Source organism: Pseudomonas sp. (assembly GCF_035497915.1).
GTDB lineage: Bacteria > Pseudomonadota > Gammaproteobacteria > Pseudomonadales > Pseudomonadaceae > Serpens.
The window spans coordinates 1-57,671 of sequence record NZ_DATJCS010000010.1 but is presented as its reverse complement, the minus strand read 5'-3'; the positions used below and the strand labels follow the sequence as shown (position 1 = coordinate 57,671).

Genomic DNA, 57,671 nt, shown 5'->3' with positions numbered 1-57,671 from the left:
AGGGCTCCGCGTCGCAGGGTGACCGGCTGAGGTTTGAACATCTGCACTCTCCGTTGTGTGGCCATGACGATAGCCAAGCGGCTCATCGGTCATGCCCGGCGCGGGGCTGAAGCACAAGAAACGCAACGATTATGCAAAGCCCGTCACATTTCTGTCCGTGCCGTCTGTCGCCTGCGACCTTGGTCGCAGCGATCGGTGTCCTACGCGCACTTTCTGCGAGAATCCCCCCCGTATCCCTTCTTGTTTCATTCCCGGCTGGCTTACCAGATGGTGTCACCCGACGGCGACACCCCCCGGCAGCACAATCACTGTCCGCCGCTGGTCGATGAATCAAGCCCCCCTGTTTTTCGGAGTTCGCATGTCGCTGTCCCCCGGGCTGATCGCCTCCATCGCCTTCGCCTACCTGGCGCTGCTGTTCGCCATTGCCTTCTATGGCGATCGCCGCAAGACGCCGCTATCGCCGCGCATGCGCGCCTGGGTGTACAGCCTGTCTTTGGCGGTCTACTGCACCAGCTGGACATTCTTCGGCGCGGTGGGCCAGTCCACCGAGCAGCTGTGGGCCTTCCTGCCCATCTACCTGGGACCGATCCTGCTGCTGATGTTCGCGCCCTGGGTGGTGCAGAAGATGGTGATGATTTCCAAGCAGGAGAACATCACCTCGATCGCCGACTTCATTGCGGCCCGCTACGGCAAGTCGCAGACGCTGGCCATCGCCATTGCGCTGATCTGTCTGGTGGGCGTGCTGCCCTACCTGGCCCTGCAGCTCAAGGCCATCGTGCTGGGCTTCGACCTGCTGATCGGCGCCAACCCCACCGAGTATGACCTGCGCACCCAGGACACCGCGCTGCTGGTGTCGCTGGTGCTGGCGCTGTTCGCCATCCTGTTTGGCACCCGCAGCCTGGATGTGACCGAACACCATCGCGGCATGATGCTGGCCATCGCCTTCGAGTCGCTGGTCAAGCTGCTGGCCTTCCTGGCCGTGGGCGTGTTCGTCACCTTCGGGCTGTTCGACGGCTTCACCGATCTGCTCGACCAGGCGCAGGCGTCACCAGAGCTCGAAGCCTTCTGGAAGGAGGAGGTGAACTGGCCGGCGATGCTGATACAGACCTACCTGGCCATGGTGGCGGTGGTCTGCCTGCCTCGGCAGTTCCATGTCACCGTGGTGGAGAACAATGCGCCCCAGGACCTGATCCTGGCCCGCCGGGTGTTTCCGCTCTATCTCATCCTCGCGGCGCTGTTCGTGCTGCCCATCGGCCTGGCCGGACAACTGCTGCTGCCCGCCGGTGTGCTGCCGGACTCCTTCGTGATCAGCCTGCCGCTGGCGCAGAACAACCCGACCCTGGCGGTGCTGGCCTTCATCGGCGGCGCCTCGGCCGCCACCGGCATGGTGATCGTGGCCAGCGTGGCGCTGTCGACGATGATCTCCAACGACATGCTGCTGCCCTGGCTGCTGCGCCGCAAGGAAGAGGCGCGCCCGTTCGAGGCGTTCCGCAGTTGGATGCTCACCGCCCGCCGGGTCAGCATCGTGGTCATCCTGTTGCTGGCCTATGTCAGCTATCGCCTGCTGGGCGCCAACGCCAGCCTGGCCACCATCGGCATGGTGTCCTTCGCCGCCATCGGCCAGCTGGCGCCGGCCATGCTCGGCGCCCTGCTGTGGAAGCAGGCGAACCGCCGCGGCGTGTTCGCCGGGCTGATCGCCGGCTCGCTGATCTGGTTCTACACCTTGGTGCTGCCGCTGGTGACCGGCGGTCTCGGCTGGTCGCTGGAGCTGTTCCCGGGTCTGCAGACCCTGCTGCACTTCCCGCTGTGGATCACGGTGGACCCGCTGACCCGTGGCCTGGTGCTCTCGCTGGCCGGCAACTTCCTGCTGTTCGCCCTGGTGTCGCTGTTTTCCCGCACTCGCGTGCTGGAGTACTGGCAGGCCAGCCGCTTCATCGGCCAGGAGCTGCACCGGCCGAGCAGCCGCGCCCTGCTGGCGGTGCAGGTCAGCGACCTGCTGGCCCTCGCCGCGCGCTTCGTCGGCGTGGAGCGCGCCGAGCAGAGCTTCATGCGCTTCGCCATGCGCCAGGGCAAGGCCTTCAACCCGTCCGACGCCGCCGACGAGGCCTGGACGGCGCACACCGAACGCCTGCTGGCCGGCGTGCTGGGCGCCTCTTCGACCCGCGCGGTGGTCAAGGCGGCCATCGAAGGGCGCGACATGCAGGTCGAGGATGTGGTGCGCATCGTCGACGAAGCCTCGGAGGTGCTGCAGTTCAACCGCGCCCTGCTGCAGGGCGCCATCGAGAACATCACCCAGGGCATCAGCGTGGTCGACCAGTCGCTGCGCCTGGTGGCCTGGAACCGCCGCTACATCGAGCTGTTCGGTTATCCCGAGCACCTGATCCATGTCGGCCGGCCGATCGCCGATGTGATCCGCTACAACGCCGAGCGCGGCCTGTGCGGCCTGGGCGATCCGGAAACCCACGTGATCAAGCGCCTGTACTGGATGCGCCAGGGCACCCCGCACACCTCCGAGCGGCTGTTCCCCAACGGCCGGGTGATCGAGCTGATCGGCAACCCGATGCCCGGCGGCGGCTTCGTCATGAGCTTCACCGACATCACCGAGTTCCGGAAGGCCGAAGCGGCACTCAAGGAAGCCAACGAGGGCCTGGAACAGCGCGTGGCCGAGCGGACCCGCGAGCTGTCCGAGCTGAACGAGGCTCTGATCGCCGCCAAGCGCAACGCGGAAACCGCCAACCAGTCCAAATCGCGCTTCCTCGCCGCGGTCAGCCATGACCTGATGCAGCCGCTGAATGCCGCCCGGCTGTTTTCCGCTTCGCTGGCCCACTCCGGCCAGAGCCTGCCGGCCGAAGCCCGCGAACTGGTGCAGCACCTGGACAGCTCGCTGCGCTCGGTGGAAGACCTGATCAGCGACCTGCTGGACATCTCCCGCCTGGAAAGCGGGCGCATCACGCCGGATCGCCAGACCTTCCCGATCAGCAGCCTGTTCGACACGCTGGGCGTCGAGTTCCGCGCCCTGGCACAGGAACAGGGGGTGGACCTGCGCATGCGCGCCAGCAAGCTGCGCATCGACAGCGACCCCAAGCTGCTGCGCCGGATCCTGCAGAACTTCCTCACCAACGCCTTCCGCTACGCCAAGGGGCAGGTGCTGGTGGGTGTGCGCCGCCGGGGCGGTCAGGTGCGCCTGGAGGTGTGGGATCGCGGCCCGGGGATTCCCGAAGACAAGCGTCAGGAGATCTTCGAGGAGTTCAAGCGCCTGGACAGCCACCAGACCCGCGCCGAGAAGGGCCTGGGTCTGGGCCTGGCCATCGCCGACGGGCTGGGCAAGGTGCTCGACCATCGCATCGAGGTGCGCTCGTGGATCGGCAAGGGCAGCGTGTTCAGCGTCACCGTGCCGCTGGCGCGCAAGAGCGAACCCGCACCGCGCACGGGCGCCTTCCAGCCGGACACCGGCAACCTGAGCGGTGCCCAGGTGCTGTGCGTGGACAACGAGGAAAGCATCCTGCTTGGCATGCGCAGCCTGCTGTCGCGCTGGGGCTGTCAGGTATGGACGGCGCGCAACCGCGAGGAATGCGAACAATTGCTCAAGGACGGCAGCAAGCCGTTGCTGGTGCTGGTGGACTACCACCTGGACGGCGGCGTCACCGGCATTCAGCTGATGAGCTGGCTGCGCAGCCGGTTGGGCGAGCCGATTCCCGGCGTGGTGATCAGCGCCGACAGCCGCCCCGAACTGGTGGCCCAGGTGCATGGCTCCGGCCTCGACTACCTGACCAAGCCAGTCAAGCCCGCCGCGCTGCGCGCGCTGATCAGCCGGCACCTGCGCTTGCGTTAAGCCGGCCCCCGCACGCGCGCCGGCATGGCGCGCGTGCGGCGCGTTGGTGGATCGATGAAGCGTGATCCACCCTACGTCTCCACCCAGCCGCTTGGCAGCCGACACCGAGCCGGTCAGAATGCCGCTAAACCCGCATTCCAGAGCGGCTGCCGACGCACCGCTGATCACCGGATACGCTTTCTGTCATGAACATGCCCCCGTTGCTACTGGACCTCGTCACCGCCCTGGCCATCGGTCTGCTGATCGGCATCGAGCGCGGCTGGCGCAGCCGCAGCATGGCCGATGGGCAACTGGCGGCCGGCATTCGCACCTACGGGCTGATCGGCCTGCTGGGCGGCCTGGCGGCGCTGCTCACCCAGCCGTTCGGCGTCGGCGCCTGGATCGCCGTGCTGGTGGTGTTCGGCGCGCTGGTGCTGGTCAGCTATTTCGGCGACCTGCGCAGGGGCGACCTGGGCATGACCAGCGAGATCGCCCTGCTGCTGACCTTCCTGCTCGGCAGCCTGGCACTCAGCGACCAGCGCATGCTGGCCGCCGGCTGCGCGGTGATCGTCACGCTGCTGCTGAGCCTCAAGGACCAGTTGCACGCCGCCTTGCAGAAGCTCTCCGCCCTGGAACTGAGCGGCGCGCTGAAGCTGCTGTTCATTTCCCTGGTGTTGCTGCCGACCCTGCCCAATCAGGGCTACGGCCCCTGGGAGGTGTTCAACCCCTACAGCATCTGGTGGATGGTGGTGCTGATCGCCGGCATCGGCTTCGCCGCCTATGTGGCGGTACGCCTGGTCGGCACGCGCCATGGTCTGCTGATTACCGCGCTGCTCGGCAGCCTGGTGTCTTCCACGGCGATGACCATCAGCCTGTCACGCCTGAAAGACAAGGCCAGCCTGCACAACCTGCTGGCCACCGGCCTGCTGGCCACGTCGGCGCTGATGTTTCCCCGCGTGCTGCTGGAAGTGGGGGTGATCAACCGCAGCCTGCTGCCGACACTCGTGGCCCCGCTGATGGTGACCTGCGCCTTCTATCTGCTGGGCGCGCTCTGGTGGTTCTTCCGTCCATACGAAGCGGCCGCCGCGGAAAGCGACGCCCCGCTGAGCAACCCCTTCGAATTGGCCCCGGCGCTGCGCTTCGCCCTGCTGCTGGCGCTGATCCTGTTCCTGGTGGAAGCCGGGCGCCGCCTGATGGGCGACGTGGGGGTCTACCTGGTGGCGCTGGTGTCCGGCCTGGCCGATGTGGACGCCATCACCCTGTCGCTGGCCCGCAACGCCCAGGGCGACCTGAACAACGAGATTGCCGTGCACGGCATCTTCCTCGCCGCGCTGAGCAACAGCCTGGTGAAGGCCGGGCTGATCGTGGGCATCGGCGGCAAGGCGCTGGCCGTGCGCACCCTGCCCTTCATCTTGGCCGGCCTGCTGGCGGGCGCCGTGGTGCTGCTGCTGGCCTAGCCACCGCTCCCACCCCTGCCCGCGCCCCGTCCTCCGATAGGTGGGCGCGCGACGCTCCGACGCCGACACTGTGCAAACAGCGGCAGGAGATCAGCATGGCAGACAGCAACGATATTCCTGGCGGCGCGGCGCGCCAGCCAGTCCAGTGTCTCGCGGTGGCGGGAGATGGTGTACGTCTGGCGGCTTTCCGCTGGGGACACGCCGACGCACCCGTCCTGCTGCTGGTGCACGGTTATCCGGACAACCACACCATCTGGCTGCCGCTGATCGACGCGTTGGCCGACGAGTTCCAGATCATCGCCTACGACGTGCGCGGCTTCGGCGCCTCGCAGACGCCGCGGCGGCTGCGGGATTACCGCCTGGAGAGGCTGGCGAATGACCTGGAAGCGGTGATCCGCGCCACCTGCCCGGGGCGCCCGGTGCATCTGCTGGGCCACGACTGGGGTTCGATCCAGTGCTGGGAAGCGGTCACCGAACCGCGTCTCCAGCCGTTGCTGGCGTCCTATACCAGTATCTCCGGCCCCTGCCTTGATCATGTCGGGCAGTGGATGCGCGAACGTCTGGGGCAGAAACGCGCCAGTGCCTGGCGTCAGTTGGGCGGGCAATTGCTCAGCTCCTGGTACATCGTCTTCTTCCACCTGCCGCTACTGCCGGAGCTGTGCTGGCGGCTGGGCCTGGATCGGGCCTGGCCCTGGCTGCTGTACCGCGTCGAGGGGCTGCGGAACATGCCGCGCAACGCCAGCCAGCGCGCCGATGGCATCCACGGCGTGGCGCTGTACCGGGCCAATTTCATCCGCCGCCTGTTCAGACCGTGCGTGCGCCACACCGGGCTGCCCGTGCAACTGATCGTGCCACTACGCGACCGCTTCGTCCGCCCGCAGCTGTTCGACGACTTGTTCCGCTGGGCGCCCAACCTTACCCGGCACGAAAGCGCGGCCGGTCACTGGCAATTGCTGGCCCGGCCTCGGGAGCTGGCCGAGCGGATGCGCCGCTTTATCGCCCAGCAGGAAGAGGCCAAACCGCTGGCGGCGCCTACCGACCACGCCCCTCAGTCGTCCTGATCCTCCAGCGCCGGCAGCCCGGCGGCGCGTTCCAGCAGCTCACTGGGCAGGCTCTTGCTGGCCCGGGCGCCGAGCAGCTTGAGGTTCTCCACTCGGCCAATCAGGTTGCCGCGGCCGTCCACCAGCTTGTTGCGCGCGCTGGCATAGGCCTTGTCGAGCTGCTGCAGGCGCGCGCCGATTTCGTCCAGGTCCTGCACGAAGGCTACGAACTTGTCGTACAGCGCACCGGCGCGCTCGGCGATCTCGCGGGCGTTCTGACTTTGGCGCTCCTGGCGCCACAGGCTGTCGATCACCCGCAGGGTGGCCAGCAGCGTCGTCGGGCTGACGATCACGATGTTCTGCTCGAAGGCCTCCTGGAACAGCCCCGGATCGGCCTGCAGCGCGACGGCGAACGCCGCCTCGATGGGCACGAACAGCAGCACGAAATCCAGGCTGTGCAGGCCCTCCAGACGCTGGTAATCCTTCAGCGACAGGCCCTTGAGATGTCCGCGCAACGACTGCACATGGCGCTTGAGGGCCAGCTCGCGCACGTTGTCGTTCTCGGCGGCGAGCATCGCCTGGTAGGCGGTCAGGCTGACCTTGGCATCCACCACCACCTGCTTGTCGCCCGGCAGCTGGATCAGCACGTCGGGCTGGAAGCGCTGGCCATCCGGGCTCTGCAGGCTGACCTGGGTGTGGTATTCGCGGCCCTTGGCCAGGCCGGCGTGTTCCAGCACGCGCTCCAGCACCAGCTCGCCCCAGCTGCCCTGGTTCTTCTGGCCCTGCAGGGCGCGGGTCAGGTTGTTGGCTTCCTCGCCCAGACGCTGGTTGAGCTGCTGCAGGCGCTGCAGCTCCTTGGCCAGCGAGAAGCGCTCGCGGGCTTCCTGCTGATAGCTGTCCTCAACGCGCTTCTCGAACGCCTGGATGCGCTCCTTGAGCGGTTCGAGCAACTGACCGAGACGCTGCTGACTGTTTTCCGCGAAGCGCTGCTCGCGCTCGGCGAAAATGCTGCCAGCCAGTTCGGCGAACTGTGCCTTGAGGGTGTCGCGGGCGGCCTGCAGATCGACCAGACGCTGCTGGTGGGCCTGCTGCTGCTCGCGCAGCTCGGCCTCCAGGGCGGCACGTTCGCCGACCAACTGACGCAGCGTGGTCTCCTGGCGCTCGCGCTCCCCTTTCCAGGCGTGCTGCTCCTGTACCAGCAGCTCACGTTCGCGGCGCTGGGCGGCCAGTTCGGCCTGTTGCGCGGCGTTGTGCTGCTGCAGTTCGCCGAGTTCCTCGCGGCACTCGCGCAGCTGGCCGTTGAGCAGATCCTGGGCGAGCAGCGCGGTGTTGGCGCGCTCCTCCAGCAGCAGCGCCTGGCCGCGCACCTCGGCCAGCCGGCGCTGCAGCTGCCAGGCCAGGCCGAGCAGCGGCACGCCGACGACCAGCAGGCCGACCAGCAGGGACAGGGGATGCAAGGGCATGGGAACTCCCGGAATGAGCAACGAGGCGGCCAGTATATCGGCCATCCGGGGTGGTCCGGGGATCAGGACAGGGACGCGGCCTGTTCGCCGGTCAGCGCCTGCTGGGCGCGCGGGTCGCCGGCGCGGGCGGCCTGGCGGAGGAATTCCTGGCCAATGCGCCGGTCGCGGTGGCTGCCGCAATGCCGGCAGAGCAGCAGACCGAGACGGCTCTGCGCTTCCACCACGCCACGCCGGGCCGGTTGTTTGAGCAGTTGGCCAGCCAGGCGCTGCGCCAGCGCGGCCTGCCCCAGGCGCGGATTATCCAGCAGCCAGCCGGCCAGACGCAGGGACAAGAGCGTGTGCGGCGCGGACGGATGAACGGTCAGAAACTTCATGGAGTCGTTTGGGGAGCTTGGGAGGCGCGCACTGTACTCCTTTTTCCCGGCGGGTAAAGACTTGCCAGATCGCACCGGCCTCGTTCCAGGCAGCCGTGGGCGAGCCATCCACAGTTTCTGTGGATAACATTGTGGGAAAGCTTGCAAAAAATACCCGCAAACGGCCATGTCTCGCGGGCCGAAGACGAATTGACTATTTTTTAGTCAAAAAAATAGCCTTTATTTTTCAATGAGTTACGAGTCGTTCCTGGTCAACCCCAGACATCCCCAGGGGCGTGACCGGGTTCCGCCGCCGATTCGATACAGGCCCGCGAGCAATGTGAACAAGTTCTCGCTCGCCACGCAGGAGACGGGCCAGCACAGCCGCGTTTCGTCGGCGACCCGCATTCAGGAAACCACTCTCAGCCGCGGCGGACAGCGGCGCACCGGCCGGCCCATACCCAGCCCCAGTTCCTCCACATGCTCGCGCGGCAGCAGACGGGCACCGGATAGCACGATCCGCACGGCGGCCTCATCGAGCTCGGCCTCTGCCAGGGCCAACTCCATGCCGCCGGCGACCCGACGCCTGGCCTTCAGCCAATCGAGCAGGGCGTTGATGGCCTGCCGCTCCGCTTCTTCGGGTAAACACCGCATAGCTCCCTCCTTGGTTTGCTCGGTTGTCGTGACGTGCGGCAAGGGTAGACAGCCGCTGCGACAGTGCGTCGCACGCGTGCGAGGGAAGCGAGATGAATCACAAAAGCGGCGAATCCGCGGATATGTGCCCGACGGAAGGTGGGATGGCGCATGGCCAGAATCTGTTTGACGGCATAAAGAAAGCCCCCGGCGCCTGGGGCGACGGGGGCTTTCGGACACGCGGGGAATCAGGCCTTGACGCGGGACTTGTATTCGCCGGTGCGGGTGTCGATTTCGATGGAGTCGCCGATTTCGCAGAAGGCGGAAACCTGCAGCTCGGCACCGTTGTTCAGGCGAGCGGTCTTCATCACCTTGCCGGAGGTGTCGCCACGTACGGCCGGTTCGGTGTAGGCGATCTGGCGGACGATGGTGGTCGGCAGTTCGACGGAGATGACCTTGTCGCCGTAGAACACGGCTTCGCAGACGTCGGTCATGCCGTCTTCGATGAAGGCCATGACGCCTTCCAGGTCATCCTTTTCGATCTCGTACTGGTTGAACTCACCGTCCATGAACACGTACAGCGGGTCGGCGAAGTAGGAGTAGGTCACTTCCTTGCGCTCAAGGATGATCGGCTCCAGTTTGTCGTCGGCCTTGAACACGGTTTCGGTGCCGGCACCGGTCAGCAGGTTCTTCAGCTTCATCTTGACGACCGCAGAGTTACGGCCGGACTTGTTGAACTCGGCCTTCTGGATGACCCAGGGCTGGCCGTTGATGTTGGCTACCTGACCGGCGCGGAATTCTTGTGCGGTTTTCATACGGATATCCGTTGGGATGAGTGACAAAAAAGAGGCCGCGTATGATAGCCAATTTCCCGCCCGCGAGTAACCTGCCGCCGCACGCTTTGCGAAACCGGCGTCAGCCGCGACGGGCGGCGAAGGCCATCAGCTGACTGGCCAGATCCGCCTGCTCCGCCAGCCCGGCGCACCAGCGCTCGGCGTGAGCCCGCAGCGCCGGCAGCTGCGCCAGCAGGGCCGGCCAGGCCGCCCCGGGAGCCTCGGCACGGTTCCAGGCCAGCCAGACACGGCGCAGGTCGTCGGCCAGTTCGCGCTCCAGGCCGGCTTCATAGCGGTCCAGGAAGGCCTCCAGCTTGTGCAGGTGCGCTTCGTCGTCCTGCGGATAGATGTGCCAGAGCAGTGGCCGCGCGGCCCACTGTGCACGCACGAAGGAGTCCTCGCCGCGCACCGCGTTGAGGTCGCAGCACCAGAGCAGGCGGTCAAACGCCTGCTGGGACACGAACGGCAGGATCTGCACCGCCAGGCGTCCCCGTGAGTGCGTCTCGCCGGGCCGCAGCGCCGCGACACCCAGCCAGGCGCGCAGATCTTCCAGTACGCGCCCTTCCGGCACCAGCAGACGACTGGGCTCGACCGCCTCAGCCAGCGCTTGCAGCCAATCGCCCAGGGCCGGCAGCTCGTAGGCGAACAGCGAGATCAGGCGCTCATGGGCACGCGGCGCAACGCCCAGTCCGTGCAGGAAGGTCTGGCGCGCCGACGGATCAGCCTGGAAGGCGGCCCGCTGTGCCAGCAGCTCGCGCTCGCGCAGCAACCCGCCGGTGTCCGCCGCGAAGCCCGGGAAGAAGAAGTACTTGGTCAGACCGCTGGCCTGCAGGGACGGCAGCCCGTGGCAGCCGGCCACCCAGTCCTCCGCGCTCAGGTATTCCAGGTTCAGCCACAGCGGTGGCGGCACGCGCCGCGCCATGGCCGCCTCGAACGGCGCCGGCAGCCGGCAACCGAAGGCTTCGATGACCACCTCGGCGGGCTCGACGGGCGACCCGTCCGCATCCCAGCGGCAGATTTCCACGCCCGCCTGGAACTGCCGCGCGGCCCGCGGGTCGGCCTCCGGGCACAGGCGTGCGAAGGCCGCCAGGTCATCGACCCACAGGCGCACCCGCTGGTCATGCTCGCCCGCCAGCTGCCGCGCCAGGCGCCAGGTCACGCCGATGTCGCCGAAGTTGTCGACCACCGCACAAAAAATGTCCCAGCCTCGTGTCATGCGTCTCCCGCCCGTGCCACGCCGGACCACGCCGGCATTACCATCAGGCGCGCAGGATAACGCAGCCAGACCGTCTCCCGCCCACGCGAACAAAGCGAACCGGTCCGAGTCGAACAGGTCGCATCCTTGTCGACCCGAGCTTGCGTATACTGGCCACCCTTCTCACTGGAGTCCCCCCATGAACAAAGCCGAACTGATCGAGGCCATCGCGGCCTCCGCCGACCTGCCGAAATCCACCGCCGCCCGCGCCCTGGATGCCCTCACCGAGACCATCACCACCGCGCTGCGCGACGGTGACAGCGTTTCGCTGGTCGGCTTCGGCACCTTCGCCGTGAAGGAACGCGCCGCCCGCGAAGGTCGCAACCCGCAAACCGGCGCCACCCTGCAGATCGCCGCCGCGCGCCTGCCGGGCTTCAAGCCGGGCAAAGGCCTGCGCGACGCCGTGAACTGATCCATGCGCCGCCCCGGGAACCCGGGGCGGCGACCCGCTGTTTCCCACGTTTTCGCGCCGGGTCGACCCAGGCCCACCGCCCTCTTCCATGCCAATGCTCGATCTTCGCCGTCTGATTCTGCTCCTGAGCATCTGCGCAACCCTGCTGGTGCAAGCCTTTCTCCTGTATTCCGGTTACCAGCTGCAACGTCATCTGCTGATCGAGCGGACCCTGGAAACCAATCGCATCTATGCCGTGAAACTGGCTGAGCTGACCGAGGACTTTCTGTACGCCTCGCAGCGGCGCCTGGCCTTCAGCGCCAACCTGCTGCGCACCCGCCTGGACGATCCGGCCTTCGTCGCTGCCGAACTGGAGCGCCTGCGCCTGCAGCTCGACACCTTCAACTCCGTCTACCTGGTGAGTGCTGAAGGTACCCTGCGGGCCTTTTCCCCCCATGATCCGCAGCGGGCCGCCGAGCGCATCAGCGCCGGCTCGGAAGAGATCCTGCGGCGTCGCGAGCCGCTGGTCTCGCCCCCCTTCACCACCCGAGGAGGACGCCTGGTGGTGGCGCTCGCCCACCCGCTGTTCGACGACCAGGGGCAGTTCCGCGGCTACCTGGGCGGTTCCATGTACCTGCGCGAACCCAGCGTGCTGAACCGCATGCTGGGCAAGCATTACCACCGCGACGGCTCCTACCTCTACGCCTTCGCCCCTGACCGGCAAGTGCTCTATCACGATGATCCGCAATGGATCGGCCAGCGGATCGAGGCCAGCGAGATCACCCAGGCGGTGCTCGCCGGCCGCAGCGGCAGCCTGCAGCTGATCAGCGAAAAGGGCGAAGAGGTGCTGGCTGGCTACGCCACCGTGCGGGGCGCCGAATGGGGCGTGGTGACCCAGCGTCCGCTGGAAACGAGCCTGGCGGAACTGCGCCTGCTGGCCTGGGAGGTGGCGAGCTTCGTGCTGCCGTTCCTGCTGCTGGTGATGCTGGTGATCGGCTGGCTGTCGCTGATCATCGCCCAGCCCCTGCGCCAGCTGGCGAAGGGGGTGCAGCAGCCGGACGGCCTGCTGGCGGCCCAGGAGGTGCGCAAGGTCCGGTCCTGGTACTACGAGGCGACGCAGCTAAAGCGCTCGATTCTCAGCGGCCTGGAACTGCTCAACCGCAAGATCGGCAAGCTGAACCTGGAGTCCATCACCGATCCACTGACCGGACTGGTCAACCGGCGCGGCGCCCAGCTGGCCCTCGACGAATGGGAAGGCGATGCGCGCCCCTTCGCCGTGGTGCTGATGGATATCGACCACTTCAAGCAGGTCAACGACCAGCACGGCCACGACGTCGGCGACCGCACGCTGCAGTTCCTGGCCAGCCAGATCCGCAAGGTGGCGCGCGCCAGCGACGTGCTGTGCCGCAGCGGCGGCGAGGAATTCATGATGCTGCTGCCGGATACCGACCTGGACGATGCCGCCCAGGTCGCCGAGCGCCTGCGCCGGCTGATGGAGGAAACGGCCTCGCCCACCGGGCGCCCGGTGACGCTGTCTTTCGGCGTGGCGCACTATCCGCAGACCAGCCCTCTGCCGGAAAAGGTGCTCAAGGGTGCCGACGAGGCGATGTACCGGGCCAAGGAAGAGGGCCGTAACCGCGTGGTGCGCGCCCCCGGCTAGCGGCGCAGCAGGCGATCCGCCATGGCAATCACTTCACGGATCTGCTCTTCGGTGCGCGCATGCATCACCGCGCGGATGTGCTCATCCAGCAGGCCTTCGAGGATATGGCTGTTGTAGACGCGCAACGCGAACAGCGCGCTGGCCCGCAGGGTGGGCTCGGCCTTGTGGGATCGGGACGGGCGCTTCGGCGCCGTGGTTTCGTGCGACTGCGTTTCTGCACTGCTCATTTTTCAACTGCTCTTTGTGCTGCCACGGCCCTCAGGCCCTGGCTTTCGACGAAATAGACGTGCCTGGAACAGCAAAGCCCCGCCCAGTCGGCGTGCCGGGCACTCTTCCGTCTGTCGCAGAACTCCGTGAACCGGATCACAGGCGGCGAGTCTACCGTTCGTCCTGAACAGTCACAATGAATACATGGTCTTTCGCCCTGCCAGGTCTTTTTCCCGGCCAAAAAGAAACCCCGCCAGGGCGGGGTTTCGGGTGACGCGACCGAGGATCAATCCTCGCGATAGCGACGCAGCTTGAGGGCCTTGCCGGCAACGCGGGTGTCCTTGAGCTTGCCGAGCAGGCGGTCGAGGCCTTCTTCCGGCAGCTCGATCAGGCTGAAGGTTTCGCGGATCTGGATGCGACCGATGGCATCGCGGGCCAGACCACCCTCGTTGAGGATGGCACCGAGCAGGTTCTTCGCGGCGATGCCGTCACGGGTACCCAGGGCGGCGCGGCAACGCGCGCGACCTTCGGCAATCGGTGCCGGGGGACGACGCTCGGCACGCTCGCGGAATTCGCTACGCGCACTGCTGTCACGCTCGCGACGCTCGCGGGTCGGACCCGGAACCAGCGGTTGCTCGCGTTCCAGATCGGCCAGGCTCAGCGACTGACCATTGGTGGCCTTGCGCAGCAGCGCGGCGGCCAGGGCGTGCGGGGTGCAGTCCAGATCGCCGATCAGGCGGTCGAACAGCGCGCCATGGGTACCTTCGGCTTCGGCCAGCAGCGGACGCAGGGTTTCGGTGAGCTTGCGGATGCGGGCATCCAGCACCTGTTGCGGGCCGGGCAGCTGCGCTTCGGCAACCTTCTGACCGGTCACACGCTCGATCACCTGCAGCATGCGACGCTCGCGCGGGGTGACCAGCAGCAGCGCACGGCCTTCGCGACCGGCGCGGCCGGTACGACCGATGCGGTGCACGTAGGATTCCGGATCGTAGGGCATGTCCACGTTGAGCACGTGGGTGATGCGCGGCACGTCGATACCGCGAGCGGCCACGTCGGTGGCGATCACGATGTCCAGGACGCCGTTCTTCAGCGACTCGATGACTTTTTCACGCTGCGCCTGGGCGATGTCGCCGTTCAGGGCGGCGGCCTTGTAGCCCTTGGCTTCCAGCGCGGCGGCCAGATCCAGGGTGGCCTGCTTGGTGCGCACGAAGCCGATCAGCGCGTCGAAGTCTTCCACTTCCAGCAGACGGCAAACAGCGGCGACCTTCTGGTCGGCATGCACCATCACGTGGGCCTGCTCGATGCGGGCGACGGTCTGGGTCTTGGCGGCAATCTTGACGTGCTGCGGTTCGCGCAGGTGCTTCTCGGCGATGGCGCGGATCGAGTGCGGCAGGGTCGCGGAGAACAGCACGGTCTGGCGGCTGGCCGGCATGGCCTGGAAGATCACTTCCAGGTCGTCCATGAAGCCGAGCTTGAGCATTTCGTCGGCTTCGTCCAGCACCAGGAAGCCGATGGTCGACAGCAGCTGGTCGTTGCGGCTCAGGTGGTCGACGAGACGGCCCGGAGTGGCGACGATGATCTGCGCGCCCTGGCGCAGGGCCTTGAGCTGCGGGCCCATGGGCGCGCCGCCGTATACGGCGACCACGCTCACGCCAGGCAACTGGCTGGAGTAGGTTTCGCAGGCGGTGGCCACCTGCAGGGCCAGCTCGCGGGTCGGCGCCAGGATCAGCGCCTGGGGCTCGCGGCGGGCCGGGTCGATCCGGGACAGCATCGGCAGGCAGAACGCGGCGGTCTTGCCGGTACCGGTCTGTGCCTGGCCGATCATGTCATGGCCATTGAGAATGACCGGGATGGCCTGGGCCTGAATGGGGGACGGTTCTTCGTAGCCGGCTGCGACGATGGCGGACAGAACGGCGGGATGAATACCGAGCGCGGCGAAGCCGCCGGTTTCCTGAGTCATGGGGTTGCCTCTTTGCATTCGCAAACACCCATGAGCAAGACTGCGCATGCCGTGATCGACCTTGTGGGTCACCCTGGCAGCCTGGCGGCGAGGATTTGCGATGTGAATGAATGAAACGACGAAGGTAGGCCGCGGAGCGGACCTGTAGCGAAGCGATGCTTCGTGGAACCTGATCGGAGCCGCAATTGCGACCGGCGCGCACTATACCGGAAACGTGGCGCCTCTGCGCGCTTTTTTTGACGGACGTGCCGCCCTTTGGCGAGCATCCCGCGGAACACTCGCGGGTCACGGCCGGCACCCTCTACCCGGCGGTGCCGGCAGCCCAAACCCTGTGGGGCCGGCTTTACGCCGGCCGACGGAGTGTCGCCCGCGCCCCGGTGTCGGATTCAGCCCCGTCCAGCCGGGATCAACCCGGCCCTACAAGGTCAGCCCGCGCACGGCCGGCAGCCGCTGCCTAGGCGCCGCGCTGGCTGACCCGGAACTGGCCGACCAGTCGTTGCAGACGATTGGCGGTATGCCGCACCCGCTCGGCGCTGCCGGCCAGCCCGTCCAGGGTATGGCCCATGTCGCCGGCGGCCTGTTCCACGCCGCGGATGGTCTGCCCGTAATGCAGGCTGCGCTGGTTGAGCTGCTGGATGATCTCGAACATGCGCTGCACCCGCTCGTGCAACTGGCCGTTCTCCGCGCCTTCCGTCTCGCTGTGCTGCAGGCGCGCATCGACGTCCTTGACCCCGGCTTCCATGCTTTGCACTTCGCGCCGGGTTTCGGCCTGCAGGCTTTCCACCAGGGTGCCGATGTTCTCGGCGGCCTGGGCGGTGCGCTGCGCCAGGGTGCGCACCTCGCCGGCGACCACGGCGAAACCGCGCCCGTGATCGCCGGCGCGCGCCGCCTCGATGGCCGCGTTGAGCGCCAGCAGGTTGGTCTGTGCGGTGATGTCGGCGATCAGCCCGACGATGCCGTCGATCTCCGCCATGCGGCTGTCCAGGCGCTGCACGCCGAGGGCGGAACGCTCCATCACGTCGCGGATTGAGCGGGTGCCGCTGCGCACCTGCTCGAAGCGTTCGCGGGCGCCGGCCACCACTGCGTCCATGGCGCTCTTCATCTCGCCGGCCGTGCTGGCCGCCTGCTGGATCTCGCCCAGTTGCTCCTCGACCAGCAGCAGCAGCCGGTGGATCTCCTCGTTGACGCCGCGACTGGTGCCAGCCGCCTCGCCGCTGCGCTCCAGCATCCGCGCGTTGGTGTCGCGCACCTGGGCGGAAACCTGGATGACCTCGCCCACCAGGTTGTCCAGGCTGTCGATCAGGCTGTTGATCCAGCGGCCCATGTCGCCGCTCTCGTCGTTGCCCAGCGGCGCCCGGTCCAGACGCTGACTGAGGTTGCCGCCGCCCTCGGCGATGGTGCGCACCACGCCGGTCATGCGCCGCAGGCGCGCGGCCAGGCGGTTCGGCCCGAATGCGGCGAAGGCCCCGGCACCGAGCAGCAGCAGGCCGAAATCCATGGCGTCCAGCGCCCAGCCGGAGAGCCCGCCGAGGTGCTGCAGGCCGACGCGCAGGCCGAACAGCGTCAGCACGGTGGCCAGGTAGGTCTTCATCAAGCCGTAAGCCAGTGAGCGGCGCCGGTAGACCTCTTCCAGATCGGCCTCGCACATCATGCCCCAGCGATCCGGCGAGCCAGGCAACTGGAAGGTGACGCCCTTGCCGATCACCGGGATGTGCCGGTAGTCCGAGTAGCCCGGATAGCTGACGAACAGATTCTGGCCGCGCGCGATGGTTTCGCGCACGCCGGGGTGCAGCTCACCGGTGGCCGGATCGGTGAAGCGCAGCTCCAGCTCGGTATGGCGCTGCACGCGCACCGTGCCCCAGGCGGTATGCACGCCGCCCTTGAGGTTCTCGCCGAGGCTGAAGGTGTCGTCCTCGAAGCGCGAGCGCGACAGTGCGGTGCCGACCGCGATCGCCGGGTCAAAGCGCGACTCGACCATGAACAGGTAGTTGTCGCCGGAGTCCGGATAGACATGCCCGGCTTCGCGCTGGATCAGATCACCCAGCACATCGTTGGGCACCCGCGCGCACAGGCAACCCTGGCTCCGACCGTCGACCAGGATCGGCTGGAAGAACATCAGCGTGACTGCATCATGGAAACGCGAGCTGCTGGCGCCCAGGCGTTCGGTCCAGGGGTCGCGATACGGGCCGTGCAGGAAGGGCTTGCGCAGACCCTCCGCGAGTGCGCGCGGCGCGGTATCGGTCTGGCCTATGCGCGCTTCGCTGCTGGAGGCCAGCACCCGGCCGGCCGCGTCCACCACGAACAGCTCCGAGCAGTCCGCCAGTTGCCGCTGCTCGTCGCGCAGGCGCAGCGGGTCGGGGGTCGGCCAGTCCGCGCCCATTCCCTGCGCCAGCTCGCCCAGACGCGTCCAGTGCGCCTCGCTCCACTGCTGGAGCCTTTTCATGCGCGTCTGGGCGATGCCCTCGAACGTCTGTTCCAGCTCCGCCGCCAGCCCGCGGTTCAGCCAGCAGGCCCAGCCCATGGCCAGGCGGCCGGTCTTGCCGAACCAGGGCAACCAGCCGCGCTCGGCGGCCGACAGATTCATGTATGCACTCGAATGGGACATCGGGGAATTCCTTGCGACCGACAGCGGTAACCTTCGGTGCAGAGCAATTCCCGGACCAGCTTCCCGGGCCCGAAACCGCCCCGAACCGGTGCGTTTCGCACCAGTTCAGGGCCAAGTGCCACTATCGTCGCACCATCAGGGTGCGTCAGCTGGCGGGCCGGATCGCCTCGATCAAAGACGCCAGGCTATAGCCCAGGCGCGGCTGCAGGGCCTGGGCGCGCTCACGCAATGCCGCGAAGTCCAGGGTCTGCTCCAGCTCGGCGGGCACCAGCAGGGCGACGTTGCCCTCCTTCACCGGACATTCCCAGTAATGGTGATGGAACAGCCCGCGCAGCAGCGCGGCACCCAGCGGCTTGCCATCGTCGGTGGCCCACTGGTTGATGATCAGCCAGCCGCCCGGGTTGAGCTTAGCCTGGCAGGCTTCCAGGAATTTCCAGGCCAGGTGCCCGGGGCCGGGGCCGAGGTCGGTGTACAGGTCGACGAACAGCAGGTCGGGCCGCTCGGCGCTGTCCAGCAGCTCCAGGGCGTCGCCGATGCGGATGGTCAGGCGCGGATCGTCGTCCAGCCCGAGGTATTCCATGGCCAGGCGCGGCACGTCCGGGCGCAGCTCGATGACTTCCACATCGTCCAGCGCCAGGAACTTCAGGCACGCCTGAGTCAGGTTGCCGGCACCCAGGCCGAGAAACAGCGCCGATTCCGGCGCCGGGTGGGCCAGCGCACCGAGCAGCATGGCGCGGGTGTAGTCGTACTCCAGCCAGGCCGGGTCGGCGGTGAACACGCAGCTCTGCTCCACCTGATCGCCGAACTCCAGGAAGCGGTAGTCGCCCATTTCCACCACACGGATCAGGCCATAGGCGTCACGCACCTCGGCCAGCAGCCGTTCTTCCTGCACATCCGGCACGCCCGGCGGCGTCTGTTCACTACTCATCGCGTCATACAACCTGCTTGCAACCGGCCAGGGCGGCCGAAGGGGGTGCCTATGCTTGCCAAAGCGCGCGGGAAACACAATCGCAACCCCTTCATCGGAGCGCAATCGGCATGGAGTAGCATAGGCGGCGTCATTTCCAAGCCGCCGAAGAGAGCATGATGTCGCAACCCTGGACCCCCGACAGCTGGAGAAGCCGATCCATCCAGCAGCAACCCGACTACCCCGACGCCGCCCATCTCGCCCGCGTGGAAAACACCCTGGCCGGCTACCCGCCGCTGGTGTTCGCCGGCGAGGCCCGCGAGCTGCGCCGCCAGTTCGCCGAGGTCACCCAGGGCCGCGCCTTCCTGCTGCAGGGCGGCGACTGCGCGGAAAGCTTTGCGGAATTCTCCGCCGCCAAGATCCGCGACACCTTCAAGGTGCTGCTGCAGATGGCCATCGTCATGACCTTCGCCGCCGGCTGCCCGGTGGTGAAGATCGGCCGCATGGCCGGCCAGTTCGCCAAGCCGCGCTCGTCCGGCGAGGAAACCCAGGGCGGCGTCACCCTGCCCGCCTACCGGGGGGACATCGTCAATGGCATCGAGTTCGACACCCGCAGCCGCGTGCCGGATCCGGAGCGCCTGATCCAGGCCTACAACCAGTCCACCGCCACCCTCAACCTGCTGCGCGCCTTCGCCCAGGGCGGTTTCGCCGACGTGCACCAGGTGCACCAGTGGAACCTGGATTTCATCGCCAATTCGGCGCTGGCCGAGAAGTACCAGCAGTTGGCCGGCCGCCTCGACGAGACGCTGGCGTTCATGCGCGCCTGCGGCCTGGACGGCGTGCCGCAGCTGCGCGAGGCGAGCTTCTTCACCGCCCACGAGGCACTGCTGCTCAACTATGAGCAGGCCTTCGTGCGCCGCGACAGCCTGAGCGGCGACTGGTACGACTGTTCCGCGCACATGCTGTGGATCGGCGACCGCACCCGCCAGCCGGACGGCGCGCACGTGGAATTCCTGCGCGGGGTGGGCAACCCGATCGGCGTGAAGATCGGCCCGAGCACCCAGCCGGACGAGCTGCTGCGCCTGATCGACATCCTCAACCCGGAGAACGATCCGGGCCGCCTCAACCTGATCGTGCGCATGGGCGCCGGCAAGGTCGAGCAGCACCTGCCGCGCCTGATCCGCGCCGTCACCGAAGAGGGCCGCCTGGTGCTGTGGAGTTCCGATCCCATGCACGGCAACACCATCAAGGCCGGCGCCTACAAGACCCGCGACTTCGCCAGCGTGCTGCAGGAAGTGCGCGAATTCTTCGCCGTGCACCGCGCCGAGGGCAGCTACCCGGGCGGCATCCACATCGAGATGACCGGCCAGAACGTCACCGAGTGCATCGGCGGCTGCCGGCCAATTACCGAGGCTGGGCTGTCGGATCGCTACCACAGCCACTGCGATCCGCGCCTGAACGCCGACCAGTCGCTGGAGCTAGCGTTCATGATCGCCGAGAGCCTGAAAGGGCTGGGGTAGTAGCGGAGCCTCCGGCCGCCAATGGTGGCCAACGCGTTGCGTTGGCCACCCCTACGGTCGGTGTCGCGATCAACCGATCACCGAAAATTTCGTTAGGCTGCTTCCTTTCTCCGCGCCACCTGCAGCATCATGCGGCAGTTCGTCCCAGCCACAGCGTGCAGCCCCCATGAGCGCAGCCCGGTTGCGCGATCCCGCGCAAGTCCTTGTCCTGATCGTCTTCACCGCCCTGATCTACTTCTGCACCGGCCTGCCGCTGGCGGTGCTGCCCGGCTATGTGCATGACAGCCTCGGTTATGGCTCGGCGCTGGCCGGGCTGGTGATCAGCGCCCAGTACCTCACCACCCTGCTCGCCCGCCCGCTGACCAGCAGCCTGTGCGACCGGCTGGGTCCGCGCCGCGCGGTGACCTATGGCCTGTTGGCCTGCGGGCTGAGCGGCCTGCTGACGCTGCTGGCGATCCGCCTGGACAGCCTGCCGGCCGTCACCCTGGGCGGCCTGCTGCTGGGTCGCGTGCTGCTGGGGGCCGCCCAGGGCCTGATGGGCACCGGCGCGCTGAGCTGGGCCATCGCCCGCGCCGGGGTGGAACACACCGCCCGGGTGATTTCCTGGAACGGCATCGCCGTCTACGGCGCCATCGCCATCGGCGCCCCGCTCGGCATGGCCCTGGCCGATCGCTTCGGCGCCTGGACACTGGGTGCCATCACCCTCGCGCTGGCGCTTGGCGGTCTGCCGCTGATCCGCCGCCAGGCGGCCCTGCCGGTCAGCGTCGAGGCCCGCCTGCCCTTCCGCCGCGTGTTCGGTCGCGTGTTGCCCGGCGGCATGACCCTGGCGCTGGGCACGCTCGGCTACGGCACGCTGTCGACCTTCGTGGCGCTGTATTTCACCAGTCGTGGCTGGGACGGCGCCGGCTACGCGCTGAGCGCCTTCGGCGCCGCCTTCATCGGCGCACGGCTGGTATTTTCCGACAGCATCGGCCGCTGGGGCGGCTACCGGGTGGCGCTGGCCTGTCTGGGTGTGGAGCTGCTCGGGCTGTTGCTGATCTGGCTGGCGCCGGGCCCGGCGCTGGTGTTCGCCGGCGCGGCGCTGACCGGGCTGGGCCTGTCGCTGCTATACCCGGCGCTGGCGGTGGAGGTCATCCAGCAGGTACCGGCCTCGAATCGCAGCTCGGCGCTGGGCGCCTTTGCGCTGTTCTTCGATCTGGCCCTGGGCCTGGCCGGCCCGCTGATGGGACTGCTGGTGCCGCTGAGCGGCCTGGCGGGCCTGTTCGCGATCTCCGCGCTGTTTGCGCTGATCGGTCTGGGGATGGGGGTTCGGCTGCTGCTGGGAGCGCAACGCGGTTAAGGGCGCTGGCGCCATACGGTGCACTTCCGCAGCCCCGCCGGCCGGCGTAAAGCCGGCCCTACAGGAGCAATTCCTCGGCCCGGATTGGTGTCCATCCTTGTAGGGCCGGGTTTATCCCGGCCAAGGGCGGCAGCCGCCCCCGGCGCACAGCCTCGGCTCCGTCGGCCGGCGTAAAGCCGGCCCTACAGGAGCAATTCCTCGGCCCGGATTGGTGCCCATCCCGTGTAGGGCCGGGTTTATCCCGGCCAAGGGCGGCAGCCGCCGCCCCCGGTGCCCAGCCTCAGATCAGCGCCAACCCACGAGCCAGGTCGTTGCGGATGTCATCCACGTCTTCCAGGCCAACGGCGACACGGATCAGGCTGTCGCTGATCCCGGCGGCGGCGCGCGCCTCGGCACTGAGGCGGCCGTGGGAGGTGCTGGCCGGGTGCGCGATGGTGGTCTTGGTGTCGCCCAGGTTGGTGGTGATGGAGATCATGCGGGTCGCATCGATCACCTTCCAGGCGTTCTCCTTGCCGCCCTTCACCTCGAAGCTCACCACGGCACCGAAACCGCTCTGCTGACGCTTGGCCAGCGCGTGCTGCGGATGGCTGGGCAGGCCTGCGTAGTAGACGCGTTCGACCTGCGGCTGCCGCTCCAGCCACTCGGCGATGGCCTGGGCGCTGGCGCAGTGGGCCTGCATGCGCACCCTGAGGGTTTCCAGGCCCTTGATGAACAGCCAGGCGTTGAACGGGCTGAGCGTCGGGCCGGCGGTGCGCAGGAAGCCGACCACCTCCTGCATCAGCTTGGCGGAACCGACCACCACGCCGCCCAGGCAGCGACCCTGGCCGTCGATGTACTTGGTGGCCGAGTGGATGACGATATCGGCGCCCAGCGCCAGCGGCTTCTGCAGCACCGGGGTGCAGAAGCAGTTGTCCACCGCCAGCAGCGCGCCGTGGGCGTGGGCCACTTCGGCCAGTGCGGCGATGTCCACCAGCTCGGCCAGCGGGTTGGACGGCGATTCGACGATGAACAGCCTGGTGTTCGGCTTGCAGGCCGCCGCCCAGGCATCCAGGTCGGCCAGCGGCGGGTAGTCCACCGTGATGCCGAAGCGCTTGAAGTACTTGTCGAACAGGCTGATGGTGGAACCAAACACGCTGCGCGACACCAGCACATGGTCGCCGGCGCTGCACAGGCTCATCACCATGGCGAGGATGGCTGCCATGCCGGAGGCGGTGCCGACCGCCTGCTCGGCCCCTTCCATGGCGGCGATGCGCTCCTCGAAGGTGCGCACCGTGGGATTGGTGTAGCGGGAGTAGACATTGCCGGGCTGTTCGCCGGCGAAGCGCGCGGCGGCATCGGCCGCGCTGCGGAACACGTAGCTGGAGGAGAGGAACAGCGCCTCGCTGTGCTCACCCTCGGGCGTGCGGTGCTGTCCCGCACGCACCGCCAGGGTATCCAGACCCGCGTCGCTCAGATCACTGTCGAGCCGGCCGGCATCCCATTCTTTCGTCATTGCATTACACCTTGGGTGGCGGCGCATTCGGCACGGCGACCGCGCCGCCGCCCGGGTGCGTCGGATCAGTTGTTGTACAGGTCGATGATCGCGTTGACCGCGTTCTGCTTGCTCTTGGTCAGGTCGTTGCGCGCCTGGTCGATGCGCTGCAGATAGGCCTCGTCCACGTCGCCGGTGACGTACTTGCCATCGAACACCGCGCAGTCGAACTCGTCGATCTTCACCTTGCCGCCGCCTACCGCTTCCTTGAGATCGGCCAGATCCTGGTAGACCAGCCAGTCGGCGCCGATCAGCTCGGCCACCTGTTCGGCGGTGCGGTTGTGGGCGATCAGCTCATGGGCGCTGGGCATGTCGATGCCGTACACGTTCGGGTAGCGCACTTCCGGCGCGGCCGAGCAGAAGTAGACCTTCTTGGCGCCGGCGTCGCGGGCCATCTGGATGATCTGCTTGCAGGTGGTGCCGCGCACGATGGAGTCGTCCACCAGCATGACGTTCTTGCCACGGAACTCGAGGTCGATGGCGTTGAGCTTCTGGCGCACCGACTTCTTGCGCGCCGCCTGGCCGGGCATGATGAAGGTGCGGCCGATGTAGCGGTTCTTCACGAAGCCCTCGCGGAACTTCACGCCCAGGTGGTTGGCCAGCTCGAGCGCCGAGGTACGGCTGGTGTCGGGGATCGGGATGATCACATCGATGTCGTGGTCCGGCCGCTCGCGGCGGATCTTCTCGGCCAGCTTCTCGCCCATGCGCAGGCGCGCCTTGTACACCGACACGCCGTCCATGATGGAGTCGGAACGCGCCAGGTAGACGTACTCGAAGATGCACGGGGTCAGATGCGGATTCTGTGCGCACTGGCGGGTGAACAGCTTGCCGTCCTCGGTGATGTACACCGCTTCACCCGGGGCCAGGTCGCGGATCACCGTGAAGCCCAGCACGTCGAGGGCAACGCTTTCCGAGGCGATCATGTACTCGACGCCTTCGTCGGTGTGACGCTGACCGAAGACGATCGGGCGAATGCCGTTCGGGTCGCGGAAGCCCACCAGGCCGTAGCCGGTGACCATGGCCACCACGGCGTAACCGCCACGGCAACGCTCGTGCACCTTGGAAACGGCGGCGAAGATGTCCTCTTCGCTGGGGCGCAGCTTGCCGCGCAGCGCCAGCTCGTGCGCGAACACGTTGAGCAGCACTTCGGAGTCGGAATTGGTGTTCACGTGACGCAGGTCGGCGGCGTAGATCTCCTGCGCCAGCTGTTCGACGTTGGTCAGGTTGCCGTTGTGCGCCAGGGTGATGCCATAGGGCGAGTTCACGTAGAACGGCTGCGCCTCGGCGGAGCTGGAGCTACCGGCGGTCGGGTAGCGCACATGGCCGATGCCGATGGCACCCTCCAGTTCCTGCATGTGGCGCTGACGGAACACGTCACGCACCAGGCCGTTTTCCTTGCGCATGTGCAGGTGACCGTTTTCACAGGTCACGATGCCGGCGGCATCCTGGCCGCGGTGCTGGAGCACGGTAAGCGCGTCATACAGCGCCTGATTGACGTTCGACTTGCCGACGATACCGACGATGCCACACATGTGACGCAACCTCACTCATGAATCATGGAGAGAGCCAGGGCTCTCTGTTAGCGACCAGCCGCGCCGAATTGCTGCGCGGCGGCTGAACCTTCGATCATCCACTGACCAACGTTGTTGAGGATCAGGTTCTTGGACCAGTCCGCCACCATCAGGAAGTGCGGTACCAGGGAAGACTCCCGCCACCAGTTGTCCTGCTGTACCGGCGCCAGACTGAGCAGCCCGACCAGCACCACGACCAGCAGCGCACCACGGGCCACGCCGAAGACCATGCCCAGCAGCCGGTCGGTGCCGGTCAGGCCGGTGGCGCGCACCAGCTCGCCAAACAGGAAGCTGATCAGCGCGCCGACCAGCAGCGTGGCCACGAACAGGATGGCGCAGGCGGCGATGGTGCGCGCGGATGGTGTCTCGATATAGCCACCCAGGTGCTCGGCCAGCGCGCCACCGAACAGCCAGGCAATGGCGCCGGCAACGATCCAGATGACCAGTGACAGGGCTTCCTTGATGAAGCCGCGCCGGAGGCTGATCAACCCGGAAACCAGTATGACGGCGATGATTGCCCAATCGACCCAGGAAAACGACACGGTGATGGAGGCCAGCGAGGAAAAGGGGCCGGCATTTTAACAGAGCCGCTGGCCAGCGGTAAGCAGCGGCCTGCATGCAGCAGGCCCTCGACAGCGTGTTCGTCAGCCGCGCTCGGGCTGGAAGCGCACCACCTTGCCGTCCAGCTTGTGCTGGCGATGCAACTGGTCGCGCAGGCGCTTGGCCTCGGCGCTCTCGATGACCGGTCCGACGAACACCCGGTTCCAGCTCTCGAAGGTACGCACGTAGGCGTTGTAGCCCTGGGCGCGCAGGGTTTTCTGCAGTTTCAGCGCATTGTCGCGATTGCTGAAACTCGCCAGCTGCACGGACCAGGTAACCGGCAGGTTGTTGGCATCCAGTCGCGCTTCGGGCGCCTTGCGCACCGCCGGCGCCGGTTCGGCGGCGGCCTTCGGCGCGGGAGCGGGCGTGACACGCGGCTCGGCGGAACTGACCGGCGGCAGCGGCAGCGCACCGATCGGTGCGGCCGGCTCGGCCGGCACCGGCTCATCCGGCAGGGGCTCGGGAATCGGGACCGGCACCGTGCGGATGTCCGGCAGTGCCGGCATCGGCGGCATGGGCGGCGCCTCGACCCGCACATGCCGCAACTCGTCCTCACGGGTCAGCAGCATGGGCAGGAAGATCACCGCCAGCGCCACCAGCACCAGCGCGCCGACGATTCGTTGCTTGAGTCCCCGGTCCAGCAAAGCCATCTCACACTCCTTGGTTCAGCGCGACGGCGCGATCAGCTGTCTTCGCATCCCGCCTGGTCGAGCCACTCCAGGGCTGCGGCCACGCTGTAGAACGATCCGAACACCAGCACCTCGTCACCCTCACCCGCTTCGGCGCAACAGGCATCCAGCGCCGCGCCGATCGACGGATAGCTGGCGGCCTGCGCACCCCGCGCGCGCAACGCGGCTTCCAGCACCGCGCCACTGCGCGTGCGTGGCGTGGGCAGGTCGGCCACGGCCCAGCGGTCAATCTTGGCCAGCAGCGGGTCGAGCACGCCCTCCAGGTCCTTGTCGGCCAGCAGGCCAAACACCGCCAGGCGGCGTCCCGTGAGCGTTTCCAGCCGCTCGGCGAGGTAGGCGGCGGCGTGGGGATTATGGCCGACATCCAGCAGCAGCGACACGCGTCGCCCGTGATGGCGCAACGTGCGACGATCCAGGCGCCCGGTGACACGCGCCTCGCGCAGCGCCTGCTGCAGGCGCTCCGGCTGCCACGGCTGATCGAGCAATGCGTAGGCCTGCAGCGCCAGGGCGGCATTCTGCATCGGCAGGTTCAACAGGGGCAGATCGCGCAGCGCCAGGGCCGCGCCGTGTGCATCCTGGCCCCGCCAGTGCCAGCGCTCGGCCCCGATGCTCAGGTCGAAATCCCGGCCGCGCTGCCAGAAGGGTGCGCCCAGCGCGGCGGCGCGCTGTTCCAGCACGGCCGGCGGTTGCGGATCGCCGCAGAGTGCCGGCTTGCCGGCGCGGAAGATGCCCGCCTTCTCGACGGCCACCGACTCGCGGCTGTCGCCCAGCCATTCGCTGTGATCCACGGCGATGCTGGTCACCAGTGCCAGATCGGCGTCCACCAGGTTGACGGCGTCCAGCCGCCCACCCAGCCCCACCTCCAGCACGGCGAAGTCCAGCGCGGCGCGCTCGAACAGCCAGAAGGCCGCCAGGGTGCCCATCTCGAAATAGGTCAGGGAAATCTCGCCGCGCGCCTGCTCGACCGCCGCGAAGGCGGCACACAGGTCGGCATCGCTGGCATCCCGATCGTCGATGCGCACCCGCTCGTTGTAGCGCAGCAGGTGCGGCGAACTGTAGGCGCCCACGCGATGCCCCTGCGCGCGCAACAGCGCGGCCAGCAGCGCGCAGGTGGAGCCCTTGCCGTTGGTGCCGGTGACCGTGATCACCGTGGATGCGGGCCGTCCCAGGCCGAGGCGCCGAGCCACCTCACCGGCGCGCTCCAGCCCCATGTCGATGGCGCTGGGGTGCAGCTGTTCGAGGTAGCTCAGCCAGTCGGCGAGGGTCTTCATGCGTAGCGAGGCACTTCCACCGGAGTCGGCAGATTCATGAACTGGGCCAGCAGACGGGCCAGGCGCTCGCGCAGCTCATGGCGCGGGATGATCAGGTCGATGGCGCCATGGGCCAGCAGGAACTCGCCGCGCTGGAAGCCTTCCGGCAGCTTCTCGCGCACGGTCTGCTCGATCACGCGCGGACCGGCGAAGCCGATCAGGGCGCGCGGCTCGCTGACGATGACATCGCCGAGCATGGCCAGACTGGCGGACACGCCGCCGTAGACCGGGTCGGTCAGCACCGAGACGAAGGGGATGCCTTCCTCGCGCAGGCGCGCCAGCGCGGCGGAAGTCTTGGCCATCTGCATCAGGGAGATCAGCGCTTCCTGCATGCGCGCGCCACCCGAGGCGGAGAAGCACACGAAGGGAATGCGCTGCTCCAGGGCCACGTTGGCGGCACGCACGAAGCGCTCACCGACGATCGAGCCCATGGAACCGCCCATGAAGGAGAACTCGAAGGCGGCCGCCACGATCGGCATGCCCTGCAGCTGGCCACGCATGGCCACCAGGGCGTCCTTCTCGCCGGTGTCGCGCTGGGCGGCCACCAGGCGGTCCTTGTATTTCTTGCTGTCGCGGAACTTCAGACGGTCCACCGGTTCCAGGTCCACGCCCAGCTCCTCGCGGCCTTCCGGGTCCAGGAACATGTTCAGGCGGGTGCGCGCATTGATGCGCATGTGGTGGTTGCACTTGGGGCAGACGTCCAGGTTCTTTTCCAGCTCGGGCTTGTACAGCACCGCATCGCAGGACGGGCACTTGTGCCACAGACCTTCCGGAACCGAGCTCTTCGTAACCTCGGAACGCATGATCGAAGGGATCAGCTTGTCTACCAGCCAGTTGCTCATCATTGTTCTCCGCAGCTTCGATACCCGAGACGTTGCACGCCAGGGGTGAATTCTCAGTATTTGCCGACACAAGCCCGGGCCCGCCCGGGGTCTCGGTTCTGCCGACGATTGGAGCTAAAGACGGCCGAGCCATCGCGCTCGTCACATGCCGTTGCCAGCCTCGCGCACGCGCTGGATGAACGCCGCCACCTTTGCGGCGTCCTTGATGCCCCTGGAGGCTTCCACCCCACCACTGACATCCACGCCGTAAGGGCGCACCGAGGAAATGGCCTCGGCCACATTGTCGGGCGTCAGCCCGCCGGCCAGGATCAGCGGCCGGGGCAGGTCGGCGGGAATCAGCTTCCAGTCGAAGCGCTCGCCCGTGCCACCTGGCACGCCGGGCACGTAGGCGTCCAGCAGGATCGCCCGCGCGCCGCTGAACCGGGCGGCCTCGGCGCGCAGGTCGTCACCCGGACGCACGCGCAGCGCCTTGAACCAGGGACGACCGTGCCCTTCGCACTGCTCCGGGGTTTCATCACCGTGGAACTGCAGGAGGTCCAGCGGCACGGCATCCAGCACCTCGCCGATGAAGCAGCGGCTGGCGTTGACGAACAGGCCGACACTGGTCACGAACGGCGGCAGCGCCGCCAGGATGGCGCGCGCCTGGCGCACATCCACGGCGCGCGGGCTCTTGTCGTAGAACACCAGCCCGATGGCGTCGGCACCCGCCTCGGCGGCGAGCAGCGCGTCCTCGATGCGGGTAATGCCACAGATCTTGCTGCGAACGACCACGATAGGCTCCTTTGAAACAGGGCTGGATGGTAGCAGCGCCAGCGACCCGTGTCAGTCCGGCAGGGCGGAGAGGAAATGCGGCCCGAGGTAACGCTGCGGCAGCTCGAACGGCTCAGGGTATTCGACCTGCACCAGGTACAGACCATACGGATGCGCGGTGACGCCGCCGGCACGCCGGTCCCGGGCTGCAAGGATCTCGCTGATCCACTCCACCGGACGCTCACCGGCACCGATAGTCATCAGCACGCCGGCGAAGTTGCGCACCATGTGGTGCAGGAAGGCGTTGGCGCGCACATCGAGGACAATGAAGCGGCCATGCTCGATCACGTTCAGGTGGTGAACCGTCTTGATCGGCGACTTGGCCTGGCACTTCAAGGCACGGAATGAGCTGAAATCATGGGTACCCACCAACAGGCGGGCCGCCTCGCGCATGCGCGCCACATCCAGCGGGCGATGGTTCCAGGTGACCTCCTCGGCCATATGGGCGGGACGCACCGGATCGTTGTAGATCACATAGCGGTAACGGCGCGCACAGGCCTTGAAGCGCGCATGAAAATCAGCCGGCATCACCTTCGCCCAGCAGACACTGATATCGCCGGGCAGATTGGCGTTGGCACCCATTACCCAGGCGATCAGCGGCCGCTCGACACGCGTATCGAAATGCACCACCTGACCACTGGCGTGCACGGAAGCATCGGTGCGCCCGGCGCACTCGAGGGTGATCGGCTCTGCGGCCACCTCACTCAATGCACGCTCCAGCGTCTCCTGGACGGAGGGCACACCCTCACGCTGGCGCTGCCAGCCGCGATAACGCGACCCCTTGTACTCCACGCCCAGGGCGATCCTGTAAACGCCAGCGGCAGCCACTTCGGCTGCCGCTGGTGATACTGCTACTACTGCTTGGGTCATCTATCAGCTCAGGCGGGCCATCAGCTCTCGCGCTTCGTTTTTCTGACTATCGTCACCTTCGCCCAGCACCTCATCGAGGATGTCTCGGGCGCCCTCGCTGTCGCCCATGTCGATGTACGCACGGGCCAGGTCAAGCTTGGTGGCGGTTTCGTTGGTGCCGGAGAGGAAGTCGAAATCTTCATCGTCCTCCAGCGGTCCCAGATCCGTGATGTCGAACGGCGGCGGCTCGACGGCGGGCATTTCCAGTTCGTCGGTGAGGGTGTCCAGCTGGGCGTTCACGCGCTCCAGCTCGGCCTCGAAATCATCCACCGCCGACGGCTCCGGCTCATCACCGGACAGCAGCTGCTCGGCCTCGGCCAGGGAGAGATCGAAATCCTCCGGCAACATCGACAGTTCGGCCTCGCGCCCGGGCGTCTCGATGGCGTTCAGCGTCGGCAACTCGAGCTCGGGCAGGTCGTCCTCGTTCTCGACGCCTTCGTCGTCGAAGGATTCCAGCGACTCGAACGGGTCGTCCAGGGTGAATTCCAGGTCGGACAGTGCTTCGGGCTCGGGCTCGACCGGCTTGTCCGCGGGCACGCTCGCCGGCGCCACCGGTTCGGCAACCGGCAGGTCGCCCAGACTCGGCTCGCTATCCAGCTGCAGATCGAAGTCCAGCGCATCGAAATCCGGCAGAGGCTTGTCGAAATCGTTCGACGCAGTCGGCGCGGCCAGCGGCGCGGACACCTGCAGCTCGTCATCGAAGCTCAGCTCGTCCAGGCTGGGCAGCGGCTCCTCCTGCGTATCCTGCCAGTCAGTCAGGGCGACCGCTCCAGCGGTTGCGCCGACGGCCAACGCCCCGGCCGCGACCGGGGCGGCAACCGGCGCCTGGGCGATGTCCGGATAACGGCTCTTCAACTGGCGGATTTCGCTGTCGGCGCCGCCGACTTCACGCAGTTCGGCTTCCTGCTGCTGGAAGCCGGCGCGGTCGCCCTGTTCGGCGAACACTTCCATCAGCTTCAGGCGCAGGTCCCGACGCTCGGGCTGCTCATCCAGGGTATTGAGCAGCAGCTCGGCGGCCTGGTTGAAACGGCCGTAAGCGATGTAGATGTTGGCCTCGCCCAGCACATCGACCGCTTCATCCGCCTTGGCGCCCGACTTGCCGTTGCGGGAAACCCCGCCGAGATCGTCGAAGCTGCTGCTGGGCAGCGCCAGCTCCTCACTGAATGCCTGATCGTCATCGCTCAGCCCGAGCCCTTCCTGCAGCTCGGCCTCCTTGAGCGCATTGCGGCGGGACAGCGCCATCAGGGCCAGCAGCAGCGCCAGCAGGCTGCCGCCGCCAATGGCGCCCAGCAGGAGCGGATCGGCCAGCAGGCGGTCGACATAGCCCTGCAGGCCGGACTCGTTCGCCGCCGGCTGGGCCGGATCGACGACGGGCACGACGCTCTGAAGCACTTCAGCCGGCGCAGGGGCCGGCTGTTCGATCACACTTTGCAGCGGCGCCGCAGAGGCGCCGGGCGCAGCATCATCGCTGCGCGCCTCCTCCGGCGCCGCCACTGGCTGGTCCGACGCCGCCGGGTTCTGCTGCGGCGCCTCGGATGCGGCAGGCGCCGGTTCAGTGGTGGCCTCAGGAGCCTGTTGGGCTGCCTGCTCCTCCTCCGCCAGGCGGGACTGCAGACGGGCCAGCCGGCTGTCCTTCAGTTCGATCAGGCGCTGCAGCTTGTCCAGCTGGCTCTGCAGATCACCCATGCGGCCTTCGAGTTCCGCACTGGCGCGCCGGGAGGTGTCCAGGTTCTCCTGGGCCACCGCCAGCTTGTCGGCCATTGCGTCGGCGTTGCCGGCATCCTGACCCTCTGCCGAACGACCCTCGCTGCCGGCGACCAGTCGCAGGCTGTCGCCAAGCTCCACCTGCGCGGGCGCCGCGCCGGCGGCGGTCCGCCGGGTGGCGTCCAGCTGGCGTTCGCCGGCAACCTGACTGCGCGCCTGTCGCCAGGCCTGCCAGGCAGCGTTCTGCTCGGCAACCCGGGCGATGGCTTCGCGGCGGGTGCGGGCGGCGATCTGCTGCTCGTCGGGCAGGCGCAGCACCTGGCCGGTCTTGAGCAGGTTGATGTTGTCGTTGATGAAGGCGCTGGGGTTCAGATCCTGGATCGCCAGCATGGTCTGCTGGACCGTGGCGTTACCACGCTGATGACGCGCGGCGATTTCCCACAGCGTGTCATGGGCGACCGTACGGTATTCACTCTGCCGCTCGGGCTGAGGCGCGACGGGCCGCACGGTGGACGGTGCGCTACGCGTCGGCTGCGGCGCGCGGGCCGCGGACTGACTCTGCGGCTGGGCCGTCGGCGCGGCGACAGCCAGCTGCGGTGCAACATCCGCGCTGTTCTGCGGGTTGTAGAGCGGCGGATCGAGCAGCACGGTGTACTCGCGAAGCGCACGACCACTCGGCCAGTGCACTTCGACGAGGAAATTCAGATAGGGCTCGCGCACCGGCTTGCTGGAACTGATGCGGATGATGCTCTTGCCCTGGGCGGTGATGACCGGGGAGAACTGCAGGTCGTTCAGGAAGAAGGGACGGTCGACCCCGGCCCTCTGAAACTCCTCCGCCGAGGCCAGCGATGGCATGACTTCCGTGGAAGTCAGGCTCCGCACATCCAACAGTTCGATTTCAGCAACCAAAGGCTGGTTCAGGGCCGATTGTAGAGAAATTTCCCCCAATCCCAGCGCATGAGCGACCCCGGAGGAAAGCGCCGAAGCAGCCGCAATTGCCAGCACCAGTTTGCGAATCCGAGCCATATTGGTTTCCTTGTACTTTCCCTCTGGCGACAAGGAGGCGGACACGCCTCTATGGCCAGAACGAGGCCGGCTTCCTGTCTCGACCTTAGCGTCAAGTGGGTTAAGCCCTTGAAAATTTCGGTAAGTATCTTTGACGGGTACCGTTTTATCAACAACCGAGCCGCGCACACGTCATTCGTTGCGGAGCCTTTCCGGACGTTATCGGACACAATCCACAAATCAAGTCGCGCCGACCGGCAACCTGCACGAGGCGCCGGGTGACGAAAAGCAGAACGCCACGGACAAACCGTGGCGTTCTGTGCCGATCGCAGGCGATCAACGCTCCAGAAGGATGCGCAGCATGCGACGCAGCGGCTCGGCCGCACCCCACAACAGCTGATCACCAACGGTGAAGGCGCCCAGGTACTGGGAACCCATGTTGAGCTTGCGCAGACGCCCGACCGGAACGTTCAGCGTGCCGGTGACTGCGGTCGGACCCAGTTCGCGCATGGACTGTTCGCGATGGTTAGGCACCAGCCTGACCCAGGGATTGTGCTGGCTGATCAGCCCTTCGATATCCGACAGCGGCACATCCTTGTTGAGCTTGATGGTCAGCGCCTGACTGTGGCAGCGCATGGCGCCAATGCGCACGCACAGGCCATCCACCGGAATCGGGCTCTTGTTGCGACCCAGGATCTTGTTGGTCTCGGCCTGGCCCTTCCACTCTTCGCGACTCTGGCCGTTGGGCAGCTCCTTGTCGATCCAGGGGATCAGGCTGCCAGCCAGCGGCACGCCGAAATGATCCACCGGGAAGGCCTCGCCGCGCATGGCCTCGGCCACCTTGCGGTCGATATCGAGGATGGCACTGGCCGGATTGGCCAGGTCGTCGGCCACCGCACCGTGAATAGTGCCCATCTGCTTGATCAGCTCGCGCATGTTCTGCGCGCCGGCGCCGGAGGCGGCCTGGTAGGTCATGGCGCTCATCCACTCCACCAGCCCGGCTTCGTACAGGCCGCCGAGAGCCATCAGCATAAGGCTGACGGTGCAGTTGCCGCCGATGTAGTTCTTGACGCCAGCATCCAGCTGCTGGTCGATGACCCGGCGGTTGACCGGATCCAGGACGATGACCGCGTCATCGGCCATGCGCAGCGTCGAGGCGGCGTCGATCCAGTAGCCCTGCCAGCCGGCTTCGCGCAGCTTGGGATAGACCTCGCTGGTGTAGTCGCCACCCTGGCAGGTGAGGATCACATCGAGGGACTTGAGTTCATCGAGGCTGTAGGCGTCCTTCAGCGGCGCGATGTCCTTGCCGATCTCGGGGCCCTGGCCGCCGACATTGGAGGTAGTGAAGAACACCGGCTCGATCAGGTCGAAGTCCCGTTCTTCACGCATGCGCTGCATGAGCACGGAACCCACCATGCCACGCCAGCCGATCAGACCTACACGTTTCATCTTTGTAACTACACCCTCGAAAAAGGAAAGTGGGCCTGCCGCCCGCGGGCGGCAGGCCGGTGAGATTACAGGTTCCGCAGCGCCGCGACTACTGCGTCACCCATTTCGCGGGTGCCTACCTTGGTGCAGCCTTCCGACCAGATGTCGCCGGTGCGCAGACCCTGGTCCAGCACCAGGCTGACCGCTTGCTCGATGGCATCGGCGGCAGCCGTCTCGGCGAAGCTGTAGCGCAGCATCATGGACACCGAGAGGATGGTGGCCAGCGGGTTGGCGATGCCCTTGCCGGCGATGTCCGGCGCGGAGCCGTGGCAGGGCTCGTACATGCCCTTGTTGCTGGCATCCAGCGACGCCGACGGCAGCATGCCGATGGAACCGGTGAGCATGGAAGCCTCATCCGACAGGATGTCGCCGAACATGTTGTCGGTGACGATCACGTCGAACTGCTTGGGCGCGCGCACCAGCTGCATGGCGGCGTTGTCGACGTACATGTGCGACAGCTCGACTTCGGGGTAATCCTTGGCGACTTCCACGACCACCGCGCGCCACAGCTGGCTGGAAGCCAGCACGTTGGCCTTGTCCACCGAGCAGAGCTTCTTGTTGCGCACCATGGCCATGTCGAAGCCGACCTTGGCGATGCGACGGATCTCGCTTTCGCTGTACGGCAGGGTGTCGTAGGCCTTGCGCTCGCCGTTGGCCAGGGTTTCGGTGCCGCGCGGAGCGCCGAAATAGATACCACCGGTCAGTTCGCGAACGATGAGGATGTCCAGGCCAGCCACGATCTCGGGCTTGAGGCTCGAGGCAGCGGCCAGCTGCGGATACAGCAGCGCCGGGCGCAGGTTGCCGAACAGGCCCAGTTGCGAACGGATCTTCAGCAGACCGCGCTCGGGACGGATGGCCGGATCGATGGTGTCCCACTTCGGACCGCCCACGGCGCCGAGCAGGATGGCGTCGGCCTGGCGCGCGCGTTCCAGGGTCTCGTCGGCCAGCGGCACGCCGTACTTATCGATGGCCGCGCCACCCAGCTCGTCATAGCTCAGCTCGAACGCCAGGTTGTATTTCTCGTTGGCCAGCTGCAGGACCTTGACGGCCTCGGCCATGATTTCCGGGCCGATACCGTCGCCGGGGAGAACCAGAATCTGCTTGCTCATTGCATTCCTCTATTTTCGTAGGGTGGATGACGCGTTTTCATCCACCGAAAACTCTGCAAGGTGGATGGATGAAGCGTCATCCACCCGACCTCATCGCATTACTTGATCGCGCCGAACAGCCAGGGCTGGGCCTGCCGGTGCTTGCTCTCGAACGCCTTGATGGCATCCGCGTCCTGCAGGGTCAGGCCGATGTCATCCAGCCCGCTGAGCAGGCAGTGCTTGCGGAAGGCATCGATCTCGAAGCGGTACTGCACGCCGTCCGGACGGGTGACCGTCTGCGCGGCCAGATCCACGGTGAGCCGATAGCCCTCGGTGGCCTCGGCCTGCCGGAACAGCGCATCGACTTCTTCTTCCTTCAGCACGATCGGCAGCAGGCCGTTCTTGAAGCTGTTGTTGAAGAAGATGTCGGCGAAGCTCGGCGCGATGATGGTACGGAAACCGTACTCTTCCAGCGCCCACGGTGCGTGTTCACGGGACGAGCCGCAGCCGAAGTTCTCGCGAGCCAGCAGCACGCTGGCGCCCTGGTAGCGCGGGAAATTCAGCACGAAGTCCTGGTTCACCGGGCGCTGCGAGCAGTCCTGGTTCGGCTGGCCGACATCCAGGTAGCGCCACTCGTCGAACAGGTTGGGGCCGAAGCCGGTGCGCTTGATCGACTTGAGGAATTGCTTGGGAATGATCTGGTCGGTGTCGACGTTGGCGCGATCCAGCGGGCAGACCAGGCCGGTGTGTTGGGTAAAGGCTTTCATGTCTCGTGTCCTCAGGCCTGAAGCAGTTCGCGAACGTCGATGAAGTGGCCGGTCACCGCGGCGGCGGCGGCCATCGCCGGGCTCACCAGGTGGGTACGACCGCCGGCGCCCTGGCGCCCTTCGAAGTTGCGGTTGGAGGTGGAGGCGCAATGCTCGCCGCTGCCCAGCTTGTCCGGGTTCATGGCCAGGCACATGGAGCAGCCCGGTTCACGCCATTCGAAGCCGGCCTCGATGAAGATCTTGTCCAGACCTTCGGCTTCGGCCTGCTGCTTGACCAGGCCGGAGCCCGGCACCACCAGCGCCTGCTTGACGTTGGCGGCGACCTTGCGACCCTTGGCCACCTCGGCGGCTGCACGCAGGTCCTCGATGCGCGAGTTGGTGCAGGAACCGATGAATACGCGGTCCAGCTTGATCGCGGTGATCGGCTGGTTGGCGCTCAGGCCCATGTACTTGAGGGCGCGCACGATGGAGTCGCGCTTGACCGGATCGGCTTCGGCTGCCGGGTCCGGCACGCGCTGATCCACAGCCAGCACCATTTCCGGCGAGGTGCCCCAGCTGACCTGCGGCTTGATGTCTTCGGCCTTCAGCTCGACCACGGTGTCGAACGTCGCATCGGCGTCGGACACCAGCCCCTTCCAGAGGGCCACGGCGGCATCCCACTCGGCGCCCTTCGGCGCATAGGGACGACCTTCAACATACGCGATGGTCTTGTCATCCACCGCCACCATGCCGACGCGAGCGCCCGCTTCGATGGCCATGTTGCACAGGGTCATGCGGCCTTCCATGGACAGGTCGCGAATGGCGCTGCCGGCGAATTCCAGGGCGTGGCCGTTGCCGCCGGCGGTGCCGATCTTGCCGATCACGGCCAGCACGATGTCCTTGGCGGTGACGCCGAACGGCAGCTTGCCTTCGACGCGCACCTGCATGTTCTTCATCTTCTTGGCGACCAGGCACTGGGTGGCCAGCACATGCTCGACTTCCGAGGTGCCGATGCCGTGGGCCAGCGCACCGAAGGCGCCGTGGGTCGAGGTATGCGAGTCGCCGCAGACCACGGTCATGCCTGGCAGGGTGGCGCCCTGCTCCGGGCCGATGACGTGGACGATGCCCTGACGGACATCGTTCATCTTGAATTCGAGGATGCCGAAATCGTCGCAGTTCTCGTCGAGGGTCTGCACCTGGATGCGCGATACCTCGTCGGCGATGGCTTCCAGACCGCCCTGGCGCTCGGCCTTGGTGGTCGGCACGTTGTGGTCCGGGGTAGCGATGTTGGCGTCGATGCGCCACGGCTTGCGGCCGGCCAGACGCAGGCCTTCGAAGGCCTGGGGCGAGGTCACTTCATGGAGGATGTGGCGGTCGATGTAGATCAGCGACGAACCATCGTCACGGCGCTTGACCTCATGCATCTCCCAGAGCTTGTCATACAGCGTTTTGCCAGCCATCGGACTCTTCCTCATCGGTTGCGCGTGCGGGTGCAATGCCCCTTGCACTTATGGGGTCGATGCTAGGGGCTTGCCATGAATTACTCAAATTCATATTTTTTATCTAGCGAATTCCTATTAGGAATACCGCCCCCCCTACCCCACGAGACGCCGTCATGGACCTTGCCACCCTCAACGCCTTCATTGCCGTCGCCGAGAACGGCAGCTTCTCGCTCGCGGGCGAGCGCCTCCACCTGACGCAGCCCGCAGTTAGCAAGCGCATCTTTGCACTGGAGCAACAGCTGGAGGTGCGCCTTTTCGACCGCCTCGGACGAGAGGTCGGACTCACCGAAGCCGGGCGCGCGCTGCTGCCGCGCGCCTATCGCATCCTCGGTGAACTGGAGGACACTCGCCGCGCCCTGGCCAATCTCAACGGCGAGGTGAGCGGCCGCCTGACCCTGGCCACCAGTCACCACATCGGCCTGCATCGCCTGCCCCCGGTGCTGCGCGAGTTTACCCGCCGCTATCCGGCAGTCAGCCTGGACATCCGTTTTCTGGATTCCGAAGTGGCCTACGAGGACGTCCTGCAGGGACGCGCCGAGCTGGCGGTGATCACCCTGGCGCCGGAGGCCCGGACGTCGGGAGCCCGTATGCCGGCAGCCCGGACGCCGGATACCCTTGCACCGCTGCGCGCCGTACCGGTCTGGGAGGACCCGCTGGATTTCGTCGCCGCCCCGGAACACCCGCTGGCGCGCAACGGCGCCCTGACCCTGGCCGACGTGGCCGCCCATCCGGCGGTTTTTCCCGGGGCGCACACGTTCACCCACCGAATCGTGCATAGACTGTTCGAAGCGGCCGGCCTGACACCCCAGGTAGCCATGAGCACCAACTATCTGGAGACCATCAAGATGATGGTCTCCATCGGACTGGCCTGGAGCCTGCTGCCGCGCACCATGCTGGACGATCAGGTGGTGCGCCTGACCCTGCCGGGGCCGCAACTGACTCGACGGCTGGGCTACGTGCTGCATACCGAGCGCACTCTGTCGAATGCCGCCCGCGCCTTCATGGCGCTGCTGGATGCCCGGCGGGTGAAAGAGGAACCGGAGTCCGCCTGAACGGCCCTCGCCGGGCAAAAATGCAGAACCGTTCCAGGCAGGGAGGGCGGGAAACGAGGAACATGGGCAGCGTTTTATGTGGCCGACGATGAGTGAGCGGGCGATGCCAACCCAGGATGCCGGAACGGATGCCCAGCTACCCCACGACAATGGCGTGCTGGAGACGGCGCTGGACTGCGCGCGGCTCGGCGTCTGGTTATGGGACCCGACCTCCGGCCAAGTCAGCTGGGCCCATGGCACCCATCATCCCTTTGGCCTGCGCCAGGCGCCGCCGACGTCCGCCCGCCAGTATCTGCGCCTCATCCCGGCCGGCGAACGCATCCGCGTGCTGCGCTATTTCCGACGCATCCTGCGCGGTGAAACCCTGCCGCCCATGACCCAACATATCCACTGGCCAGGCGGCGGCCACCACTGGCTGGAAATCGGCGCCCGGGCGCATGAGCTGCCCGATGGCCGCCGCCAGCTGACCGGCGTGGCCCGCGACATCACGCTGAACACCGAAGACCGGCAGCACGAGGACATCTTCACCAAGGCCTTCCGCGAGTCGCCCGACCCCATCGCCATCAGCGACCTGCAGACCGGGTGCTTCATCGAGATCAACAGGGGCTTCGTCAACACGTTCGGCTGGAGCAAGGAACTGGCCATCGGCCGCACCTCGGAAGAGCTGAACCTGTGGGTCGACGCCCAGGAACGCGAACGAATGCTCGAGCAGCTTGCCCGCCATGGCAGCCTGCGCGACTTCGAAGCGCGCCTGCGTCGGCGCGACGGCCGCATTGGCACCTTCCGTTTCTTTGGCGCCCCCATCGAGCTGCATGGCAGCCCCTGCGTGGTCATCACGGTGCGCGACGTCTCGCAGCTGCGCGCCCAGGAACAGGCCCTGCGCGACAGCCGCGAACGGCTGGCCCTGGCCCTGGAATCGGCCAACCTGGGCACCTGGGAGTGGCACATTCCCAGCGACAGCCTGCAAGGCACGCCGCGCACCTTCGGCATGCACGGCCTGACGCTGCCCGACGCCAGCTGCGATTTCCGCACCTTCTTCCGCACCGTGCACGAGGAGGACCGGGAAAGCCTGCGCAAGGCCTATCGCTCGCTGCTCACCGGCAGCGACAGCGAATGCCGCTTGAGCTACCGCGCACGCATGCCCTGCGGCGAAATCCACTACCTGGAAAGCACCGCGCGGTTGTACCGCGACGCCCAGGGCAACCCCCTGCGCATGACCGGCATCCTCAACGACATGACCGGCAGAGTGCTCTACGAACAGCGTCTGCGCGCCTCGGAAGAGAAGTTCTCGACCCTGTTCCAGGGCAGCCCGGTGCCCATTTCGGTGTCCGAACCGCAGAGCGGTCGCTTCGTCGACATCAACCCCTGCTTCAGCGAGGTCTTCGGCTGGTCGCCCGCCGAACTGATTGGCCGGACCGCCCGGGAAATCGGCTTCTGGGAGGATTACCAGCGGCGTGCCGAAGTGATCGAGGAACTGAATCGCAAGCGGGTGCTGGATGGCGCCCTGGCCCGCTTCCGCGGCAAGGATGGCCGGCACGTCACCTGCCTGATCTCCTGCCGCTATCTGGCGATGCAGGGCGACCGCTACCTCGCCACCTCGTTCCACGACATCACCCGCCTGCAGCAGGCCACCCGCGCGCTGCAGGCCAGCGAGGAAAAGTTTGCCAAGGCCTTCCATTCCAGTCCCGACGCCATCTGCCTGCTGGAACGGGGCGAACGGCGCTTCCTGGAAGTCAACGAAGGCTTTCGCCGTCTCACCGGCTACACCCCGGAAGAAGTCACCGGCCGCCGCCTCGACGAACTGAGCCTGCACATCGATCCCCAGCAGCGCCAGGAGATCGTCGACACCATCACCAGCAACGGCCGCCTGCCGCGCACCGAGGTGCATCTGCTGGATCGCGACGGTCACCCGAAGTTCGCCGAAGTCTCGGTGGAGACGCTGAGCCTGAACGGCGGCGAATGCCTGCTGATCACCGCCCGCGACATCAGTCAGCTCAAGGCCGCCCAGGCGCAGATCCAGCACCTGGCCTACCACGACCCGCTGACCAACCTGCCCAACCGGGCCCTGCTGCTGGATCGCCTGACCCAGCAGATCGCCCTGCTCAACCGCCACCATCTGCGCGGCGCAGTGATGTTCATCGACCTTGACCATTTCAAGCACATCAACGATTCGCTGGGGCACCCGGTGGGCGACGCGGTGCTCAAGATGACGACCGCGCGCCTGGAGGCCAACGTGCGTCAGGAAGACACCGTGGCGCGCCTGGGCGGCGACGAGTTCGTGGTGCTGCTGTCCGGCCTGGAAGGCAAGCGCGCCCAGGTGATCCGCCAGGTGCGCCAGGTGGCTGAACACCTGCGCGCACATCTGGCCGAACCCATGGAAGTGGACGGTCACCAGTTGCAGGTCACCACCAGCATCGGTGTCGCACTGATTCCCGACCACGGCACCAATCCCGACGACTTGCTCAAGCGGGCCGATATCGCCCTGTACCGCGCCAAGGATTCCGGACGCAACCGTCTGCACCTGTTCCGCAGCCGCATGCAGGAACAGGTGAGTGAGCGGCTGCGCATCGAGAATGACCTGCGCCAGGCGCTGCTGCGCGAGCAGTTCGAGGTGCGCTTCCAACCCCAGGTGGACGCCCGCAGCGGGCAGATCGTCGGGGCCGAGGCGCTGTTGCGCTGGAATCATCCGGTCTACGGCCTGCAGTCACCGGAAGCCTTCATGCAGGTGCTGGAGGAAAGCGGCCTGATCCACGACGTGGGGCTATGGGTACTGAACGAGGCCTGCCGCTGCTGTGCAAAGCTGCTGGAGGAAGGCCTGATCCGCCAGGACAGTTTCACCCTGTGCGTCAACATCAGCCCCCGGCAGTTTCGCCACCCAGAATTCTACGACGGCATCGAACGCTGCCTGAACACCAGCCGCCTGCCGCCGCGCATGCTCAAGCTGGAAATCACCGAGAACGTGGCCATCCGCAATATCGAGGACACCGTGAACAAGATGCAGCGCCTCAAGCGCCTGGGCATCGGCTTCGCCATGGACGATTTCGGCACCGGCTATTCATCCCTTACCCAGCTCAAGCGCCTCCCCGTGGATGTGCTAAAGATCGATCAGTCCTTCGTGCGCGACGTCCCGCTCAACGGCAACGACAGTGAAATCATCCGCGCCATCATTGCCATGGCCACCAGCCTGGGCCTGCAGACCATCGCCGAAGGCGTCGAGCGCAGCGAACAGCTGGATTTCCTGCGCGACGAGAACTGTCAGCTGTACCAGGGTTTCCTGTTCAGCCAGCCGGTGCCTCTGGCCGATCTTCATGACCTGCTGCTGTGCAATTCACCCGCCAACTCCGACTAGGCCATTCGGCGAGGTGCGCGGCAGTGCACAAAACACGCACGGCAATCGGCGTTACGAAACCGGTTTGCGGCGGCAATCGCAAGAATGGACCACCGGTGCTGGCAAAAAGCCTTTAGGTGGACCAGAATATTTACGCCTTGCTGTGAATGTGCAGGAAGTCACAACTTCCGTGCGGATATAAATGAAGTTTGTTGATGAACTTTAAAACTCTGCCATGGTCAAACCGTGCGGTTTTAAGTCTTCAACATTCATTCCTAGAACTAGATCGGTGATCCATATGCGTCCCATGAAACAGGCCATCTATTCCAGCCGTACCGCTGACAAGTTCGTCGTGCGTTTGCCCGACGGCATGCGCGATCGCATCGCCGAAGTGGCCCGCAATCATCACCGCAGCATGAACTCCGAGATCATCGCCCGGCTTGAGCAGAGCATGCAGCAGGAAGCCTCGCTGGGCGACGATCTGGCGCTGCGCCTGGACAGTCCCGAGCTGACCCTGAGCGAGCGTGAACTGCTGCAGTGTTTCCGCCAGCTGACCCGTCGCCAGCAGAACGCACTGGTTGCGCTGATTGCCAACGACATGGAAATGGCCGGTTCGCAAACGCATTGAGCGGCAAACTTCCCTCCAATAAAAAACCGGCCCCATGGCCGGTTTTTTATTGCCTGTCCGCTACATGAGGAACAGCGTCGCCAGACCAAGGAAGATGAAGAAACCGCCACTGTCGGTCACCGCGGTAATCATCACGCTGGCCCCCATCGCCGGGTCGCGCCCCATGCGCGCCAGGGTGATCGGGATCAGCACACCCATCAATGCCGCCAGCAGCAGGTTGAGGGTCATCGCCGCCGTCATCACCAGGCCCAGCGACCAGCTGTCGTATAGCCACCAGGCCACCGCGCCGATCACCCCACCCCACAGCAGGCCATTGGCCAGGCCAACGCCCAGCTCCTTGCGCAACAGCCAGGCGGCGTTGCCGGAACCGAGCTGATCGAGGGCCATGGCCCGCACGATCATGGTGATGGTCTGGTTGCCCGAGTTGCCACCGATGCCCGCCACGATGGGCATCAGGGCGGCCAGCGCCACCAACTTCTCGATGGCGCCGTCGAACAGGCCGATGACCCGCGAGGCGATGAAGGCGGTCACCAGGTTCACCGCCAGCCAGGCCCAGCGGTTGCGCACCGATTTCCACACCGAGGCGAAGATGTCCTCCTCCTCGCGCAGACCGGCCATGTTGAGGACTTCGCTTTCGCTCTCCTCACGGATCAGGTCGACCATCTCGTCGATGGTCAGACGGCCGATCAGCTTGCCCGCCTTGTCCACCACCGGGGCGGATACCAGGTCGTAGCGCTCGAACGCCTGGGCGGCATCGTAGGCATCCTCGTCCGGATTAAAGGTTACCGGATCATCGGACATCACCTCGCCCACCTGGCGCTCCGGGTCGCTGACCAGCAGGCGCTTGAGCGGCAATACGCCCGTCAGCACGCCGTCCTGATCGACCACGAACAACTTGTCGGTATGCCCGGGCAGCTCCTTGAGGCGGCGCAGGTAACGCAGCACCACTTCCAGGCTGACGTCCTCGCGGATGGTGACCATCTCGAAGTCCATCAGCGCGCCGACCTGATCCTCCTCGTACGAGAGCACCGAGCGCATGCGCTCGCGCTGCTGCGCGTCGAGGTTTTCCATCAGCTCGTAGACCACGTCGCGCGGCAGTTCCGGCGCCAGGTCGGCCAGCTCGTCGACGTCCATTTCCTTGGCGGCGGCGAGCAGCTCGTGGTCTTCCATGTCGGCGATCAGGGTTTCCCGGACCGCGTCGGACACTTCGAGGAGGATGTCGCCGTCGCGCTCGGCCTTGACCAGTTGCCAGACGGTCAGGCGCTCATCGAGCGGCAGGGCTTCGAGGATGTAGGCGATATCCGCCGGGTGCAGCTCATCGAGTTTGCGCTGCAGCTCCGTCAGGTTCTGACGGCGCACCAGATCGTCGATGACCTCCTGATTGGAGGCTTCCTGACGATGGGCCAGGGTTTCGACCAGGCGATGCCGGTGCAGCAGATCGACTACCTGTGCCAGGCGGTCTTGCAGGCTGTCCTGGGTTTTCTTGACTTCTACTTCGGTCATTGACGCACTCCACCCCCACTGGCGGAGCGCGCCGAAGGGGCCTTAGTCCATACGCGACAGGGCGAACGAGATTACGGATAAGTAACTACTGGGTAAGTCCATGGTGGGCCGATTTCCAGAACCCCTTCGGGGCGGAGCCGGGGATGATAGCACTGCCTCAGGCCGCCGCGCTCGATGGAAGTTCGACGGAGCCAGCAAAAAGTCAGGTCATTCACCGGATGCGTTTTGCGACGCGCCGATTGCGCACCAGGACACATGCCACGCCGCAAGAATCCACCTGCCGACTACACTCGGCTCGCCAAAAACGAAGGAGCAGGAATCATGCAGGGATTGCATGCAGTGATGACGGGAGCGCTACTGTTGATCGGCCTGCCGCTGACCAGCCAGGGCGCGGACTATTACCGCTGCCTTGATGAGCAGGGCCGCGTGAGCTTTTCCGACCAGAGCTGCCTGAACGGCGAAAGGCTGCGCCTGGGGCCGGCAAACGGCCTGCCAGCACCCGCCGCCGCCCGGCAGTCGACAAGCGTGGCGGGCCGGGTGAGCGGCCAGGAGCAGACATCGCCCTGCGGCGACCTGCTGGACCCACGCGAGCGCCGCACCGCGCAGATCCGCCGGGAGATCCGCGCCGGCATGAGCCGCAGCGAGATCGAAAGTGCGCTCGGCAAGCCCGAGAAGATCAGCCGCCACGACGGCCAGACGCGTTATCAGTACCGCGACAAGCAGGGCGGATTGCGCACCGTGCGCTTCGATGAGCACGGCTGCGTGAAGGTGGGGAGCTGAAAAAGCAAAAAGCCCGCATCGCTGCGGGCTTTTCAATGTGGCGGACTCAGGAGGATTCGAACCTCCGACCGCTCGGTTCGTAGCCGAGTACTCTATCCAGCTGAGCTATGAGTCCGTGGGGTGCTTGACGACCAGATCACCGCTGGCTTGACGCACACCTGATCACCGCAAGGGCCATCGGGTGGAAGATGGCGGACTCAGGAGGATTCGAACCTCCGACCGCTCGGTTCGTAGCCGAGTACTCTATCCAGCTGAGCTATGAGTCCGTATCGGTGCTTGATGAACCAGATCACCGCTGGCTTGCCGCATACCTGATCGCCACAGGGGCCATCCGGTTAAAGATGGCGGACTCAGGAGGATTCGAACCTCCGACCGCTCGGTTCGTAGCCGAGTACTCTATCCAGCTGAGCTATGAGTCCGCAGATGGCGGAGAGGGGGGGATTCGAACCCCCGACACCCTTTTGAGGTGTACTCCCTTAGCAGGGGAGCGCCTTCGGCCACTCGGCCACCTCTCCGCAACACGGGGCGCATGATATACAGCTTTACCCCGCTTGCAAAGCCCCAAGTTTGAAAAAACTTAGAAAAATTAGTGGCTTGGTTCCTGGTCCTTTTCTTTCTGGATGCGCTGGTAGATTTCTTCACGGTGCACGGCAACTTCCTTCGGCGCGTTGACGCCAATGCGCACCTGATTGCCCTTCACGCCCAGAACGGTGACGGTGACGTCGTCACCCACCATAAGGGTTTCCCCTACCCGACGGGTCAGAATCAGCATTCCTTTTCTCCTTACATGGATGTTTCGATTCAATCTGCAAAAAATAAAAGGGGCCTCATTCACGCTACGCGTGCAATTGCCCAAATATTGACCAGCCCGCCGAAGACAGTTCCGACCGGCCGGTCAAAAAAGACGGAAGGCGCGATTCACGCGCCTTCCGTGAAACTCAGTTCTTTTCCTGGCTGACCGGCGCATCCAGCTCGAAGGCGGTATGCAGGGCGCGCACCGCCAGCTCCAGATACTTCTCCTCGATGACCACGGAAACCTTGATTTCCGAGGTGGAGATCATCTGGATGTTGATCCCTTCCTTGGCCAGCGCTTCGAACATGCGGCTGGCCACACCGGCGTGGGAGCGCATACCGACACCGACGATGGAGACCTTGGCGATGCTCGGGTCGCCATGCACGACACGGGCGCCGATTTCCTGGGCGGTCTTCTCCAGCGTGCGCAGGGCGTTGTCGTAGTCGACATGGTTGACGGTGAAGGTGAAGTCGGTGGTGTTATCGTGCGCCACGTTCTGCACGATCATGTCCACTTCGATGTTGGCCGCGCTGATCGGGCCGAGGATCTTGAAGGCCACGCCGGGGGTGTCCGGCACGCCGCGGATGGTCAGCTTGGATTCGTCGCGGTTGAAAGCGATGCCGGAAATGATCGGCTGTTCCATGGATTCCTCTTCATCATCGATGGTAATGAGGGTGCCCGGACCCTCCTTGAAGCTGTGCAGGACGCGCAGCGGGACGTTGTACTTGCCGGCGAACTCGACCGAGCGGATCTGCAGCACCTTGGAGCCGAGGCTGGCCATTTCCAGCATTTCCTCGAAGGTGATCTTTTCCAGCCGGCGCGCGCGGGACACCACGCGCGGGTCGGTGGTGTAGACGCCGTCCACATCGGTGTAGATCTGGCATTCGTCGGCCTTCAGCGCGGCGGCCAACGCCACCGCCGTAGTATCCGAACCGCCACGACCCAGCGTGGTGATGTTGCCGTGCTCGTCCACGCCCTGGAAGCCGGCCACCACGACCACGCGCCCGGCCTTGAGGTCGGCACGCAGGCGCTGGTCATCGATCTGCAGGATGCGCGCCTTGGTGTGGGCGCTATCGGTGAGGATGCGCACCTGGCTGCCGGTGTAGGAAATCGCCGGCACGTCGCGCTTGATCAGCGCCATGGCCAGCAGGGCAATGGTCACCTGCTCGCCGGTGGAAACCATTACGTCCAGCTCGCGAGGGACCGGCCGACCATCGGTGATCTGCTTGGCCAGATCGATCAGGCGGTTGGTTTCGCCGCTCATGGCGGACACCACCACGACGATATCGTCGCCCTGCTCGCGGAATTTCTTGATCTTGTCAGCCACCTGCTGGATTCGCTCGACGCTGCCGACAGAGGTGCCGCCAAACTTTTGTACGATCAAAGCCATGTCATCAAACCATCTGAGTCCCTGGGGGCGCCCATCTGACCCCAGCGGGGTCTTGAGAACGGGACAGACCGGACGCGCTGTCTGCCCCGTTGGCTGTCGTTACAGCCCCTGTTCAGCGAAACCGCGAACCAGCGCCAGCGCGGCATCCAGCTGCGCGGCATCGGTGCCGCCGCCTTGCGCCATGTCCGGGCGACCACCGCCCTTGCCGCCGACGGCTGCGGCCGCCTGTTTCATCAAGTCACCGGCCTTCAGCTTGCCGGTCAGGTCCTGGGTGACACCGGCCACCAGCACCACCTTGTCATCCTGCACGCCACCGAGCAGCACCACGGCACTGCCCAGCTTGTTCTTCAACTGATCGACCAGCGCCAGCAGCGCCTTGCCGTCCAGGCCGTCGAGACGCGCGGAGAGCACCTTGGCGCCCTTGATCTCCACGGCCGAGCCGGCCAGGTCGTCGCCGGCGGCGCTGGCCGCCTTGGCCTTGAGCTGCTCCAGCTCCTTCTCCAGCTGGCGGTTGCGCTCCAGCAGGGCTGACAGCTTGTCGAGCACGTTCTCGCGGCTGCCCTTGACCAGCTGCGCGGCTTCCTTGAGCTGCTCCTCGGCACCGTTGAGGTAGGCCAGGGCCAGCTCGCCGGTGACCGCCTCGATACGCCGCACGCCGGCGGCCACACCACCTTCGCTGACGATCTTGAACAGGCCGATGTCGCCGGTGCGCGACACGTGGGTACCGCCGCACAGCTCGACGGAGAAACCGCCGCCCATGGTCAGCACGCGCACCTGATCGCCGTACTTCTCGCCGAACAGCGCCATGGCGCCCTTGGTCTTGGCGGTCTCGATGTCGGTTTCCTCGACGTCGACCACGCTGTTCTTGCGGATCTCGTCGTTCACCAGGGCTTCGAGGGCGCGGATTTCCTCCGGCTTGATGGCCTCGAAGTGGCTGAAGTCGAAGCGCAGGCGCTGGCTGTCCACCAGCGAGCCCTTCTGGCTCACGTGCTCGCCGAGGATCTGACGCAGCGCGGCGTGCAGCAGGTGGGTGGCGGAGTGGTTCAGCGCAGTGGCCTGGCGCACCGAGGCGTCGACCACGGCCTGGACCGCGTCGCCGACCTTCAGGCTGCCGGCATCCAGGATGCCGTGGTGCAGGAAGGCGCCGCCGGCCTTGCGGGTGTCGCGCACATCGAAGCGCACACCATCCAGGCTCAGGTAGCCGCAGTCACCGGCCTGACCGCCGGACTCGGCGTAGAACGGCGTCTGGTCGAGGACGACCACGCCTTCCTCACCCGCGCTCAGGCTGTCGACATTCATGCCTTCCTTGAGCAGCGCCAGCACGGTGCCGGTGCCGGAAGTGCCCTGGTAGCCGGTGAAGCGGGTTTCGCCTTCCACCTTGACCAGGCTGTTGTAATCCAGATCGAAGGCGCTGGCCGAGCGGGCGCGCTCGCGCTGGGCCTGCATCTCGCGCTCGAAGCCCGCCTCGTCGACGCTCAGCTCGCGCTCGCGGGCGATATCGGCGGTCAGGTCGACCGGGAAGCCGTAGGTGTCATACAGCTTGAACACCACTTCGCCCGGAATCACCTTGCCGGTCAGCTCGGCCAGATCCTGCTCGAGGATCTTCAGGCCCTGCTCCAGGGTCTTGGCGAACTGTTCTTCCTCGTTCTTCAGCACGCGTTCGATGTGCGCCTGCTGCTGGCGTAGCTCCGGATAGGCCTCGCCCATCTCGCTGGCCAGCGCGGCGACGATCTTGTGGAAGAAGGTGCCCCTGGCGCCCAGCTTGTTGCCGTGACGGCAGGCGCGACGAATGATGCGGCGCAGCACGTAGCCACGGCCTTCGTTGGACGGCGTCACGCCGTCGGCGATCAGGAAGCCGCAGGAACGGATGTGGTCGGCCACCACCTTGAGCGAGGCCTGGCCTTCGTTGGCGCAACCGATCGCCTGGGCGGCGGCGTTGAGCAGGCGCTGGAACAGGTCGATCTCGTAGTTCGAGTTGACGTGCTGCAGCACGGCGCTGATGCGTTCCAGGCCCATGCCGGTGTCCACGCTCGGCGCCGGCAGCGGGTGCAGCACGCCGTCCGCGGTGCGGTTGAACTGCATGAACACGTTGTTCCAGATTTCGATGTAGCGGTCGCCGTCTTCTTCCGGCGAACCGGGCGGGCCGCCCCAGATGTGCTCGCCGTGGTCGAAGAAGATCTCGGTGCACGGACCGCACGGGCCGGTGTCACCCATCGCCCAGAAGTTGTCCGAAGCGTAGGGAGCGCCTTTGTTGTCGCCGATGCGCACCATGCGCTCGACCGGCACGCCGACTTCCTTGGTCCAAATGTCGAAGGCTTCGTCGTCGCTGGCGTAGACGGTGACCCAGAGCTTTTCCTTGGGCAGGTTCAGCCACTTCTCGGCGGTGAGGAATTCCCAGGCGTAATGGATGGCATCGCGCTTGAAATAGTCGCCGAAGCTGAAGTTGCCCAGCATCTCGAAGAAGGTGTGGTGGCGCGCGGTGTAGCCGACGTTCTCCAGGTCGTTGTGCTTGCCGCCGGCACGCACGCACTTCTGGCTAGTGGTGGCACGGGTGTAGGCGCGCTTTTCCAGGCCGAGGAAGCAGTCCTTGAACTGGTTCATGCCGGCGTTGGTGAACAGCAGCGTCGGGTCGTTCGCCGGAATCAGCGAACTGGAGGCCACACGGGTGTGCCCCTTCTCTTCGAAGAAGCTCAGGAAGGCTTCACGGATTTCTGCGCTTTTCATAGATTCATCCGAGGGAAAAACGGCTAACGGCCAGCCACCACGGGACTGACGGCAAAGGGCGGCATTATATAGGCCCGGACCACGCCCTGCAGGGGTTTATGCGATTGGCAAGGGCTATCGCAGCCGCTGAAATCGTTAATGATCGTGACCGCAGTCGGGGCCATGTACATGGCCGTCTTCGTCATCGCCCATCGGCTCCATTTCCAGCTGGATGCCCACCAGATTGCTGGCCAGCGGACGCAGCACCAGATTGGCGTACTCGCTGTCGCCTTCCTCGGTATCCACGCCGATCAGCAGCTGGCCGCTGCCATCCTGCTGGATCCACACTTCGCGACCCTGCCAGAGCACCGCGAAGCGCTCGCAGGCGGTCGATTGCTGCTTGCCATCGGCATCTTCAAGGATCAATTGCAGGGATTGGCTCATGACCGGACTCCTCGGGAAAAAGAAAAGCCCGAAGGCGGCTCGGCACGCTTCGGGCATCGGAACAAACGTATGGACTTACAAAGGCACGGCCTGCGGGCGCAACGGCACGGCACGCACCTGGGCGCCGGGCTGCAACTGCAAGCGCGCGGCGGTCTGCGGATCGACCACCAGCGAACCGGCGGCCATGCGGGCCGGACCGACCGTCACGCGGCAGTCCTCGCGCTTGCGGTTGTGAATCAGGTAATCCACGGCATCGTCGCCCGGCGTACCCACCGCCAGCACCGCCAGTCGGCTGTCACGCACCGCACGGATGCGATCGGTCTCGCACTCCAGCGCCGGGCCACCATCGAAGATGTCCACGTAGCCCTGGTAGCGGAAGCCTTCGCTCTTGAGCATGGTCAGCGCCGGCTCGCTCTCGGCGTGCACCTGACCGAGCACCGCGCGCGCCTCCTCGGTGAGGAAACAGGTGTACAGCGGAAACTTGGGCATCAGCTGGGCAATGAACGCCTTGTCGCCGACGCCGGTCAGGTAATCGGCGCGGTTGAAGTCCATCTTGAAGAAGTGCCGGCCGAGGCTGTCCCAGAACGGCGAACGCCCCTGCGCGTCGGAAATGCCCCGCATCTCGGCGATCACCCGGTCGGCAAACAGCGTACGGAACTCGGCCAGGAACAGCAGGCGCGCGCGGGACAGCAGACGGCCCAGCAGGCCGCGACGGTAATCGGCGTGCAGGAACAGCGAGCACATCTCGGTGCTGCCGGTCAGGTCGTTGGCCAGGAACAGGGTGGGAATCTCGCGGTGGATACGCGGTTCCAGCGAGGCGCAGACCATCAGTCCCAGGCGGTAGTTGTACCAGGGCTGGCGCAGCCCGACCGCGCCGGTCATGGCGGAGATGCCCACCACCTTGCCGTCGTCGCTTTCCAGCACGAACAGGTAATCGGCGTCGGCCCGCTCGGCCTCGCCGCGAAAGCTCAGTTCGGCCCAGCGCACCCGCTGTGCCATGCGCTCCTCGCTGGCCGGCAGCGAGGTCAGGCCTGAGCCGGCGTTGCGCGTCAGCTCAATCAGAGCGGACAGGTCCGTGTTGCGCACGGGACGAACGATCATGCTTCCTCCGCCAGCCCGACGAATTTCAGGGCCATGTTCATAACGCCACCAGCCGCACGCTGGCGCCTTCGCCGACGCCCAGCGCCTCGGCGGTGGCGCGGTCGAGGCACAGCGGCAGCCCCGGCTCCCAGTCCAGCTCGACCAGCAGCGCGCGGAAGTCCTGCAGCAGGCCGTTGGCGATCAGCCAGGTGCGACCACCCTGCGCCGCCGGCGCGTCGTTCAGCTGCACCGCCAGTTGCTGGCTGTGCACGATGGAGCGAATCGCCGAAGTGCGCGCATGCAGGGTCGGGCCGCCGTCGAAGATGTCGATGTAATGCTCGGTCTCGAAGCCTTCGCGGGTGAGGATGTCGAAGGAGGCCTGGGCGTCGGGATTGACCTCGCCCATCGCCTCCTGGGCCTCGTCGGACAGCAGTGGCACGTAAATGGGGTAATGGGGCATCAGCTCGGCCAGGAAGCTGCGGCTCTTCACGCCGGACAGGTGCTCGGCCTCGGCGTAGCTCATGCCGAAGAAGTGGCGGCCCACGCCATCCCAGAACGGCGAATCGCCCTGGGCGTCGCTGATGCCGAGGATGTCGACCACCATCGAGTCGGCGAAGCGCTCCGGATGATCGGCGACGAACAGCAGGCGACCCCGGGAGATCAGCTCGTCGGCCGGCGGAGCCGCCTTGTCGGCCTCGACGAAGAAGCTGTCGAGCAGGCTGTTGCCGGTCAGGTCATGGCACAGCGACAGGGCGTGGGTCTTGTTGTGGATGTTCAGCTCACGCGAGACATGCACGAACGTCTCGTTGCGAAAGCTGTAGAAGGGTTCCGTATAGCCGGCCGAGGCCACCAGCCCGGAGCAGCCGACCAGTCCGCTCCGCTCGGTATCCTCCAGCACGAAGAAATAGGTTTCTTCGCCGTTGAACGCCACCTCGGCGGCGAACGAGGCCTCCGAGGCGAGGATCTTCTCGCGCAGGCGATCGGCGGAGTCCGGCAGCGAGGTGACACCCACCGGGCTGATCGCGGCCAGGCGCTGTACTTCGGCCAGGTCGGAAAGTTGCGCGGGACGCATCACCAGCATGCTCAAAGTCCTCCGCCCGTACTCAGCCCTGGGCGACCAGGCGGGCCACGGCGCGCTCGAAGCGCTGCAGACCCTCGTCGATATCCGCCTCGTCGATCACCAGGCTGGGCGCGAAACGCACCACGTCCGGACCGGCCTGCAGCACCATCAGCGCTTCCTTCTCGGCGGCCGCCAGCACCTGGCCGGCCTTGCCCAGCCACGGCTCGCTCAGCTGCGCACCGATCAGCAGGCCGCGACCACGGACCTCGGAGAAGAGGCCGTACTGCTCGCCGAGGCGCTGCAGACGCGCCCTGAAGATCTCGTGGCGCGCCTTCACGCCGTTCAGCACCTCGGGGGTGTTGACGACTTCGATCAGGGCGTCGGCCACCGCGCAACCCAGCGGGTTGCCGCCATAGGTGGTGCCATGCACGCCCACCGAGAAATGCGCGGCCAGCGCGCTGGTGGTCAGCATCGCCGCGATCGGGAAACCGCCGCCGATGCCCTTGGCACTGGTCAGGATGTCCGGCACCACGCCGTGATGCATGTAGGCATACAGATCGCCGGTCCGACCGACACCGGTCTGCACCTCGTCGAAGATCAGCAGCGCGTTGTGCTTGTCGCACAGCGCGCGCACGCCTTCCAGGTAGGCCTGGTCGGCCGGGCGAATGCCGCTCTCGCCCTGGATCGGCTCGAGCACCACCGCGCAGGTGCGGTCGGAGATGACCGCTTCCAGCGCGGCCAGGTCGTTGTAGGTCACATGGGTGATGCCCTGCGGCTTGGGCCCGAAGCCGTCGGAATACTTGGTCTGCCCGGCCACGCTCACGGTGAAGAAGGTCCGGCCGTGGAAGCTGTTGTAGGCCGAGATGATCTCGTGCTTGTCCTCGCTGAAACGGTCGTGGGCCACGCGACGGGCCAGCTTGAAGGCCGCCTCGTTGGCTTCGGCGCCGGAGTTGCAGAAGAACACGCGCTCGGCAAAGGTCGCGTCCACCAGGCGCTTGGCCAGCCGCAGGGTCGGCTCGTTGGTGAACACGTTGGAGATGTGCCAGAGCTTGTTGGCCTGCTCGGTCAGCGCCTCCACCAGCCGCGGATGGCAGTGACCCAGGGCGTTGACCGCGATGCCGCCGGCGAAGTCCACCAGTTCTCGACCGCTCTGATCCCAGACTCGCGAGCCCAGGCCGCGCACCGGAATGAAGGGCGCGGGGGCGTAGTTGGGAACCATGAACTGATCGAAATCGGCGCGCTGAATCGGCGCGGGCTTAGCGGACATCGGAGCATCTCCTGCCATGTCTGGCCATCTGAAAGGGAGTGGAAGCATGTGCTCGACGGGCCGAACGGCCCGGGAAGCGCAGTTTATACACTGTGGCAGCGGGGGAAAGCCTGCCGCGGCATTTTTCTCGGTGGTTCTAGGCCGTCGTGGTCGTCTCCTGGCCCCCGCCGCTGCGGTGCTGGTTGCGGTCCTCGCGCGGGGTGGTGCCGAAGAAGTTGCGATAGGCGCTGGAAAAGTGCGGACCCGAGGAGAAACCGCAGGACAGCCCGATCTGGATGATCGACTTGCTGGTCTGCATGAGCATCTGCCGGGCCTTGTTCAGGCGCAGCTCCAGGTAGTACTGGCTGGGCACCCGGTTCAGGTACTGCTTGAAGATCCGCTCCAGCTGACGGCGCGACACGCAGACGTGTTGGGCGATCTCGTCGGTGGTCAGCGGCTCCTCGATGTTGGCCTCCATCAGCATCACCGCCTGGGTCAGCTTGGGATGGCTGGCGCCGATGCGGTTCTGCAGCGGCACGCGCTGGCGCTCGTTGCCCTCGCGGATGCGCTCGACCACCAGTTCCTCGCTGACCGCGCCGGCCAGTTCCGCACCGTGATCGCGACCGAGCATGGCCAGCAGCAGGTCGAGCACCGCCAGGCCGCCACAGGCGCTCAGCCGGTCACGGTCCCATTCGAACAGGTGGCTGGTGACGATGGCCTTGGGAAAGCGTTCGGTGAAGTCGTCCTGCCAGCGCCAGTGCACCGCGCTGCGGTAGCCATCCAGCAGGCCCAGCATGGCCAGCGGGTAGACCCCGGCGGACAGGCCGACCAGCGTGCAACCCTGCCGGGCCAGCTGGCGCAGGGCCGCAGCCAAGGGCGGCGCGATGCTCTGCGGCGGTTCGTCGGCCAGCAGGAACAGCCGGCTCATGCCTTCCAGGCGCTCGTCCCACAGGCCGCCGGGCAGGCGCCAGGAGGCGTCGCCGCCCTCCTCGTCCTCAACCTTGAAGAACTGCAGGTCGTAGGCCGCCTCGGGATGGATGCGCCGCGCCACGCGCAGGGCTTCGTCGGCCAGGGCCAGCGTGATAGCCCGGGTGCCGGGCCAGACAAGAAAACCAATGGTGGGGACAGTCATTGCGGCTGGCTGGTGTCCAGTACGGACGCATCCTGTGGCCCGGAGGAAAAGTGCGCATTCTAGGCCGCCACGCACAGGAAGTCTCGCGGCTTTCGTAACCGCACGACACACCTGGCGTGGCTGTCGCCGCGCGGCGGGCCACTCAGCCCGCTCGCAGCTCCCGATGGCGGTCCACCAGTTGCCGCACCACCGAGGGGTCGGCCAGGGTCGAGGTGTCGCCCAGACTGTCGTAGTCACCGGTGGCGATCTTGCGCAGGATGCGGCGCATGATCTTGCCCGAGCGGGTCTTCGGCAGCCCGGGCGCCCACTGGATCACGTCCGGCACGGCGATCGGCCCGATCTCGTGACGCACCCACTGGCGCAGCTCCTCCTGCAGCGCGTCGGAACTGTCCACTCCGGCCATCAGGGTGACATAGACGTAAATCCCCTGGCCCTTGATGTCATGGGGCACGCCAACCGCCGCCGCCTCGGCCACCTTGGGGTGCGCCACCAGCGCGCTTTCGATCTCGGCGGTGCCCAGGCGGTGGCCGGACACGTTCAGCACATCGTCCACCCGGCCGGTGATCCAGTAGTAGCCATCCTCGTCGCGGCGCGCGCCATCGCCGGTGAAGTACATGCCCTTGTAGGTCTTGAAGTAGGTGTCCACGAAGCGGTCGTGGTCGCCGAAGATCGTGCGCATCTGGCCGGGCCAGGAATCGAGGATCACCAGGTTGCCCTCGGCCGGCCCTTCCAGCAGGTTGCCCTGGTTGTCGACGATACCCGGCACCACGCCGAAGAACGGCCGGGTCGCCGAACCGGGCTTCAGCGCCGTGGCGCCCGGCAGCGGGGTGATGAGAATGCCGCCGGTCTCGGTCTGCCACCAGGTGTCGACGATCGGGCAGCGCGAGCGGCCGACGGTTTCGTAGTACCAGTGCCAGGCCTCCGGGTTGATCGGCTCGCCCACCGAGCCGAGCAGGCGCAGGCTGGAACCGTCGGCGCCCTCCATCACCGCCCGGCCCTGGGCCATCAGCGCGCGGATCGCGGTGGGCGCCGTGTAGAGGATGTTGACCTTGTGCCGGTCGATGATCCCGGCCACGCGGGTGACATCCGGGTAGTTGGGCACGCCCTCGTACATCAGCGTGGTGGCGGCGTTGGCCAGCGGCCCGTAGATGATGTAGCTGTGCCCGGTGACCCAGCCGATGTCGGCGGTGCACCAGTAGATTTCGCCGGGTCGGTAGTCGAACACCCGCTCGTGGGTCAGCGCCGCGAACAGCAGGTAGCCGCCGCTGGTGTGCAGCACGCCCTTGGGCTTGCCGGTGGAGCCGGAGGTGTAGAGCACGAACAGCGGATCCTCGGCGGACATCTCCTTGGGCTCGCAGTAATCGCCAGCCACCTTCATCAGGTCCTCGTACCAGACGTCGCGATGGGCGTGCCAGGGAATCTTCCCACCGGTGCGCCGTACCACGATCACCTTGCGCACGCTGTCGGTTTCCGGATGGGTCAGCGCCTCGTCGACATTGGTCTTCAGCGGCAGATGGCGGCCGCCGCGCAGCGCCTCGTCGGCGGTGATCACCACCTTGGAGCGGCAATCGATGATGCGCCCGGCCAGCGCCTCGGGCGAGAAGCCACCGAACACCACCGAATGCACCGCGCCGATGCGCGCGCAGGCCAGCATGGCCACCGCCGCCTCGGGAATCATCGGCATGTAAATGGTCACCAGGTCGCCGCGATGCACATCCTGGCCGCGCAGGGCATTGGCAAAGCGGTTCACCTCCTCGTACAGCTCGCGGTAGGTGATGTGACGGACGTCGCCGGGCTCGTCGCCCTCCCAGATGATCGCCACCCGGTCGCCCTGCTCGGCCAGGTGGCGGTCCAGGCAGTTGGCGGAGACATTCAGGGTGCCGTCGGCGAACCACTTGATGTCCACGTGGTGGTCGTCGAAGGAGGTCTGCTTGACGTGGGTGAACGGGCGGATCCAGTCCAGGCGCTGGGCCTGCTCGCGCCAGAAGCCGTCGGGGTTGATCACCGACTGTTGGTACAGGGCCTTGTAGGTGGCCTCGTCGGTCAGGGTGCGGGCGGCCTGCTCGGGGGTGACCGGGTAAAGGGACGCGGCGGCCATGGCGGTTCCTCTTCTTCGTCGTGGTGATGGCGATCGCGCGGCCGATAGATCCCGGACTCGGCTGCGGAAAGGAAGCGGATTCGCCAAGGAGCATAGACCCCGAAACGTGACGGGGCCGACAGCGGCGCTTTAGCTGGCAGGCACCCCACTCCCATGTTCATCACATTCTGTCCATTTCCCGCACACCATTGAGCACGTAGCAGCCTGCAGGGTCGTTGGCGGCGCTGGCTGCCATGGACAGAACCAGCAGCAAACAGCCCAGCAGGCGCTTACCAGGAGCCATAGGGAATGCCGTGCTTTTCGATATAGGCCTTGGCGGCGGGCTCCAACGGTCGGTGCTTGCCTCCTGAACGCCCTCCATACGGCCCCAGCGGTTCGATTTCGGCTTGGGCGCGGAGGATTTCAGTGGCTGGGAAGCAGGCGCCGTTCACCCAGAGCTTGACGATGCCACCAGGCGCCAGGCCGATGGTGATGGCGTTGCGGTAACGGACACCCCAACCCGATATCGGACATTCGACCCTTTCCGGCTTCAGCATCAGCTCGCGTGCTTCGGCGGGAATACTAAGGGTGACGCGGTAGGTTTGAGGCTCAACCAGCGATTGCCAGCGGATATGGATACGCTCAGGCAGATCCAGTTGGCTGAGATGACGCCCCGCGCCAAAACCAAGGGACTTTGGCCATCCCGCCGGCTTACCCGAACCGTTTTCGGGCTGTCGGATGGAAGCAAGGCCCGTTACAGCGCCTCGGGAAGTGATTCCACGCACATCGGTGACATCTGTAGTTTCTATCCAGACATCCATATAGTCGGGCGCGAAGTAGCCCAGGTACCAGTCATCAAAGGGCAGTTCAGGCTGACGTAGGTAGCAGGCCTGGTACTCACCCATGTCGCGCAGCAGGCAGGCGCCATCGAGGGTCAGGCGGGTGTCATTAATCAACTCGGCGATTTCGGGATGGCCCTGAGCGCCCTGCAAGATAAGGGTCTCGCCCTGCCGCTGCCAGCGGCCCTGCACTCGCCCCTCGATATTGCCGTAGGCCAGGCTGGCCGCAAACGTGCCGTCGCTTCAGATAAGCAGCGCCGAGTCCATTTCTCGCACGCCATTGAGCACGTAGCGGCCGGCGGGGTCGATATCGCTGGCGGCGTTGGCTGCCAGGGACAGAACCAGCAGCAAACAGCCCAGCAGACGCTTACCAGGAGCCATAGGGAA

Annotated in this window: 45 protein-coding genes, 4 tRNA genes and 1 pseudogene (1 of these 50 running past the window's edge); 11 read left to right on the top strand and 39 right to left on the bottom strand. The window is 66.2% G+C overall.

Annotated elements, in window-relative coordinates; all coding sequences use genetic code 11:
• Positions 1-41, bottom strand: the 5' end (the start) of a protein-coding gene (locus VL129_RS03140; RefSeq protein ID WP_325409975.1) for a GNAT family N-acetyltransferase. Its footprint begins 541 nt before the window's first position; only the first 41 of its 582 coding nucleotides appear in the window; the start codon lies at positions 39-41; its stop codon lies off the left edge, out of view.
• A 317-nt stretch (positions 42-358) separates the two neighbouring features.
• On the opposite strand from VL129_RS03140, the gene VL129_RS03135 reads away from it, so the two are divergent.
• From VL129_RS03135 to VL129_RS03125, 3 genes are all read left to right on the top strand, one after another.
• Positions 359-3,832, top strand: coding sequence for a hybrid sensor histidine kinase/response regulator (locus VL129_RS03135; protein WP_325409972.1), 3,474 nt, complete (start codon positions 359-361; stop codon positions 3,830-3,832).
• A 185-nt stretch (positions 3,833-4,017) separates the two neighbouring features.
• Entirely contained in the window at positions 4,018-5,268 is a 1,251-nt protein-coding gene (locus tag VL129_RS03130; protein WP_325409970.1) for an MgtC/SapB family protein, read from the top strand.
• Between the two features lie 95 nt (positions 5,269-5,363).
• Positions 5,364-6,329: an alpha/beta fold hydrolase gene (locus tag VL129_RS03125; protein ID WP_325409968.1), complete on the top strand. Its 966-nt coding sequence runs from the start codon at positions 5,364-5,366 to the stop codon at positions 6,327-6,329.
• Here VL129_RS03125 and VL129_RS03120 read toward each other — a convergent pair.
• The 5 genes from VL129_RS03120 to earP form a co-directional block, all read right to left on the bottom strand.
• Positions 6,317-7,657 carry a DNA recombination protein RmuC gene (locus VL129_RS03120; RefSeq protein WP_414705122.1) on the bottom strand — a complete coding sequence of 447 codons (1,341 nt, stop codon included), beginning with the start codon at positions 7,655-7,657 and terminating at the stop codon, positions 6,317-6,319. The two genes, VL129_RS03125 and VL129_RS03120, sit on opposite strands and share 13 nt — an antisense overlap.
• A 176-nt stretch (positions 7,658-7,833) precedes the next feature.
• Positions 7,834-8,145: an SEL1-like repeat protein gene (locus VL129_RS03115; RefSeq protein ID WP_325409964.1), complete on the bottom strand. Its 312-nt coding sequence runs from the start codon at positions 8,143-8,145 to the stop codon at positions 7,834-7,836.
• A gap of 387 nt (positions 8,146-8,532) precedes the next feature.
• Positions 8,533-8,778 carry a hypothetical protein gene (locus VL129_RS03110; RefSeq protein ID WP_325409963.1) on the bottom strand — a complete coding sequence of 82 codons (246 nt, stop codon included), beginning with the start codon at positions 8,776-8,778 and terminating at the stop codon, positions 8,533-8,535.
• A gap of 227 nt (positions 8,779-9,005) precedes the next feature.
• Positions 9,006-9,572: an elongation factor P gene (efp, locus tag VL129_RS03105; RefSeq protein ID WP_325409961.1), complete on the bottom strand. Its 567-nt coding sequence runs from the start codon at positions 9,570-9,572 to the stop codon at positions 9,006-9,008.
• Between the two features lie 100 nt (positions 9,573-9,672).
• Positions 9,673-10,806 carry an elongation factor P maturation arginine rhamnosyltransferase EarP gene (earP, locus tag VL129_RS03100; RefSeq protein WP_325409960.1) on the bottom strand — a complete coding sequence of 378 codons (1,134 nt, stop codon included), beginning with the start codon at positions 10,804-10,806 and terminating at the stop codon, positions 9,673-9,675.
• Positions 10,807-10,984: 178 nt separating this feature from the next.
• Between earP and VL129_RS03095 the strand changes: the two genes are divergently transcribed.
• Positions 10,985-11,257, top strand: coding sequence for an HU family DNA-binding protein (locus VL129_RS03095; RefSeq protein WP_325409958.1), 273 nt, complete (start codon positions 10,985-10,987; stop codon positions 11,255-11,257).
• Between the two features lie 88 nt (positions 11,258-11,345).
• A complete protein-coding gene (locus tag VL129_RS03090; RefSeq protein WP_325409956.1) occupies positions 11,346-12,896 on the top strand; it encodes a GGDEF domain-containing protein in 1,551 nt (516 codons plus the stop codon).
• Here the strand turns inward: VL129_RS03090 and VL129_RS03085 are convergent.
• The 4 genes from VL129_RS03085 to VL129_RS03070 all read right to left on the bottom strand — a co-directional run bounded on the left by VL129_RS03085 (position 12,893) and on the right by VL129_RS03070 (position 18,596).
• A complete protein-coding gene (locus tag VL129_RS03085; protein ID WP_325409954.1) occupies positions 12,893-13,123 on the bottom strand; it encodes a hypothetical protein in 231 nt (76 codons plus the stop codon). The genes VL129_RS03090 and VL129_RS03085 overlap by 4 nt on opposite strands.
• A gap of 266 nt (positions 13,124-13,389) precedes the next feature.
• Entirely contained in the window at positions 13,390-15,063 is a 1,674-nt protein-coding gene (locus tag VL129_RS03080) for a DEAD/DEAH box helicase (RefSeq protein WP_475491196.1), read from the bottom strand.
• A 454-nt stretch (positions 15,064-15,517) separates the two neighbouring features.
• Positions 15,518-16,078 carry a methyl-accepting chemotaxis protein gene (locus tag VL129_RS17110; RefSeq protein WP_414705121.1) on the bottom strand — a complete coding sequence of 187 codons (561 nt, stop codon included), beginning with the start codon at positions 16,076-16,078 and terminating at the stop codon, positions 15,518-15,520.
• Positions 16,079-17,813: 1,735 nt separating this feature from the next.
• Complete coding sequence (locus VL129_RS03070; protein WP_414705120.1) at positions 17,814-18,596, bottom strand: spermidine synthase; 783 nt, start codon at positions 18,594-18,596, stop codon at positions 17,814-17,816.
• Between the two features lie 158 nt (positions 18,597-18,754).
• Between VL129_RS03070 and VL129_RS03065 the strand changes: the two genes are divergently transcribed.
• Positions 18,755-20,095, top strand: coding sequence for a class II 3-deoxy-7-phosphoheptulonate synthase (locus VL129_RS03065; protein ID WP_325409950.1), 1,341 nt, complete (start codon positions 18,755-18,757; stop codon positions 20,093-20,095).
• Between the two features lie 166 nt (positions 20,096-20,261).
• The gene (locus VL129_RS03060) at positions 20,262-21,434 is read left to right on the top strand and encodes an MFS transporter (RefSeq protein WP_325409948.1); all 1,173 of its coding nucleotides are present in this window, start codon (positions 20,262-20,264) and stop codon (positions 21,432-21,434) included.
• A gap of 280 nt (positions 21,435-21,714) precedes the next feature.
• Here the strand turns inward: VL129_RS03060 and VL129_RS03055 are convergent, their stop codons facing one another.
• The 14 genes and pseudogenes from VL129_RS03055 to leuC all read right to left on the bottom strand — a co-directional run bounded on the left by VL129_RS03055 (position 21,715) and on the right by leuC (position 37,187).
• The gene (locus VL129_RS03055; protein WP_325409946.1) at positions 21,715-22,926 is read right to left on the bottom strand and encodes an O-succinylhomoserine sulfhydrylase; all 1,212 of its coding nucleotides are present in this window, start codon (positions 22,924-22,926) and stop codon (positions 21,715-21,717) included.
• Between the two features lie 65 nt (positions 22,927-22,991).
• Positions 22,992-24,497, bottom strand: coding sequence for an amidophosphoribosyltransferase (gene purF / locus VL129_RS03050; protein WP_325409944.1), 1,506 nt, complete (start codon positions 24,495-24,497; stop codon positions 22,992-22,994).
• 47 nt (positions 24,498-24,544) lie between these two features.
• The gene (locus VL129_RS03045) at positions 24,545-25,078 is read right to left on the bottom strand and encodes a CvpA family protein (RefSeq protein ID WP_325409942.1); all 534 of its coding nucleotides are present in this window, start codon (positions 25,076-25,078) and stop codon (positions 24,545-24,547) included.
• A gap of 102 nt (positions 25,079-25,180) precedes the next feature.
• Positions 25,181-25,786 (bottom strand): SPOR domain-containing protein, encoded by a 606-nt coding sequence (locus VL129_RS03040; RefSeq protein ID WP_325409940.1) that lies wholly within the window; start codon positions 25,784-25,786, stop codon positions 25,181-25,183.
• Between the two features lie 32 nt (positions 25,787-25,818).
• A complete protein-coding gene (gene folC, locus VL129_RS03035) occupies positions 25,819-27,096 on the bottom strand; it encodes a bifunctional tetrahydrofolate synthase/dihydrofolate synthase (protein WP_325409938.1) in 1,278 nt (425 codons plus the stop codon).
• Positions 27,093-27,977, bottom strand: coding sequence for an acetyl-CoA carboxylase, carboxyltransferase subunit beta (gene accD, locus VL129_RS03030; RefSeq protein ID WP_325409936.1), 885 nt, complete (start codon positions 27,975-27,977; stop codon positions 27,093-27,095). Before accD ends, folC begins: the two co-directional genes overlap by 4 nt.
• 141 nt (positions 27,978-28,118) lie before the next feature.
• On the bottom strand, positions 28,119-28,751 hold the full coding sequence (locus tag VL129_RS03025; protein WP_325409998.1) for a phosphoribosylanthranilate isomerase: 633 nt from the start codon (positions 28,749-28,751) through the stop codon (positions 28,119-28,121).
• Positions 28,752-28,799: 48 nt separating this feature from the next.
• Positions 28,800-29,657: a tRNA pseudouridine(38-40) synthase TruA gene (gene truA, locus VL129_RS03020; RefSeq protein WP_325409934.1), complete on the bottom strand. Its 858-nt coding sequence runs from the start codon at positions 29,655-29,657 to the stop codon at positions 28,800-28,802.
• A gap of 3 nt (positions 29,658-29,660) precedes the next feature.
• Positions 29,661-32,426, bottom strand: a complete 2,766-nt coding sequence (locus VL129_RS03015; protein ID WP_325409932.1) for a motility hub landmark protein FimV — start codon at positions 32,424-32,426, stop codon at positions 29,661-29,663.
• A gap of 137 nt (positions 32,427-32,563) precedes the next feature.
• A pseudogene (locus tag VL129_RS03010) lies at positions 32,564-32,653 on the bottom strand (aspartate-semialdehyde dehydrogenase); the annotation flags it as partial.
• An 88-nt stretch (positions 32,654-32,741) separates the two neighbouring features.
• Positions 32,742-33,854, bottom strand: a complete 1,113-nt coding sequence (gene asd / locus VL129_RS03005) for an aspartate-semialdehyde dehydrogenase (protein ID WP_325409930.1) — start codon at positions 33,852-33,854, stop codon at positions 32,742-32,744.
• Positions 33,855-33,919: 65 nt separating this feature from the next.
• The gene (gene leuB / locus VL129_RS03000) at positions 33,920-35,002 is read right to left on the bottom strand and encodes a 3-isopropylmalate dehydrogenase (protein WP_325409928.1); all 1,083 of its coding nucleotides are present in this window, start codon (positions 35,000-35,002) and stop codon (positions 33,920-33,922) included.
• A 98-nt stretch (positions 35,003-35,100) separates the two neighbouring features.
• A complete protein-coding gene (gene leuD, locus VL129_RS02995) occupies positions 35,101-35,748 on the bottom strand; it encodes a 3-isopropylmalate dehydratase small subunit (protein ID WP_325409926.1) in 648 nt (215 codons plus the stop codon).
• Between the two features lie 11 nt (positions 35,749-35,759).
• A complete protein-coding gene (gene leuC, locus VL129_RS02990) occupies positions 35,760-37,187 on the bottom strand; it encodes a 3-isopropylmalate dehydratase large subunit (RefSeq protein WP_325409924.1) in 1,428 nt (475 codons plus the stop codon).
• A gap of 155 nt (positions 37,188-37,342) precedes the next feature.
• Here leuC and VL129_RS02985 point away from each other — a divergent pair, with 155 nt between their 5' ends.
• The 3 genes from VL129_RS02985 (at position 37,343) to VL129_RS02975 (ending at position 42,237) form a co-directional block, all read left to right on the top strand.
• Entirely contained in the window at positions 37,343-38,281 is a 939-nt protein-coding gene (locus tag VL129_RS02985) for a LysR family transcriptional regulator (protein WP_325409922.1), read from the top strand.
• 103 nt (positions 38,282-38,384) lie between these two features.
• On the top strand, positions 38,385-41,630 hold the full coding sequence (locus VL129_RS02980; protein ID WP_325409920.1) for an EAL domain-containing protein: 3,246 nt from the start codon (positions 38,385-38,387) through the stop codon (positions 41,628-41,630).
• 277 nt (positions 41,631-41,907) lie between these two features.
• Positions 41,908-42,237, top strand: a complete 330-nt coding sequence (locus tag VL129_RS02975) for an Arc family DNA-binding protein (RefSeq protein WP_325409918.1) — start codon at positions 41,908-41,910, stop codon at positions 42,235-42,237.
• Between the two features lie 60 nt (positions 42,238-42,297).
• Here the strand turns inward: VL129_RS02975 and mgtE are convergent, their stop codons facing one another.
• Positions 42,298-43,740: a magnesium transporter gene (mgtE, locus tag VL129_RS02970; protein ID WP_325409916.1), complete on the bottom strand. Its 1,443-nt coding sequence runs from the start codon at positions 43,738-43,740 to the stop codon at positions 42,298-42,300.
• A gap of 321 nt (positions 43,741-44,061) precedes the next feature.
• Here mgtE and VL129_RS02965 point away from each other — a divergent pair, with 321 nt between their 5' ends.
• On the top strand, positions 44,062-44,520 hold the full coding sequence (locus VL129_RS02965) for a DUF4124 domain-containing protein (protein WP_325409914.1): 459 nt from the start codon (positions 44,062-44,064) through the stop codon (positions 44,518-44,520).
• Between the two features lie 38 nt (positions 44,521-44,558).
• Here VL129_RS02965 and VL129_RS02960 read toward each other — a convergent pair.
• From VL129_RS02960 to VL129_RS02895, 14 genes are all read right to left on the bottom strand, one after another.
• Positions 44,559-44,635 (bottom strand) — tRNA-Arg (locus VL129_RS02960).
• A 74-nt stretch (positions 44,636-44,709) separates the two neighbouring features.
• Positions 44,710-44,786: transfer RNA gene (locus VL129_RS02955), tRNA-Arg, on the bottom strand.
• 76 nt (positions 44,787-44,862) lie between these two features.
• A tRNA-Arg gene (locus VL129_RS02950) sits at positions 44,863-44,939 on the bottom strand.
• Between the two features lie 5 nt (positions 44,940-44,944).
• A tRNA-Ser gene (locus VL129_RS02945) sits at positions 44,945-45,035 on the bottom strand.
• A gap of 71 nt (positions 45,036-45,106) precedes the next feature.
• Positions 45,107-45,292 (bottom strand): carbon storage regulator CsrA, encoded by a 186-nt coding sequence (gene csrA, locus VL129_RS02940; RefSeq protein ID WP_003283978.1) that lies wholly within the window; start codon positions 45,290-45,292, stop codon positions 45,107-45,109.
• Positions 45,293-45,458: 166 nt separating this feature from the next.
• Positions 45,459-46,703: an aspartate kinase gene (locus tag VL129_RS02935; RefSeq protein ID WP_325409896.1), complete on the bottom strand. Its 1,245-nt coding sequence runs from the start codon at positions 46,701-46,703 to the stop codon at positions 45,459-45,461.
• A 99-nt stretch (positions 46,704-46,802) separates the two neighbouring features.
• Entirely contained in the window at positions 46,803-49,427 is a 2,625-nt protein-coding gene (gene alaS / locus VL129_RS02930) for an alanine--tRNA ligase (RefSeq protein WP_325409894.1), read from the bottom strand.
• Between the two features lie 135 nt (positions 49,428-49,562).
• Positions 49,563-49,850 (bottom strand): topoisomerase II, encoded by a 288-nt coding sequence (locus VL129_RS02925; RefSeq protein ID WP_325409892.1) that lies wholly within the window; start codon positions 49,848-49,850, stop codon positions 49,563-49,565.
• Positions 49,851-49,925: 75 nt separating this feature from the next.
• Positions 49,926-50,951, bottom strand: a complete 1,026-nt coding sequence (astA, locus tag VL129_RS02920; protein WP_325409890.1) for an arginine N-succinyltransferase — start codon at positions 50,949-50,951, stop codon at positions 49,926-49,928.
• Positions 50,952-50,988: 37 nt separating this feature from the next.
• A complete protein-coding gene (gene aruF / locus VL129_RS02915) occupies positions 50,989-52,011 on the bottom strand; it encodes an arginine/ornithine succinyltransferase subunit alpha (RefSeq protein WP_325409888.1) in 1,023 nt (340 codons plus the stop codon).
• Between the two features lie 22 nt (positions 52,012-52,033).
• Complete coding sequence (locus VL129_RS02910) at positions 52,034-53,257, bottom strand: aspartate aminotransferase family protein (protein ID WP_325409886.1); 1,224 nt, start codon at positions 53,255-53,257, stop codon at positions 52,034-52,036.
• A 136-nt stretch (positions 53,258-53,393) separates the two neighbouring features.
• Entirely contained in the window at positions 53,394-54,368 is a 975-nt protein-coding gene (locus VL129_RS02905; RefSeq protein ID WP_325409884.1) for a GlxA family transcriptional regulator, read from the bottom strand.
• A 142-nt stretch (positions 54,369-54,510) separates the two neighbouring features.
• The gene (acs, locus tag VL129_RS02900; protein ID WP_325409882.1) at positions 54,511-56,466 is read right to left on the bottom strand and encodes an acetate--CoA ligase; all 1,956 of its coding nucleotides are present in this window, start codon (positions 56,464-56,466) and stop codon (positions 54,511-54,513) included.
• A gap of 269 nt (positions 56,467-56,735) precedes the next feature.
• Positions 56,736-57,476 (bottom strand): DUF2931 family protein, encoded by a 741-nt coding sequence (locus VL129_RS02895; protein WP_325409880.1) that lies wholly within the window; start codon positions 57,474-57,476, stop codon positions 56,736-56,738.
• Positions 57,477-57,671 lie beyond the last annotated feature (195 nt).

What these genes read in the sequence shown, in the direction of transcription:
- VL129_RS03060 (WP_325409948.1), top strand. Translation starts at nt 20,262, where the DNA reads ATGAGCGCAGCCCGGTTGCGCGATCCCGCGCAAGTCCTTGTCCTGATC.
- VL129_RS03115 (WP_325409964.1), bottom strand. Translation starts at nt 8,145, where the DNA reads ATGAAGTTTCTGACCGTTCATCCGTCCGCGCCGCACACGCTCTTGTCC.
- VL129_RS03095 (WP_325409958.1), top strand. Translation starts at nt 10,985, where the DNA reads ATGAACAAAGCCGAACTGATCGAGGCCATCGCGGCCTCCGCCGACCTG.
- astA (WP_325409890.1), bottom strand. Translation starts at nt 50,951, where the DNA reads ATGATCGTTCGTCCCGTGCGCAACACGGACCTGTCCGCTCTGATTGAG.
- leuD (WP_325409926.1), bottom strand. Translation starts at nt 35,748, where the DNA reads ATGAAAGCCTTTACCCAACACACCGGCCTGGTCTGCCCGCTGGATCGC.
- VL129_RS03015 (WP_325409932.1), bottom strand. Translation starts at nt 32,426, where the DNA reads ATGGCTCGGATTCGCAAACTGGTGCTGGCAATTGCGGCTGCTTCGGCG.
- folC (WP_325409938.1), bottom strand. Translation starts at nt 27,096, where the DNA reads ATGAAGACCCTCGCCGACTGGCTGAGCTACCTCGAACAGCTGCACCCC.
- purF (WP_325409944.1), bottom strand. Translation starts at nt 24,497, where the DNA reads ATGTGTGGCATCGTCGGTATCGTCGGCAAGTCGAACGTCAATCAGGCG.
- earP (WP_325409960.1), bottom strand. Translation starts at nt 10,806, where the DNA reads ATGACACGAGGCTGGGACATTTTTTGTGCGGTGGTCGACAACTTCGGC.
- efp (WP_325409961.1), bottom strand. Translation starts at nt 9,572, where the DNA reads ATGAAAACCGCACAAGAATTCCGCGCCGGTCAGGTAGCCAACATCAAC.
- VL129_RS03080 (WP_475491196.1), bottom strand. Translation starts at nt 15,063, where the DNA reads ATGACTCAGGAAACCGGCGGCTTCGCCGCGCTCGGTATTCATCCCGCC.
- VL129_RS02910 (WP_325409886.1), bottom strand. Translation starts at nt 53,257, where the DNA reads ATGTCCGCTAAGCCCGCGCCGATTCAGCGCGCCGATTTCGATCAGTTC.
- VL129_RS02980 (WP_325409920.1), top strand. Translation starts at nt 38,385, where the DNA reads ATGCCAACCCAGGATGCCGGAACGGATGCCCAGCTACCCCACGACAAT.
- VL129_RS02925 (WP_325409892.1), bottom strand. Translation starts at nt 49,850, where the DNA reads ATGAGCCAATCCCTGCAATTGATCCTTGAAGATGCCGATGGCAAGCAG.
- asd (WP_325409930.1), bottom strand. Translation starts at nt 33,854, where the DNA reads ATGAAACGTGTAGGTCTGATCGGCTGGCGTGGCATGGTGGGTTCCGTG.
- VL129_RS03070 (WP_414705120.1), bottom strand. Translation starts at nt 18,596, where the DNA reads ATGAGTAGTGAACAGACGCCGCCGGGCGTGCCGGATGTGCAGGAAGAA.
- VL129_RS03085 (WP_325409954.1), bottom strand. Translation starts at nt 13,123, where the DNA reads ATGAGCAGTGCAGAAACGCAGTCGCACGAAACCACGGCGCCGAAGCGC.
- VL129_RS03110 (WP_325409963.1), bottom strand. Translation starts at nt 8,778, where the DNA reads ATGCGGTGTTTACCCGAAGAAGCGGAGCGGCAGGCCATCAACGCCCTG.
- truA (WP_325409934.1), bottom strand. Translation starts at nt 29,657, where the DNA reads ATGACCCAAGCAGTAGTAGCAGTATCACCAGCGGCAGCCGAAGTGGCT.
- accD (WP_325409936.1), bottom strand. Translation starts at nt 27,977, where the DNA reads ATGAGCAACTGGCTGGTAGACAAGCTGATCCCTTCGATCATGCGTTCC.
- VL129_RS03055 (WP_325409946.1), bottom strand. Translation starts at nt 22,926, where the DNA reads ATGACGAAAGAATGGGATGCCGGCCGGCTCGACAGTGATCTGAGCGAC.
- csrA (WP_003283978.1), bottom strand. Translation starts at nt 45,292, where the DNA reads ATGCTGATTCTGACCCGTCGGGTAGGGGAAACCCTTATGGTGGGTGAC.
- VL129_RS02965 (WP_325409914.1), top strand. Translation starts at nt 44,062, where the DNA reads ATGCAGGGATTGCATGCAGTGATGACGGGAGCGCTACTGTTGATCGGC.
- VL129_RS03040 (WP_325409940.1), bottom strand. Translation starts at nt 25,786, where the DNA reads ATGGCTTTGCTGGACCGGGGACTCAAGCAACGAATCGTCGGCGCGCTG.
- mgtE (WP_325409916.1), bottom strand. Translation starts at nt 43,740, where the DNA reads ATGACCGAAGTAGAAGTCAAGAAAACCCAGGACAGCCTGCAAGACCGC.
- VL129_RS02935 (WP_325409896.1), bottom strand. Translation starts at nt 46,703, where the DNA reads ATGGCTTTGATCGTACAAAAGTTTGGCGGCACCTCTGTCGGCAGCGTC.
- VL129_RS02905 (WP_325409884.1), bottom strand. Translation starts at nt 54,368, where the DNA reads ATGACTGTCCCCACCATTGGTTTTCTTGTCTGGCCCGGCACCCGGGCT.
- leuC (WP_325409924.1), bottom strand. Translation starts at nt 37,187, where the DNA reads ATGGCTGGCAAAACGCTGTATGACAAGCTCTGGGAGATGCATGAGGTC.
- leuB (WP_325409928.1), bottom strand. Translation starts at nt 35,002, where the DNA reads ATGAGCAAGCAGATTCTGGTTCTCCCCGGCGACGGTATCGGCCCGGAA.
- alaS (WP_325409894.1), bottom strand. Translation starts at nt 49,427, where the DNA reads ATGAAAAGCGCAGAAATCCGTGAAGCCTTCCTGAGCTTCTTCGAAGAG.
- acs (WP_325409882.1), bottom strand. Translation starts at nt 56,466, where the DNA reads ATGGCCGCCGCGTCCCTTTACCCGGTCACCCCCGAGCAGGCCGCCCGC.
- VL129_RS03130 (WP_325409970.1), top strand. Translation starts at nt 4,018, where the DNA reads ATGAACATGCCCCCGTTGCTACTGGACCTCGTCACCGCCCTGGCCATC.
- VL129_RS02975 (WP_325409918.1), top strand. Translation starts at nt 41,908, where the DNA reads ATGCGTCCCATGAAACAGGCCATCTATTCCAGCCGTACCGCTGACAAG.
- aruF (WP_325409888.1), bottom strand. Translation starts at nt 52,011, where the DNA reads ATGCTGGTGATGCGTCCCGCGCAACTTTCCGACCTGGCCGAAGTACAG.
- VL129_RS17110 (WP_414705121.1), bottom strand. Translation starts at nt 16,078, where the DNA reads ATGGAGCGTTCCGCCCTCGGCGTGCAGCGCCTGGACAGCCGCATGGCG.
- VL129_RS03125 (WP_325409968.1), top strand. Translation starts at nt 5,364, where the DNA reads ATGGCAGACAGCAACGATATTCCTGGCGGCGCGGCGCGCCAGCCAGTC.
- VL129_RS03065 (WP_325409950.1), top strand. Translation starts at nt 18,755, where the DNA reads ATGTCGCAACCCTGGACCCCCGACAGCTGGAGAAGCCGATCCATCCAG.
- VL129_RS02985 (WP_325409922.1), top strand. Translation starts at nt 37,343, where the DNA reads ATGGACCTTGCCACCCTCAACGCCTTCATTGCCGTCGCCGAGAACGGC.
- VL129_RS03090 (WP_325409956.1), top strand. Translation starts at nt 11,346, where the DNA reads ATGCCAATGCTCGATCTTCGCCGTCTGATTCTGCTCCTGAGCATCTGC.
- VL129_RS03135 (WP_325409972.1), top strand. Translation starts at nt 359, where the DNA reads ATGTCGCTGTCCCCCGGGCTGATCGCCTCCATCGCCTTCGCCTACCTG.